Source organism: Desulfonatronum thiodismutans, from assembly GCF_000717475.1.
Classification (GTDB): Bacteria; Desulfobacterota; Desulfovibrionia; order Desulfovibrionales; family Desulfonatronaceae; genus Desulfonatronum; species Desulfonatronum thiodismutans.
This window is the reverse complement of record NZ_JPIK01000013.1, coordinates 173014-229576: the sequence shown is the minus strand read 5'-3', so window position 1 is coordinate 229576 and position 56563 is coordinate 173014. Positions and strand designations below refer to the sequence as shown.

Here is a 56563-nt window from a genome sequence, read left to right as displayed (position 1 = left end):
CACGCGCCCTGCTGCGCTACCTGACCCACCGGAACACCTTTGCCCTGATTTTTTGCTGCGTCATCCCTTTTTCCATCTGCCAGGTGGGGCTGCTTTTCTTCGCTACGCCGCTGTACCTGAACCAGTTGGGGGTAAACCAGTCGGACATTGGCCGGGTGTTGATGATCTACGGTCTGTCCGTGGTCTATCTGGCCCCCCAGATCAGCAAGATCGTGGACCGCCGGGAACGGAAAACGCCGTTCATCGTCGCGGGCGGCCTGGTCGGGGGGCTGGGCCTGGCTCTGCTCACCACGCACCAGGGCTTTGTGGCGGTGATGGCGGCCATTTTCCTGCTCGGCGTGGCCAGCAGCATCGGTTCCTCGGCCCAGACCGCTTTTGCCCTGAAGTCGCGCGCCACCCAGGAACTGGGGCCGGGCAAAGCCATGGCCATCCAGCGGTCCATGGACAAGCTGGGGCAGATGCTTGGCCCGATCTTGCTGGGCCTGCTCATGTCCGGCGTCAGCATTGCCCAGGGGCTCGTGGTCCTGGGTCTGGGCTACATGCTTCTGTCCGGATTATTTCTCGTGCTGGCCCGGGAACGGGGGGCCGACGGGTGATGAACGGGAAGGGTGAGCCCATGGTCGCCACGAGCACGGACCCATTCAGTCTTGGCGTGGAGCTGGAAATGCCCACGGCCAATGCCTCCACCGGCGCGACCCATCCGGTACACGGCTTTTTCGCCAGTCTGGCCCAAATCCTCGCGGACCAGGGCCTGACCACACGGCCCCTGCGCGACAACGGCCGTGAATACGGCCTGCGCAGCTCACGCGGCCTGCACTCCATAGACAATGGCTTCAATAATCTGGAAAGCTCCCTGGGCCCGGTGGCCGCCGGTGGAAACAGCCTCGACAACCTGGCCGCGATGATCCGCCGGGAAATCAAAGACGTCAGCACGGCCCTGTCCCGGGAAGGGGCCATGCTGGTGAATTTCAGCGAGCATCCCGCCGTGGCGGTGGACGAGGACTTCTACTTCGCGCACCGGGCGCCCAAAGCCATCTACGACTACCAGATCCTGCACCGCGGCTGGAACCACATGTCCGGGTTCGACGCCAAAGCCCAGAACAGCCCCAGCACCGGGATGGAGTTCAGCCAAGCCGTCAGCGGCCTGAACTGCCTGCTGGCCCTGGCCCCGGCCTTCATCGCCCTGTATGCCAACAGCCCCTTCGAGGCCGGCATCCTCACCCCGAACAAGGAAAACCGGCTGACCATCTGGCCGCGCCAGTTGGACTGCTCCCGGATGCCCGGGGACCACAAGCTGCACCGCGCGCCCAATCAACCGTTTCGGAATCTGGCCGATTATCTGACGTGGATGTTCGGCCTGGACACCCAGATGTGGTTCGCCGAGCAGAGCGGCCAGGGCAAAAGTATCAGCCAGGCCTTTCTCGCGCCCGGCGATCCGCCCCTCTTGGATTTTTTGCGCGGAGGTCCGCGCCGGGTCGTGCCCTATGGACCGGGAAACGCCAAGATCGTAACGCCTTCCATCCGCCATCTGGAAGACCACCAGTTCGCCCAGTACGCCGACTGCCGGTTACGGTACGCCTTTGCCACGCCCGCGCCGGATCTGGAGCGTTTCCTGGCTCTGCTCGAAGAACAACCTGATGAATTGGAGACTTTTTTTCAGGACCATGCGGCGTACTGCTACCTGGAAGGACGGGCCGCCGGGGCCACCTTCGCGGACCAGGAACTGCTGGACCTGGCCGGAGAGCAGGTCGGCGCATCGGCCGCCGTATCGCCCAGTGCGCTGCAATATGGATTATTGCGGGATTTGGACCGGACCAAACGGCTGGTGGCCGGCCATGCCTGGTCGGAGTGGATCGGCCTGCGGGAGCAGGCCGTGCGCAATGCCTTGGACGGAGAGTTTGGTGGAATCAAGCTGCGCCACATCTGCGCCGCGGTCCTGGAAATCGCCGGCAATGCCCTGGCCGCGGACCAGAACTGGATGCTGGCCTATCCGCTCTGGGTCCTGCGGACCGAAAAGACCGGAGCGGACCGGGCCCTGGCCCGCTTTGCGCGAACCAGCGGCCCACCGACCCAGCGGCTGCGAGATCTGATCCAGGCCCGCCGGGTGATTCCGGTCTGAAAACGATCCCGCCGCGTCGCTTCGATCTACTCCCCGCCTACCGGCTCAATCTGGTCGTAGACCTCGTCCGCGGCGGCCAGGATGTCGAAGGGCGGGTCAAAGCCGATCATTTCCGCGGTTCGCAGATTGATGGCGATCTTGGGAGGGGCGTTCCAGCGTTGAGGCAGGTCGCGAGGCATGGCGCCGTTGAAGATCCTGGCCACTGTTTCGGCATGGAATCGACCGACATAGGCGAAACCGGCCTGGGCAATGCTCAGCAACGCGCCGTGCTTGACAAGCTCCGAACCGGCCATGGCGAACGTGGCCACGTTATGCTCCAGAAGCGGAGGAAGCAGGCTTGGCAGGTTAGGCAATCCCTCGCCCCGGTGGACCGTTATGTACAGGGCCTCCACCTGGGGAGCCAACTCTGCATAGCAGGCCCGAACTTCGGCGGAGGCCTGTTCCAAAGTGACGTCATTGTTGCTGGCGAAACAGCGATGCAAGGTGAAGCCGCGTTCCCTGGCCACCATTTCCGCCTCTTCCAGGGCCGCGAAGGTCCGGCCTTCCGCGCTGTCCTCGTAGACCAGCCCCATGCTGGTGAAGCCGATGATGTCGTGGAACAGCCGCAACTGCCGGGCGTAGCGTTCCGGCTCGACTTTGGCGTGGAGATGATCAAAGCCGGAATCGTCCATGCTCTTAATCATCCCCGACCCCAAAGGATTGCTGGTGGAAGCGACCACCGTGGCCGTGGAGTGCTGGTCATTGGCCAGATCCTGTCCGGCCCAGGTGCCCATGGCCAGAATCAAGTCCAGATCCTTGTCCCGTTGCAAACGGCCGAGCAGCTCGGCCTTGGTGGCCTGACGCAGATCCTGCTTGAACCCCGAAGTATAAAAAGCATCCTTGACGAATTCCAGATAGTCGGACTGGAGGTTGTCCGCCACCCACTCCCAGGTCCGCCTATGATCCGGGTCGTACTCCGTCGGTAGCGGCGCGGTCTTGATCCAGCCCAAATCCATTAGTCCGGCGACGATCCTCAGAAAAATCACCTCATAATCCGGAAAGGTGCCTCCCTCCAGATAACCGATCCGCCACTTTTGCCCGTTATTGTCCCGAGGCGCGGTGGCCGCGTCCTGGGCCCAAGGCGCGGTGGCCGCGTCCTGGGCCCAAGACGCGGACGTCGCGAACGTCAAAAGGCAGATCATGCCGATGCAAATCAGAATTCTCCAAACCCGTCGCATATGCCAACCTCCGGAAGCGTAGAGGTGAAGGGGAAAACAGAGGGATGGCCGGATTGCCAACCCCTTGTCGCGTTAATCCGTTATCGAAATCGAAATCGGAAGCTTGCAAGTAATCGATTTCGATCCGGAAAGCGCCAGATGGCCCTTGTCAGCGGTCCTGCTCCGTTTCCGCCTGATGCAAGGCCTGGGTGGGGTCCCGGCTCAGGTCCGCGGTCAGGTAGTCCATGGTCACGGGCAGGTCCATGCGCAGGCTGCGCAGGATTTGAATCCCGATGCGGGCGCGAACGGCCCGGCATTGGAGCAGGTGGCCGCCGCGCAGGCGGTCCTCGGAAATGAAGTGCAGATGCACTCCGGGCACGCTCAGGGAGGACATGAACCGCGGAGTGAAGAATCCGGCCAGGGTTCCGGAGAGATTGCTCATCTCAAAGGTGGGTTGATCCCTGGTCGCCTCGGTCAGGGGCCGATACTGTTCCTGCCTGGGTACGGACCGGGTGCGCACGAACTCGAAATCCCCGTCCACCCGCAAGGCGTACATCATGTTCGGGGAAGGAAATTCGTTTTCCAGCAGGGCCATCAGGGCTTCCAGGTCCGCGAAGCCGGAGTCGACCTCCTCAAAGGTCAGCTCCCGAAAAAAACAGGCGCAGGCAAAGGGCGTCAGGACGTCGTCCCCAGGCCTGTGCACCCGACCGTCCCCGGTGATCTGGAACGCCGAGCCGCCCAGAAGGACGAGTTCCCCGTCCAGATCGTTGAACGTCCCCAGCCCGAAATCTCCATGTTCCCTGAGCTGGCCCAAGGTCGTGTTCTGGCGGTAGATCCCTTCCACCAGGGCGTTCACCGGAGCGGAAAGGTACAGGGTGTCCCGTTCCGGTTCTCGAGTGCGTTCCGTCATGGTACCCTCCAGCGAGTCGTGGTCCGTCTATCCCAGGATGCCGGCTGGACCGAAATTTTTTATCAGATTCTGAAAAAAGGTCACGGTTTTGGCCAAGCCCTCTTCGAGCTTGACCCGTGGTTCCCAACCGAGCCGTTCCTTAGCCAGGGTGATGTCCGGTCTGCGGCGTTCCGGATCGTCCTTGGGCAGCGGCTTGTACACGATCTCCGAAGCGGACCCGGTCATGGCCACCACTTTCTCGGCCAGTTCCTTGATGGTGAATTCCCCGGGATTACCCAGATTGACCGGGCCCGTGAATTCGTCCGGAGAGTCCATCAACCGCAGAAATCCGTCGATCAGATCCTCCACGTAACAGAATGAACGGGTCTGGGATCCGTCGCCGTATACCGTGATGGGCTTGTTCAGCAACGCCTGGACGATGAAGTTGGAGACCACCCGGCCATCGTTGGGATGCATCCGCGGTCCGTAGGTATTGAAGATTCGTGCAACCTTGATCCGCAGCTTGTGCTGGCGGTGGTAATCGAAAAACAGGGTCTCGGCGCAGCGCTTGCCTTCGTCGTAGCAGGAACGGGGGCCGGTGGGGTTGACGTTGCCCCAGTAGCTCTCCGGCTGCGGATGCACGCTGGGATTGCCGTAGACCTCGGAGGTGGAGGCCTGCATGATTTTGGCACGGGTCCGCTTGGCCAGCCCGAGCATGTTGATGGCCCCATGGACCGATGTTTTCGTCGTTTGCACCGGATCGTGCTGGTAATGAATCGGAGACGCCGGACAGGCCAGGTTAAAAATTTCATCCACTTCCACGAACAATGGGAAGGTGACGTCATGGCGCATGATCTCGAAGTGCTTGTTGTCCAGCAAGTGCTCCACGTTCATCCGGGACCCGGTGAAGTAGTTGTCCAGACACAGCACCATGCAGCCGCGCTCCAGCAACCGTTCGCACAGCCACGAACCCAAAAAACCCGCGCCGCCGGTGACCAGAACGCGCTTATGAATATGCATTGAATAGTCCCTCTCCTGAAGTAAAGTTAGGCAATCACGGCCTTCCGCGCCGCTACGATACCGCCTGCCAGGTTTGAAAGGCCGCGAAGAGCCCCAAGATAATGAAAAACATCCCGCTGACGCGGTGCAGCAGTTTGATGGGAATGCGTTGCAGCACGGTGCAACCGGCCCAGATCCCCAGGGCGGAGGTCAGGATCAAGGCCGTCGTGGCTCCGGCCCAAACGGCCAGGGGAATACTCGTGCTGCTCAAACCGACCACGGCCAACTGCGTCTTGTCGCCGAATTCGGCCACGAAGATCAGGGCAAAAGTAGCCAGGAAAATACCGCGCCCGCTTGGCGGACTCGTGCATTCCCGGTCAGGTTCCTCCTCGGCCCGCATGGCCTGGATGCCGAAAATCAGGAACAGCACCGCCACGATGGCATAGATCACCGCCTCCGGAATCCAATTGGCCAGGGCCGCCCCGAAAACCACCGCCAGGGTGTTCAGGACGACAAAGGCCAACGCACTGCCGACCATCACCGGAAATGCCCGGTGTCGGGCGGCCATGACCATACAGACCAACTGGCTCTTGTCGCCGATCTCCGCGGCGAAGATCAACAAAAAACTGGTTCCCGAGGCAATCAAAAAATCTATTCCGCCAACGCCCAACCCCGTGGCGGCCAAAACCGCAAAAACGTGCTCCATGGCTTCCTTGTCTCATGACGAACATCGTCGGCATGCGCCCCGTTTGGATCAATTTCACGCCATCCAAATCACTCTTCGCGTTTCCGCGTCACCTCTAGCAGGGTGCATGGATGAAGGGCAAGCGCCAAAACCACCGCGCCAAAACCACTGCGGGAGACAACGCCAAAAGACAGCTGCACAAGGCTTGCCAACTGTTCACCGGCTCATCCTAAGCATCCCGGTCCCCTCGACACTCCCTCAAAATGTAATTACAATGAATTACATTCAGCAAAAACGTGAAATCACCGGATTGCCAGCGATACGACAAGGAGCATCACGCATGGAACATCACACCCGCATGCACGCCATCAAGCTCGTGCCCATCGGCAACTCAAAAGGCGTCAGAATCCCGAGCCGACTCCTTAAAAAGTACGGTTTTCTGAATGCCCTTGTGCTTGAGGAAACCGAAAAGGGTTTGCTCTTGCGCGAGCCGGGAGACGGCAAACTCACCTGGGAGGAAACATTCCAGACCATGGCCGAGGAAAAGGAGTGCTGGGACGATTTCGAGGCGACGCTGCTGGACGGAGTGGAACAAGACGATGACGACAATTTCTAGATACGACATCTACCTTGCCGACCTCAATCCAACCATCGGAAGTGAAATCAAAAAGGTCCGTCCGGTGGTCGTCGTCAGCCGAAACGAAATGAACCGATACCTGGAGACCGTTGTCGTCTGTCCGTTGACCACGCGCCTGCACCCCCGTTGGCGCTCCCGCCTTCAAGTCGAATGCGCGGGAAAAAACACCGAGATCGCCGTTGACCAGATCCGAACCATCAGCAGGCAGCGTTTAAGCCGAAAAATCGACGAACTGTCCGAGGCCCAAGCAGCCCGGTTACGCGCCCTGATCACGGAAATGTACGGCGAGTGAGCGACGCAAAAAGAAAACGGGTCAACGTCGCGAGGACGCCGACCCGTTGAAAAAGGATTCCAGAACAAGGATTCGCGTCTATTCGTTCAAGGATTCATAAACCTTGCCCACGAGTTTTTCCGAAGGGGTCAGGGTTTTTTCGCCCTTGGTCCATTTCGCGGGGCAGGCTTCCGCCGGATGGTCCAGGAGGTAGATGTTGGCCTCCATCTTTCGCAGCAGCTCGTCCGAGTTCCGACCCACGTTGAAGAAATTGATCTCCGAAGAGACCAAAACCCCTTCCGGATTGATGATGAACGTCCCGCGCAGATCCAGCCCGGTATGGCAGTCGTAGACGCCGAAATAGCGGGACACCGCGCCGTTGGGGTCCGCGGCCATGATGTACTTCACCTTCTCCAGCAGCTTCTCGCTGTTCCTCCAGGCCAAGTGCGAAAACTTGGTGTCCGTGGACACTGCGATCACCTCGCAACCCATCTGCTCCAAGGTCGCGTATTTGTCCGCCAAGTCGGCCAATTCCGTGGGGCAGACAAAGGTAAAGTCCGCCGGATAAAAAAAGAGTACGACCCATTTTCCGGCCTTGTTCAATTCCTTCAGGCTCACGGTTCCGAAAGATCCCTCTTTCGGGTCATAGGTTTCCATAGCAAAATCACAAACCTTCTTTCCAATCTTCACATGTTCCACCGGTTCATGATGCGGTTTGACGTCACATCCCATGATACAGCCCTCCGTTTTGTTGAGTTTGAGAAGAAAGAGTTTACCCAGTCTTTTCCGTTAAAAGGAATGATTTATATTATCGATTACGGTGATTCTTGTCAAGCCGTTCTCGACCGATTTCAAGAACCTCCGAAAACAACCTATGCCGCCGCTCAAAAAGCGTATTTCCCTAACGTTTCACCAGCCCTTTGCCCCTTATCTTCTTTCATTTTCTGCCTATCTCACATATCTTGGCATTTTGCCAAAACCCGATCCAGCACACCACGAGGAACGTCTCATGTCACACGACAAGGCATCTCTCAGGACGCCTTCAGGCGACCTGTATCTGGCCGCGGACATCGGCGGGACCACCAGTCGATTCGCACTGTTCGAGGATCGCGGCGACACCATGCGGCTCCGCGGCGTGGAGCGGATTCCCACGTCTGAAGCGGATTCATTCCGCGATTTGCTATGTCTTCTCAGGAACGGCCCCTTGGGCCCGGAGGTGCCGCGCTGCCGGGCCGGAGCCCTGGCCGTGGCCGGGGCGGTGCAAGGTGGAGTTCAGGCCGCCCCCCCGAACATTCCTTGGGACATCGACATCCGTTCCGCGAACCTGTCCGGCCTTCCGGAAACGGTGATTCTGCTCAACGATTTCGCGGCCCAGGCCTATGCCTGCAAGACCACGGCACTGGATAGGGCCGTGACCATCAATGCCGGTCAACCGGACGAACGAGGCATGGCGGGGGTGATCGGCGCGGGGACCGGTCTGGGCCATGGGATGCTGGCTCCATTGCCCGGAGGCGGCTTTCTGGCCTTGCCCTCGGAGGCGGGCCACGCCGCTTTTGCGTTCGTGAATCAAGAGGAGGCAGTCTTTGAAGACTTCGTGCGAAGGGAACTGGGGCTGGATTACGTGTTCGCGGAGGCCGTCGTCGCAGGTCAGGGGCTGACCTTGTTGCATTGGTTCCATTTCGGCCAACGCCTTCGACCGGAGGAAGTCGCGGCGACTCTGGACGACGATTCACCAGTCTGCGCTTGGTTCGCTCGGTTTTACGGTCGGGCCTGCCGTCAGTTCGCTCTGAATATTCTGGCCACCGGGGGGATGGTGGTGGCCGGCGGGGTGGCGGCCAAAAATCCCGTGTTGGTCCGGCATCCGGAATTTTGGCGTGAATTCACGGACAACCCCAACTACCGGGCTCTGCTCCAGGACATCCCGGTAGTACTGAACACCAACGAAGACAGCGGGTTGTGGGGAGCGGCCCTGGCCGCGAAGCTCGCGACGGGTCGGCAAGGCACCGAGAACTGATCAGCCCATCAGGCCGAGACTCTGAAAGCGGTACAGGATGTCCGCCTTGGACATGTACCCTTCGTAGCGCAAAACCTCCCGCCCTTCCTGATCAAAAAAAATCAAGGTCGGCAGGACGCGGATGGATCCGAAGGAGCGCCCGATGTCCGGGTGGACGCCAATGTCGAAAGTGTAGATGTGAAACGCTTCGCCATACCCTCTCTCCAGTTCCGCCAAGATAGGGATCATCCGTTTGCAGTGAATGCAGTTTTCGGTTTTCAGGTTTACCAGCCGCGGCAATTCTCCCGATACCCCGGGCAGGGCCGGAGCCGGATCTACCTCCGGTCCGGTCAATTGGGATTGGGTGGCGGTGTAGTGCTGGATCAGTCCGACGGAAGCGAACAGGGCCATGAGGACGACGATGATTCCGGCTTTGCTGTAGGAAGTCATATACGTGAACTCTTCTGAGGGTGATTGAGGGTGAAAGGAATCCGACAATGGTTCTCAGTCCGCGGTTTTGAGGCCGAGACCGCGGAGTTTTTTGTAAAGATAGGTTCGCTCCATGCCGATGGTTTCCGCCAGCCGGGTGACGCTGCCGTTGCAGCTGCTTAGTTTGTCCTCCAGGAACTTGGCCTCGAACTGTGCACGGGCCGCCTTGAAGTCCACAGGCCAGTCATCGTCCGGATCAAAAGGTCCGCGACCGCTACTCATGCCGTGGTCCGTGACCAGCATCTCCTGCGGCAGCATCTCCGGCAGGATGGTTTGTCCGGGATACATGATGCACATCCGCTCCAAGAAATTTTTCAACTCACGGACATTGCCCGGCCAGGGGTAGCGTTGCAGCGCGGCCATGGTCTCCGGGGGAAAACGCAGGGTCTTAAAGCCCTGGGTCCGGATCAGGCCGTCCATGAAATCGGCCAAAAGCAGCGGAATATCCGCGACCCGCGCCCGCAAGGGCGGAACATACAACGGAAACACCTTCAGCCGGTAATAGAGGTCTTCCCGGAACCGTCCGGCGCGAATCTCCTCGGGCAGGTTCTTGTTCGTGGCCGCGATCACCCGAACATCCACTTGGATGGTCTTCCGTCCCCCGACCCGTTCAAAGCGCTGCTCTTGCAGAATGCGCAAAATCTTGGCCTGGGTCTTCAGGCTCATGTCCCCGATTTCGTCCAGAAACAAGGTGCCTCCGTTGGCCAGCTCGAACTTGCCCACCTGGGCCCGGTCCGCGCTGGTGAAGGCGCCTTTTTCATGGCCGAACAGCTCACTTTCAATCAACTCCTCGGGAATAGCCGCGCAGTTCACCTCCACCAGGGGCTTGTTCACCCTGTGGCTGAGCTGATGCAGGGACCGGGCCACGATTTCCTTGCCCGTGCCGTTCTCGCCGGTGATCAGCACCCAGGCTTCAGTGGGCGCGACCTGACGAACCTGTTGCTGCAACTGCTGAATCCTGGGCGTCGACCCGGTCAATTCCTGAACCCGGGTGTCTCGGATTTGGCTGCGCAGGACCATGTTTTCCTGACGCAGTTCCTTGAATTCCACGGCCTTGGCCGTGGTCACCAGCACCTTTTCCAAAGAGAGCGGCTTTTCGATGAAGTCGAAAGCGCCCTTCTTGATGGCCATGACCGCGGTTTCAATGTTGCCGTGGCCCGAGATCATGATCATCGGCAGGTGCGGCGACGCCCCATGAACCCGATCCAGCACCTCCAAGCCGTCCATACCCGGCAGCCAGATGTCCAGGAAGCACAGATCCGGATCGGCTTCGGCCAGCACTTCCAGCCCTTGTTCCCCACTGGCCGCCTCCCGGACCTCGTGGCCCTCATCCTCAAGGATGCCCCGCAGCGCGGTGCGGATGTCCTCTTCGTCGTCAACTATGACGATCTGGGCCATGGCCGTCCTCGTGGGGTAAAAAAAGCTTCGGGAAATACATCACGGACAATAGCCTTCCTTGCGGGCGAATTCCAGGGTCGTGCAACGGCCCAAAGCGCAGGCGGAGCGCAGATCCTCGCAGCCCTGGGTCAGCTGACCGAGCTGCAAGAGAACCATCCCGCGGTTGTTCAGGGCCCCGTAATTGTCCGGGCCCAGACGAATCACACGGGTATAGTCGTCGATGGCCTGGGGAAACTGTTCCAACTCCTGGTTGGCCAGGCCGCGTCCCAAAAGGGCCTGAAGATGATCAGGCTCCCGGTTCAAGGTCTGGGTAAAGTCGGCCACGGCCCGCTGATGTTCCGCGGCCAAAGCGTACAGCGAGGCTCGGTGAAAATGAATCAGCGCATCTCCAGGGGCCAAGCGCAAGGCGGTGTTGAAATCGTCCAGGGCGGAACGCAGATCGCCCTGTGCGCCGTAGGTCAACCCACGCTCCATGTATGCCGGAGCGCTGGGCTCAAGGCGGATGGTCCGCGTCAGTTCGGTCAGAGCAGAATCCAGCCGACCCAATTCCCGCAGGCTCTTTCCTCGTCCAAACAGGGCTTCGGCGGATTCAGGCGCCAGCGAAGCGGCCACGTCGAAGTCGGCCAGGGCTTGTTGGTGATTGTCTCGCTCCATATACAGCCGTCCCCGGTACAGACGGCCTTCCAGATGATTCGGCGAGGTCCGCAGCAATCGGCCCAGATCCTCCAGGGCTCGGTTGAGGTCTCCGGATTCCAGACGGGCCCGGGCCAATCCGAACAAGGCCTCTTCACTCTCCGGAGCAGATTGAACCGCCTGCTCGTAATCAGCCGTGGACCTGGTCCAGTTGCCCATCCGGGCGTAGGCTTCGCCGCGCAGCAGCAGGGCCGTGGGATCGCCCGGGGCCAAGCGCAAAGCCTGATCCAAATCCGCTACGGCCCGAGGGAAGGATCGGTTGGCCATGTGCCATTGAGCCCGCGCGATGTACGGCGCGGCGTTGCGCGGATCATCGGCGATGGCTTGGTCCAATTCGTCCAGGGTCATGCTCGCGGACGCGTCCGGAGTGGCCGCGCAAACCCGGTCCACGACAGACGAGGTCGCCAGCAGGACGAGACAGGCCGCCAGAAAAAAACAGAGGGGGCGAAAAGGAAGATAGGAAGCGAGTAACGGAGATGTACCGTGATGCATGGGGAAACTCATCTAAGGAGCATTGCCGAAGGTTCGACAAAGAATGATTACCCAACAGAAGCCGGAGCAGAAGATCTGGATACCCGCCTTCGCGGGCATGATTGATTTGGAAACAGCATAAAAAACACGTCATTCCCGTTAAAGCGGGAATCCAGCTTCGGAATGGGGCTCAACCCAGAATGTGCTAAAGAATTACGACAAGGGGAGAATTTGCCGCAGCGAGAGGAAAAATGCAAACCTGAGCACGGCTTGGAAGTGTTACCGCACCAGGACACCTTCCGGCGGCGTGAACTCGAACAGCGCGGGCTCCAGATTCGGATCGAGACGCAGGTCGTGTAAGGTAACCTTGTTGGTATTGCCGTAAAAATCCACGGCCAGGACCTGCTGCAACAAAAAAGTTTCCGGATCGACCCGGATCGTGGCCTCCACCAGGCTGGGCTCCGGAACGCGGGGCCTGAGACGGATCAGCGTGGCGCCGGAATCCTCGGTCAAGTCCACCTCGGTCAGAAAATCCTCGTCCAGCCGGGCCTGGCCGGAGAGAATCTTCAGCACCGTGGCCGAACCGAGCACGTCCTCCACGGCGTAGCGATACGCGATTTCCTCGTCCTTGAAATAGTTCCAAACCACCTCGGGACCGACGATGAGCAGTTCCGGTTCCGGACTGACGGTTTCCCAGCGGATCAGCCCGGGATGGTGGAAGTACAGCATTCCTCGACGCATCTCGCTTTCCCGGCTGGCGGCCACCGTCAGTTCCTGGGTAAATTCGGCCTGAAATGATTGGATGGATTCGTACTGGCGCTGAATTTTTCCAACGATCCCTTCCTCCGCCAAGGCCGCGCCCGTCGCGCTCCAAAAAATGGCCGCCAGTCCGACAACCCCTACGAAAGCTCGAAAAATATGGCCCATGACTCTCTCCTCTGATGACCGACATTCACTCCGAGTCTGAAACCTCGTCACTTCATATCACTCAGAAATACACCATCCTCTCCATCCTGTTCCCTGACGGAAACATCCACCTGCTCCTGTCGGGAGGTGTTCACCTTTTTCCCGACATAATCCGCGTGGATGGGCAGTTCCCGGTGACCGCGATCCACCAGGACCAGCAGTTCCACCCGTTTCGGACGTCCGTAGTCCAAAATGGCTTCCAGGGCCGCGCGAATGGTTCGTCCCGTGAACAGGACGTCGTCCACCAGGATGATTTCCCGGTCGTCCACGGGAAAGGGTATCCAGGTTTTGTGGATCTGCGGCTGGCCGTCCAGATTGGTCCAGTCGTCGCGGTACAGGTTGATGTCCAAACTGCCAAAGGGGATTTCCCGTCCAAAGCGCTGTTCCAGGACGGATTTCAAACGCTTGGCCAGCTCCACCCCGCGGCGCTGAATCCCGATCAGAGCCAGGCTCGCACCCTCGCCGTGCCGCTCGATGACCTCGTAGGCCAACCGCTCCATGGTTCTTCGGATTTCCTCGGCGTGCAGCAATGTCTTTTTTTCCACCTGCGCGCCTCCAACTGGTGCCGTCATGACGAATCTCCTTCACCGTCCGCTTCGCCCTTGAATTCGAACAAGCGGCTTTGGTCCATATTCACCTAAACCTCGGCCCATTCATACCCGCAAGCCTCAGCAACAGCCTTGTAAACCACTTTTCCGCGAACCACGTTCAAGCCCTGGCGCAGGGCCGGATCTTCCTGGCAAGCGCGGGGCCAGCCCTTGTCCGCCAATTGCAGGGCGTAGCGCAGGGTAGCGTTGGTCAGCGATTCCGAGGCCGTCCGGGAATACGCCCCGGGCATGTTGGCCACGCAGTAGAGGTTGACGCCATTGCCCACTCGAAAGCAAGGGTTATCGTGGGTGGTTGGCCGGGACAGTTCCGTGGAACCGCCCTGGTCGATGGCAATGTCCATGATCACCGAGCCGGGCTTCATGGCCTCGATGATTTGCCTGGTGATCAGTTTCGGCGCGGAGGCTCCGGGAATAAGTACGCAACTGATGACCACGTCCGCCTTGACCACCTGGTCTTCGATGTTCAGGGCGTTGGAAAACAAGGTTTTGATCTTCTGATCCAGGTGGTGATACAATCGGTACATTTTGGCCATGTCCACGTCCAGGACCAGTACATCCGCTCCCAGACCCGCGGCCATCTGAGCCGCACCCGCTCCGGAGATGCCCGCGCCGATAATCACCACCCGGGCCGGCAACGTTCCGGTAACCCCGCCCAGGAACACGCCGCCTCCTCCGTTATAGTGGCAAAGCATTTCCGTGGCCTTGGTCACGGACATCCGCCCGGCGATCTCGGACATGGGGGCCAGCAGCGGCAGGCTTTTGTCCGGCAATTGCACGGTTTCATAGGCGATGGCCACGCATCCGGACTGGACCAGGGCGTCGGTCAGGGCCTTGTCCGCGGCCAGGTGCAGATAGGTGAACAGCGTCAGGTCTTCACGCAGATACTTGTATTCCTGGCTGAGCGGCTCCTTGACCTTGATCACCAGTTCCTGGCTCCAGGCCTCTTCCGCGGTCCCGATCCGCGCCCCTTGGGAGACGTAGACGTCGTCCAGGGCCCCGCAGCCGTCTCCGGCCCCGGATTCCACGACCACCTCGTGTCCGTGCTCCACCAGGGCCTTGACCCCTGAGGGGAACAACCCCACGCGGCGCTCCTGCGCCTTGATCTCCCTCGGTACTCCAATCCGCATCTGGTTTCTCCTTTGCAAGATGGCGTCCAATGTATCGAAAATCGGCCCCAAAAGCCGGTTCACAACACCGAAGAAAAAACGTACCGTAAGTACCTGACGCCCCGCCACCATCAAACCCGGAAGCGCCATGAACACCCCCCAGCCCAACGTCGAAGTCCGGCCCCCAAGTCAGCGTGATGCTCAGCCTGAAACCCGCCGTAAATCCGAATACGTCGTCCAAGGCATGACCTGCGCCGCCTGCGTCCGCCGCGTGGAAAACGCCGCCTCCAGCCTGGAAGGGGTTCGCTCCGTTTCCGTGAATCTGGCCACCGAGACCATGTCCGTGGAGTGGGCACCGGACGCTTCGCGTTCCAATGACAATGACCGTGAGGACCACTTGTTTCAGGCCGTCCGGGATGCGGGATACGACCTGCGCGCCTTTGATGAGACCGAAACGGCAGCCGACCTCTCTGGCGGTTACGTGGAACTTGGCATCCGGGGCATGACCTGCGCGGCCTGCGTGCGTCGCGTGGAGCAGGCCATTGCCGGGTTGGAAGGCGTGGAATCGGCTGAGGTCAATCTCGCATCTGAAACGGCTCAGGTACGCTTCCAACCCGAAAAGGTCAATCTTCCAGCCATTCTGGAGGCTGTCCGCGACGCGGGGTACGAGGCCTTTACCCAAGACTCCGGACAGGACTCCGGGCAGGGAGGACCAAGGGAATCGCTGATGGATGCGCAGCGCCGGGAAATGCTTAAGCGGCTGACGACACTGCGTTCCAAATTGATCCTGGCCATGGCCTTCGCCGTCCCGATCTTCGTCATTTCCATGGGAGAGATGGTCGGCCTGCCCATGCCGGGGCTGCTCAGTCCGCACCATTCCCCGCTGACCTTTGCTCTGGCCCAGTTTCTGCTCACCCTGCCCGTGGTGTGGGCCGGTCGGGAATTTTACCTGCGCGGCTTTCCCAACCTCTGGAAGCGGGCCCCGAACATGGACTCCCTGATCGCCGTGGGCACCGGCGCGGCGGTGGTCTACAGCACCTGGAACCTACTGGAAATCGCCCTGGGGCACGAGGCCATGGCCAGGGCCATGGACCTGTATTTCGAGTCAGCGGCCGTGATCATCGCCCTGGTCACGCTGGGCAAGTACCTGGAAAACCGCTCCAAGGTGCGCACCTCGGACGCCATCCGGCAGCTCATGGCCCTCACCCCGAGCACGGCCACCCGGGTCCGAAACGGCCAGCGGGAAAGCATTCCCGTGGAACGGATCCAGCCTCAGGACCTGCTCCTGGTCAAGCCCGGGGAGCGCATTCCCGTGGACGGCAAGCTCACCGAGGGCCAGACCAGCGTGGACGAGTCCATGCTCACAGGGGAAAGCCTGCCCGTATCTAAAAAGGAAGGCGATGCGCTGATCGGCGGCACTTTGAACGCCCACGGCTCCATCTACATGGTCGCCGAACGGGTCGGCCGGGACACGGTCCTGGCCAGGATAATCCGCCTGGTCCAGGAGGCCCAGGGTTCCAAGGCCCCCATCGCCAGCATGGTGGACCGCCTCAGCCTCTACTTCGTGCCCATCGTGATCTGCGTGGCCGTGCTCTCCGGCCTGGGCTGGTATTTTCTGGCCGGAGAACCCTTCACCTTTGCCCTGCGGATCTTCATCGCGGTGCTGGTCATCGCCTGCCCCTGCGCCATGGGGCTGGCCACGCCCACGGCGATCATGGTCGGCACCGGACGCGGAGCGCAGCTCGGCGTGCTGATCAAGGGAGGAGAAGCCCTGGAAATGGCTCGCGGCGTGCGGGCCGTAGTTCTGGACAAGACCGGCACCCTCACCGAAGGCCGCCCGGCAGTGACCGACATCCTCACCCTTCCCGGGCAGGCCTTGCCCGATAAAGAACTGCTGCGCCTGGCCGCCGGAGCCGAAGCCCGCTCCGAGCATCCTCTGGCCGCGGCCATTGTCCAGTCGGCCCGGGAACGCGGCCTGGAGGAGCCTCGGGCCGAGGACTTTACCTACATTCCCGGACAAGGCATTCGGGCCCAGGTGGAAGGCCGCATTTTGCTCCTGGGCAACAGCCGGCTCCTGGAAGCCGAAGGGGTTCTCGGCAGGGACGCTGAACAGCTACGGGAAATGCGCGACAAGCTGTCCGGCGAAGGCAAGACGCCCCTGCTCATGGCCGTGGACGGCACGGCGGCCGGAATCCTGGCCGTGGCCGACCGGATCAAGCCCGAGGCCAAAGAGGTGGTCGCCAGGCTGAAGAGCATGGGCCTGCGAGTGGTCATGCTCACTGGCGACAACCTACGAACGGCCCAGGCCGTGGCGGCCCAGGCCGGAATCGACGATATCCGGGCCGAGGTTCTTCCGGAAAACAAGTCCGAAACCGTGGCCGAGCTGCAGAAACAAGGGATCAAGGTGGCCATGGTCGGCGACGGGATCAACGACGCCCCGGCTCTGGCCAAGGCCGATCTGGGCGTCGCCATGGGCACGGGCATCGACGTGGCAATGGAATCCGGGGACATGGTCCTGATGAGCGGCAATCTGCACGGCCTGATCACCGCCTTGACCCTCAGCCGGGCCGTGGTCCGGAACATCAAGCAGAACCTGTTCTGGGCCTTTGCCTACAACGTCATGGGCATACCCATCGCCGCCGGCCTGCTCTACGCCTTCGGCGGCCCGACCCTCAGCCCGATGATCGCCGGAGGAGCCATGGCCATGAGTTCGGTTTCCGTGGTCACCAACGCTCTGCGTCTGCGCCTTTTTCAACCTTCCTGATCCCGACCGCAACGCCTGGAATTTGACAAAATGAGCCCGCGTATTTAATTATATTCGACTTGACGAACTATTTCACTTGGAGGTTACAATGTTTGAATTGACACCGTCCGCGAAGCAGCAGCTGGACAGCTATTTTCAGGACAAGGACAGCTCGCCGATCCGCGTGTACATGGCCCCCGGCTGAGGCGGTCCAAAGCTTGCTCTTGCTCTGGATGAGCAGAGGGATTCCGACAGCGTGCATGCGATCGAAGGCTACACTTTTGTCGTCGACCAGGATCTGATCAAAAATGCCGGAGGCATCAAGGTCGACATGACCCCGTATGGGTTCGCCGTCAGCTCGACCGTGAACCTGGGCGGCGGAGGCGGAGGCTGCTCGGGCAGTTGTTCTTCCTGCTAGCCGCGCCTTCGGGCCTCACGGCCCGGGCAACGACTCACGACAACGCGGGTAGAGCCTGAAGGCTCCGCCCGCGTTCTTTTTTCCATTCTCCGGCGTATTGGCGTCTTCATCGAAATCGTGATCGAAGTCGAACGTCATATCCAAGTAGACGCCATAAACACGTTGTGATGCAGGGGAACATTGTTTTCCGATTTCGATTTCGATCACGATTTCGATTTCGACGAGAACAGGTTTGCCCCGGTCTTGATCTTCACCCTTCCTTGACAGCGGCGTGCCCAGTCCATACGTTAATACGTTTTTTACATCTTTATTTCACGGAAAGGAGAGCAGTTCATGGCTTACGATATCCGATTGGTAAAACTGATCACCGGCGACCTGGCCCTTGGCAAGTGGGAGGAAAGCGAACACAAAATCAAGGACATCGCCGTTATCCAGACCATGCCCACCCAGAGCGGAGGCGTCCAGATGATGCTTTTGCCCTTTGGCTACCCTTTTGAGAACGAGATCACCGGCGAAATTTCCATGGACCATGTCATTTACGTCTACAAGACCTTCCCGGACGAGCTGAAAACCAAATACATGGAAGCCAGCAGCAACCTGACCTTGTCCTCTCCAGGGGACCTGCAACGCCTGAAGAACATGGGCGGTCCCGGCGGAGCCCCCGGCGGAAAAGGCATCTCCCTGATTAAGTAGCGGCCTTCCCGGCCTCTGACCCCTATTCGACGAAGGGCGGCGGAATATGGAACACCGCCGCCCTTTGTTCGTTCATGAGACCCATCCCATGCGCGACCTGCTTCCCCTGCTTCCCCGACCAAGCCAGTACCTGGGCACCGAGCCCAATGCCGTACACAAGGAACCGCCCCAGGTGCGGGTGCGCGCGGCCCTGGCCTTTCCGGACCTGTACGAGGTGGGCATGTCCTACCTCGGTGGACGCATTCTTTACCATGCGGTGAACGCTTATCCGGAGTTCTGGGCCGAACGGGCCTTTGCCCCGCCGCTGGAAGCGGCCCAAATCCTGCGGGACTCGGGGACGCCTTTGAGCACCCTGGAATCCGGGACTCCCCTGGGGGACATGGACGTTATCGCCTTCAGCCTGACCCACGAACTGTGCTACACCAATGTTCTATACATGCTGGACCTGGCGGGGATTCCGTTGCGAGCCCAGGACCGGGACGAGCACCATCCTCTGATCCTCGGCGGCGGCGGCGTGATCTTCAACGTCGAACCCATGGCCCCGTTTTTCGACCTGTTCGTGGCCGGGGACGGCGAAGAGGCCCTGCCGGAAATTCTGGCCCTGGTCGACCGTTGCAAGACCCAAGGTATGTCCAGAACCGAATTTCTCCAGGCGGCCCGGAAGGTTACCGGCTGCTACGTGCCGTCGTTCTTTTCCGTCGCTCCTGAAGACGTCTCAAGCCCATCGACCGCGCTCCGGCCCCTGTACGCCGACTACACCCAGGTGGAGAAGCGCATCCTGCCGGATCTGAACGCCGCGGACTTTCCCACGGAGCAGATCGTCCCCTTCGGGCCTGTGGTCCATGACCGCCTGAGCATTGAAATCGCACGGGGCTGCACACGGGGCTGTCGGTTCTGCCAGGCCGGAATGATCTATCGTCCAGTCCGGGAACGCCGCCTGGAAACGCTGGACCGGATACTGGAGAATGCTCTGGATCGGACCGGATTCGACGAACTCTCCTTCCTCTCCCTGAGCACCGGAGACTTTTCCTGCCTGGACGCCCTGTTCCAGCGCAGCCATGCCCTGTGCCGGGACCGGCAGGTCTCGGTCTCCCTGCCCTCGCTCCGAGTGGGCTCGGTCAGCGGCCAGGTCATGGACATGATCGCCGGAATCCGCCGCACCGGCATCACCCTGGCTCCGGAAGCCGGAAGCCAGCGCCTGCGGGACGTGATCAACAAGAACATCACCGAACAGGCCCTGTTGGACCATACCCGCGAACTGTTCACCCGGGGCTGGTCCTCGGTAAAGCTCTACTTCATGATCGGCCTGCCCACGGAAACGGACGAGGATTTACAGGCCATCGTGGACCTCTGCCTGAAAGTGGCGGCCACGGCCGGAGAGCGGGCCAAACGCTTGCAAATCACGGCCTCCATCTCTCCCTTCGTGCCCAAGCCCCAAACCCCGTTCCAGTGGGAGGAGCAGATCTCCTTTGAGGAAACCCGACGACGGCTGAACCGGCTCAGGGATCTCTTCCGTCCGCATAAGCGGCTGGTGATGCGCTGGCACATGCCGGAAATGAGTTATCTGGAGGGCATCTTTTCCCGTGGGGACCGGGCCCTGGCAAACGTGGTGGAACGGGCCTTTGCCAAAGGCGCGCTCTTTTCCAGTTGGGCCGACTCCCTCAGCCTGGAGTCCTGGCTGGAGGCCATGCGGGAGTGCGGTCTGGACCCGGACTGGTACCTCCGGGCCAGAGATCCGGAGCAGCCGCTGCCCTGGGACCACGTTTCCAGCGGCATCCGCCGCTCGTTTTTGCTGCGGGAGCGTCGCCTGGCCCTGGAGGGCCGGACCACGCCGGACTGCCGCCAAGGCAAGTGCCTGGGCTGCGGCGTCTGCACCACGACCAAGGTCAAGACCGCGCTGCGCCGTCAGACCGGTTTGGACATCCGCCCCCGTGTGAACAAGGACGAGCAGGCCGACAGCTTGGCCCCGTGGCTGGAGGATGGGACGGGAGGGGAGCAGCCTGGGGAGGCCTTGGACCAGGCGCCGGGGCAAGACCCTGAAGACCTGGGCGCCAAGGCCAATGCCTTGCGCATCGTCTACCGCAAGCTCGGCCCGGCGGTGTATTTCAGCCAACTGGAGCTGACCCGGCTTTTCGAGCGTTGCATGCGCCGGGCCGGGGTGGCCATGAGTTTTTCCCAGGGCTTTCACCCCATGCCCCGGATGTCCTTTGGCCGGGCCCTGCCCGTGGGCGTGGGCAGCGTGCGCGAGGAAATGGTCATCGTGCTCCGCGCGCCCATGTCCGCCACTGATCTCCGCGCCCGACTGGCCCCGGAAATGCCCAGGGGGTTGGAAATTCGCGGCGTGGAGGACGCCCCGCTCAAGGGCCGTGCCGATCAGCCGGCCTTTGAGGAATACCTGCTCTATTTTCTCAACGGAGATTCATCTCCGACAGCGGAAACAACGGCTAAATGGCGGTCTTTCATCGCAGTGGAGCACTTCCCCTTTGCCAAGAAGACCAAGCGCGGCTCACGGGAAATCAACCTGCGCACTCTGTTTCGATCCATTCGTTTCCTGGGAGAAAACCGTCTTCGGCTGCTTTTCGACTTCCGGGAAGACTACCTCAACCCCTGGACCGCCATCACGGCCGTGACCCCGGAACTCTCCTTCCGAACCACCCGGCTGACCAAGATCCGGGGGCTGTCCGATGACGCTGCCAAAGGGGCCGTTTCCGGGTAGAAAACCGGATCAGACCGCCGCGTCGGCGGGCGTCTGCCTGGAATTATTTTTCTTGTGAATCATGGCCTTTGCTCCCACTCTTTGTCTCCGCCGGATGTTTTTCCGGTGGCGTACGCGTGAGCTCGGTGTACAGCGCACGATATTTCTCTTCACTCTCCTCCAACTTCGCCTGCAGTTGTCGCGATTCCGTGACATCCACAAAGGTGAGCACCGCGCCCTCGATGACGTTATTCAGGGTGCGGTACGGCTGGATGCGCATGGTGTACCACCGGTCCTCGGCGGTCCGCACGTCAGTCTGCCTGGGAATCAGGGTGTCCAGCACGGCCTGGGTGTCCTCGGTCAGCCTGCCGTAGCCGGGCAGGTTGGAAACGATGTGCCCCACGGGCCTGCCGATGTCGCTGTGGATCAGGTTGATGATCTTGGTGGCGGCGGGGGTAAAACGCAGGATGCGCAACTGAAGGTCCACGAAGACCGTGGCGATGCCGGTGCCGGCCAGCAGGTTGTTCATATCGTTGTTGACCCGCGACAGGTCGGCCACCTTGGTCTGCAACTCGGCGTTGACCGTGGCCAGCTCCTCGTTCACCGATTGCAGTTCTTCCTTGGACGTTTCCAGTTCCTCGTTGGTGGACTGCATCTCTTCGTTTATGGACTGCATCTCTTCATTGGAGGATTTCAACTCTTCATTGGAGGTCTCCAGTTCTTCGTTGGTGGTCTGAAGATACTCCTCCTTGGCCCGCAGCTCCTGTTTGAGCGCGGCGATGCGGGTGTCGGCATCTTCACTGTCCGACTCTGATGACGGTTTGCCGGTCTGTTCACCGGCCACTGGCAACGGATCACTGATCACGGGCTCCCGGGCCTGCTCCAGAATGACCAGGTACAAGGAGGGCTCGGGCGAGGCGGCAGGGCCGATGGCCACGGGTCGGACAGCCAGATTGACGGTGGTGACGTCGCCGTTGGTCTTGACCCGCAGCCCCGGGCAGCGAACGGTGATCCCGGTTCCCGCTGCTTTGCGCAGGGCGATAACCAGATCGCGGTGCAGCCCTTCCCGGGCCATCTTCAAAATATTGTTCGGTCCGCTCTCTCCGGGGGTGGGTTCCAGATACAGGCCTGCGCGCCCGTGGAGATAGAGGATATCGCCCTGGGCGTTGACCAGAACCCCTACCTGGATGATCTCCTGCAGCAGGGCCTGTTCGGTCAGCTCCCGCAACGGCAGTTTCCCGGGATAGGCCGTCTTTGCCGCGGCCAGAGAGGGCCCTGCATCCAGGGTCGTCATGGGCGGCAAAAACTGACCCGGTCCCGGGCGCTGGGCGCTGAGCAGGTCGTCCTTGCGCTGATACAGCTTCAACTTGCGGTCCAGCGCGGCAAAAAGGTCCTGGAACTCGCCCACGGTTTCCGAGGTTCCCAGAAAAAGAAACCCGCCCGGGTTCAAGGCGTAGTGGAACAGGGGGATGATCTTTTTTTGCAGTTCCCCGCCCATGTAGATCAGCAAGTTGCGGCAACTGATCAAATCCAGTTTGGAGAAAGGCGGATCCTTGATCACGTTCTGCTCGGAAAAGACCAGCATGTCACGGATGCTCTTGCGGATGCGAAAGGCGCTGTCGCCGGATTCGGGCGAGAAAAACCGCGCCAGCCGCTCCGGCGTGAGGTCGGCGGCGATGGAGGCCGGATAGATGCCGGCCCGGGCCGTGGCAATGGCATGGCTGTCGATGTCCGTAGCAAAGATCAGCACTCTGAAGCTCTCTTTCAGCGCCTCCTGGCGCTCGGCCAGCAGGATGGCCAGGGAGTAGGCCTCTTCGCCGGAGGAGCAGCCCGGCACCCAGATCCGAATCGCGGCATCCTCGCCCCTGGCGGCGAAGAGCTTGGGGATGATCTGCTCTTCCAGGGCGTTGAAGGCTTCGGGGTCGCGAAAGAAACTGGTCACGCCGATGAGCATATCGCGAAACAGGGCCTCCACCTCCTCGGGCGCCTGCTGGATGAACCTGACGTAGCCGTCCATGGAGTCGATCTGGTGCATGGCCATGCGCCGTTCAATGCGGCGCTGGATGGTCGAGGGCTTGTATTGGGAAAAGTCGTGGCCGGTTTGGGCGCGCAGCAGGATAAATATTTTTTTCAGCGCGTTCTCGGTCTTGGGCGCCGGGACCACGGGCCGAAGGGGCTTGCCGAAGGCATGGGCCACATAGGCGATAAGTTGGGCGGGCATCTCGGCCGGAGGCAGCTCAAAATCCACCAGTCCCGTGCTGATGGCGCTGCGCGGCATGCCGTCGTATTCGGTGGATTCCGGATTCTGGGCCATGACCATGCCGCCTTCGCCTTTGATGGCCCGCACTCCCAGGGTGCCGTCGCTGCCGGTGCCTGAGAGCACGATGCCGATGGCCCGCTCACGCTGGTCATGGGCCAAGGACCGGAAAAAGAAGTCAATGGGCAGGCGCCGCCCGCGCGGTTCCGCCGGCTCCAGCAGTTGCAGCGCACCGTTCAAAAACGCCATGTCCCGGCCCGGCGGAATGATATAGGCGCAGTTGGGCGCGACCTCCATGCCGTCTTCCACCTCAAAGACCTGCATCCGCGTGTAGCGTCGGACCAGGTCGGACAGGATACTCTTGTGGTCCGGGGCCAGATGCTGCACCAGGACAAAGGCCATGCCCGGATCAGTGTCCGCGGGCATACCGGAGAAAAAGGCCTCAAACGCCGCCAGGCCCCCGGCCGAAGCCCCGATCCCCACGATGGGAAAGCCCGTGGAAACGCATATCCCGGGCTGTTGCGCTTCGGCGGAAACTGGTGCGGACGCTTTGGTTCGACCGGAAACACTCTTCGGCTTGGCCTTGACCTTGGCCTTTTTGGTCTGAGGCATTTTGTGGGCTCCTTGGGCAGGTCGCGGGTGGGCGTATTGGTCTTCCGGCACTCACGTTCACCAGCCAGCCTGGCGGCTGTTTCAGCATCCGGAAACAAGCTCTTGCCGCTTCGTGCCGAAATAGACAAGGGGGTGGCCCACAACATTTTTCGTAGGGAGTTTGAATCTAGCCCGAGTTTTCGGGGGAGCATTACGTGCGGCTTCAGTTTTTGATCGGAACTGAAAATTTGAAAATGCTTCCCTGGCCTGGCGTGGTCTCGACCCAAATGCGACCACCGTGCATTTCCACGAATTCCTTGCACAGGATCAGCCCAATGCCGGAGCCGAGTTCGCCCTTGGTGCCGACTCGCGACGTGGTCTTGTCCAGGGAGAAAATTCCGGCGGCGGTGTCCTGATCCATGCCCATGCCGTTGTCCTGAACGGCAATGACGACCATGGCCTCGTCCCGTGTCGCCTCGATGGACACGTTGCTTTCGGGATTGCTGAACTTAATGGCGTTGGAGAGCAGATTGCGCAGCACCATGTTGAGCATGCGCAGATCAGCGAAGACCGTCATATCGGCGGGTACGGTGCAATTCAGAGCTATTTTCTTCTGGTCGGCCACGGTTTGCAGCAACTCCACGACCCTCTTGACCAAGTCTTTCAAGCCAAACTCATCCGGTTCAAATATGATCATCCCGCGATTTAATTTGGACCATTCCAGGAGATTCTCCAGCAAGTAAAACACTTTTTCCGCGGATTCCTTCATGCTCACGGCAAATTTATGCATCTCATTCGCTGAAAAATCCATGACATTGTCCACCAGCAACTGGGTCAACCCAATAAATCCGGTCACGGGGCTCTTCAGGTCATGGGCGATGATGGAAAAGAATTTATTTTTTTCAGCCAATGCTCCCTGAAGTTGTTCATTCATCCTCAAAACTTCCGATTCCCCGTTTTTGCGAGCGGTGATGTCGCTGATCACGATGCGGCAGGCGGATGCGCCGTCGGTCTTGGCAAAAGCACTCTCCAGGCGCGCCCAAAAATACGTGCCTTTCCGCTTCAGCAACCGCAGCTCGCATTCCTGGGGTTCACCGGTTTCGAGGAGTTGTTTATTATTCAGATAGAAAATATCCTGATCTTCTTTGTGGATGTACCGGGAGATCAGCTTCTTTTTCAGATTGCCGCGGGTCACGTCCAGCATTTTTATGAAAGTCAGGTTGGCTTCCTGGATCAGTCCCTTGTCGTCCACCGTGCAATAGCCCACCGGGGCCAGATTGAAGAGGTCAAAATAGCGTTCCCGGATCGCGTCCAGTTTGGCTTGTGTTTGGCGCAGATCCTCGTTTTGCAGCTCCAGCTCGATCTTGTGGACGCGCAGTTCGTGGAGCGTTTGCCGGACTTCTTCAGGGGCCTGGGCCTCCATCTCCTCAGTCGACCAAATGTCCGTGCTTCCAATGACATCCTCGGCCCGCCGACGCAAAGGAGCCCGGCCCGAGCGTGCGCCGCCATCCCCTGGGAAACCACCTCTCTTGCCGGGACTTGCCTTCCGCTTGACCATCATCCCTCCCATGGTTTGCTTCCCTGTATCAATTTGAATTTGTTGTCCTCGTTGAGAACCCTGAACTCTGCCACCCCCAATTGCATGGCGGAAGGCTCTACAGCACCCGCAATTCGCAGACCCGACGAAAATGGTAGCCGTAGATGGCCAGGGTCACGGCCAGGGGCAGGGATCTTGGCCGTCGGAGCAGGGTCCAGAAGAACAGTTTCCAGTAGTGGAACCGTTCCTGGCCCAGGATACCCAGACGGAAAATGGATCGGAACAGAGCCATCAGGCTTTCGGAAAAGCACCGGATTTGCCATAGCTTTTTGTTGCTCGGCAGATTGTACTCCCGCAGAAAGGTGATCACCCTGGCATAGTACGCCTCGGGCGAGTAGATGTTCTTCAGGATTTCCTTGTATCCGTCGCGCAGCGACTCCAGGGTCATGGCCGGGAGGATGTTCGTCGTGCCGTCCACGTTGTCGCCGGAAATGACTTCGCGCAGCCGACCGGCCTGCTTCAGCCTGCTGTAAAGCCTGGTGCCGGGGGGGGCTTGCAGCATGCCGACCATGGCCGTGGTGATGCCGCTTTGCTGGATGAACTCCACAAGGCGATTGAAAATGGTCGGCTCGTCATTGTCAAAGCCGACGATGAACCCTCCCTGGACCTGGATTCCAAAGCGCTGGATCCGCTTCACGTCCCGGATCAGATCGCGGCAAATGTTTTGTCCTTTGCCGCATTCGGACAGGCTGGCCTCATTGGGCGTTTCAATGCCGATGAACACGGTATCGAATCCCGCCTCAACCATCATGGCCAACAGTTCTTCGTCGTCAGCCAGATTGATGGACGCCTCGGTGCCGAAAGGCATTCCTTTTTTGCCTATTCTCCAGTTGACCAAGGCGGGCAGCAGCTCGGTTTTAAGCCGCCGCTTGTTCCCGATCAAATTGTCGTCCACGAAAAATATCCCGCCGCGCCACCCGTTGGCATAGAGACTGTCCAGCTCGGCAATCATCTGAGGCGCGCTCTTGTTGCGCGGGGTGCGGCCCAACAAGGCCGTGACGTTGCAGAAGTCGCAACTGAACGGACACCCCCGGGAGTACTGAACGCTCATGCTCGCGTACTGGTCGAGTTCTAAAAGATCCCAGCGCGGAACGGGCGTCCGTCCAATATCCGCGAATCGATCCGTGGCGTAGACCCGTTGGGCCCGTCCTTGGAAAAGATCCAGCAGAAATTCCGGCAGGGTCAGCTCGGCCTCGTTGAGTACAAAATGATCCACCTCGGGAAAGTGTTCATGCTCCACCGTGAACAGCGGCCCGCCGGCAACCACCAGCAGGCCGGCGTCCTTGCACGACTTGATCGCCTTGCGCGAGGATTCCCGCTGCACGGTCATGGCGCTGATCAAGGCGTACTCGGCCCAGAGCAGGTCGTCCAAGGACAATTCCCGGATATTCAGATCCACCAGACGCGGATTCCAATGCTTCGGAAGCATGGCCGCGATGGTCACCAGTCCCAACGGAGGCGAGGAGACCTTCTTGCCCACGAACTTCAGGGCGTGCTTGAAGCTCCAAAACGTATCAGGAATCTCGGGATAGATCAGCAGGACATTGATTGGGGACGTTTGTGAATCTGAAATCATATGCCCTCCCCTTGCGGCAACGGCAGGCAGGATGTGACCAGGCTAACTGAGTGTTGGAAAAATTCTCATCCGTCAGTTCGTTCAAAAACCCCAAGTGCAAGGAGCAAAAAAAGGCTCAAGGTCGAAGCGTATTTATTCATACGTGAGAGTTTGAACTTTTTGCAGCGACGAAGCAATGGGGAGTTTTTCAACGGACTGCTACCGCTTTCCGGCTCCGACAAACAGGAGCCCGCCGCCGATCACTATCGCCCCGATTCCGGCCCAGATCGGAATGTTGACCGTCTGCCTGTCCTGTATCGAGAATTCCAATGGTCCCAGTTTGGCATCATGGGTTTCCCGGGTGTACGTGAAACCGCCGTAGGCCAACCCCAAAGCACCCACAAGAATCAAAGCAAGCGCAACGACTCTGATTGCATTCATTGTATGTCCTCCCCCTCGAAAAGATAAAACTTAGGAACGAATCTAGATTCGTTCCTATGTGGCGTGCCGCTCTACTTTCCCGCGGCTCTTTTCACATCGCCGACTTTTTCCTGCACAACTCCGCCGAGTTTTTCGACTTTGCCCTCGACTTCCATATCAGGATTGCCGACTGCTTTCCCGACAACTTCCTTGACCTTTCCTTTGGCCTGATGCTTCTTACCTTCCACCTCATCCCTCGTGCTTGATTTCATGATGTTCGCTCCTCTTTGGTTGGAAATTGACGTGCTCAAAATACAGTATAGTTGCTCAAATTGAGCGATTCACAAAAACTCTTTTCATCGAATCAGCCCGAGAATGCCGAATATGATCAAATAAAATGCCACGATGTAATTCAACAATCTCGGAAAAATGAGAATCAGGATTCCCGCGATGAGCGAAACAACGGGCTCAGGCGCAATATTGATTTGCATATTTTTCTATCTCCCTTGGAATTCTTTGGCATGATGAGCAGGCTTCCGTGTTTCCGGTCCATCTCAAATTCGCCCCATCAGCATTAGGATGACCAATATCAACAGGATCAATCCGATTCCGCCACTGGGGTAAGGCCCCCAGGATCTACTGTGCTTCCAAGTGGGCAAAGCGCCGATCAGTACAAGGATCAGAATGACGACCAGGATGGTTCCCATGGCATTTTTCTCCTATAGCTAATGTAATAAAAACTTTGATTCGATTTCTTGTTCCATTGATTTCTAACTGGTCACAAGACCCTTCGCCCCTGGAGAACCTGGATCAGAACGACAATGATGGCGATGACCAGAAGAATATGCAGGATGCCACCCATGGTGTACCCGCTCATCAAGCCAAGCAACCACATGACCAAAAGAATGACAAATATTGTCCACAGCATGTTACCTCCTGTTCGGCGCGATTCATTGCCATTAGGTATGGTTACTGCTTCTTCATTGGCTCACCACAACAAACCAGCTCTCCATCTCCTGCTTCCATCACTTGCACGACATTTCCACATTTTTCACACTTGTATACTTCTTTTACCTTCGTCATGAATTGCCTCCATCCGGTCATTGTCCACAGCATGTTAGATCCTACTTAGTGCGATTCATTCCCATTACGTATGGTTACTGCTTTTTCATCGGCTCACCACAACAAACCAGCTCTCCATCTCCGGCTTCCATCACTTGCACGACATTTCCACATTCTTCACACTTGTATACTTCTTTTACCTTCGTCATGATCTGCCTCCATCCGGTCACAATGTTGATTCATTCCTGAGATTTTCATGCGCCATGAACACGCACCTCTCGGCGATAAAATTTTACCTCTTCATATAAGATACTGATACTTTCTCTGAACCATGTCTGTAGGGGAATCACCCATTAGCGCGGGAGAAAACCCCAAGAGGCGGGGATATTTCCCGGGTGCACGTGGGCATGGGAGCAACTTTGTCCGAGTCCGACACGCGCCTGTTTTTGTCGCGTCAGCCAAGGTTCTCCTCGAATCCTTATTCGTTCCGTGTTACCGCATAATCTGAGGCCATATCTACGAGCGCTTTGAGGCGCTTTACAGCTGGATCTTCATGTCCGTGCTGAACACCTGATAGTTGTTACGCCCTTTGTGCTTGGCAAAATACATGGCAGTGTCGGCATTGCGGATAACGGTTTCCTTATCCGTGCCGTGGTCCGGATAGAGGCTGATGCCGATGCTCAAGGTGACATGGAGACTGTGGGCGCCGATACGATGCGGCTCGACCATGGCCGCAATCAACTTTTGAGCGGCAAGGACAGCGCCATGCTCGCCTTCGACGTCGGCCAACAGCACCACGAATTCGTCGCCACCCTGGCGGCTGACCGTATCCGAAAAACGAACGCAGGCCTGCAGACGCTTTCCAATGGATTGAAGCAGTTGGTCACCCGCGGCATGCCCGAGCGAGTCATTGATGTGCTTGAAGTTGTCGATGTCCAGATACAGCAGGGCGACCTGATTGCCGTGACGCTGCGCAAGGGCGATCGACCGTTCCAGACGGTCGTCCAGCACTGCACGGTTCGGCAAGCCCGTAAGATAATCGTGCTCGGCCAAATGGGCCATTTTCGCGGCGATCTGCTCAGCGGTCTCAGCCTGCGTCTGGGCACGAATCGTCGCCACGACAAGCTGCTCGTTGACGTCACGCAGCAGCGCCTCGGAATGCCCGCCTGGCTCTGCCGAGATGTCCTGTTCATGAAGTTCGATGTCTTTGTCCCGCCGGACCGTGTCACCTCCGCGCCGATCCGAGACACCTCCGCGCCGATCCGCAAACCCTCGTCGCCGGCCCGTGCCATCTCTGCGCCGATCTGGACCAGAAAACCTGTGGCAGTTATCATTGGTCTGTTTATCGCCGGGATTTGCCTGCCCGGCAAAGGCATGCTCGGTCACCGAGCCCGATGGCAAGGTGTTTTCGGCTTCCTCAAACAGACTCTCCGGAGCGTTTTTCGGATGCGGACGATTCTGCATGCGAATCACCGTTTGCCTTGATCGTCCTGACCGCGCGTTTTTGTTCGCGTCGGCCGCCCGCCCAGCATTCCCTCGTAGTCGCTCACCGGGTCGCCGATGACAATGCCCTCATCGGTTATCTCGTACCGCCTGATCTCTTTGTCGTGGGCGCTGGCCCGGACCTTGACCACCGCCATGACCCGCTGCAAAGTGCTCCGCACTTCAATGTAGCGCTGGACGATGATCGCATCGGTGAGAAACGCCGCCCCGTAGGGGCTGAACCGCAAATCAATATAGCGATCCTCAAGTTCCGACGTCATCAGCACCGTTACCCCCAGCCCGGACAGCACCGCGAACATCCGAAATAGAGATTCGCGAAAATCCTCGCGAAAGGTCGGCGCCACGGCCAGCTCGAAGCCGGACAGCGAGTCGATCACCACACGCGTGGCCTTCATTCGCTGAATAACTTCGGTCAAGCGATGAACGATCTCGTCGATGGAAAGGTCCAGGGGACGGGTATTGATCAGGCCGATTTGTCCGTTGCGGATCATATCGTTGAGCGCGCGCATCCAGGATTGACTCGGCGTTTGCTCAAATGCAACGATCACGCCCGGTTCGCCCCGGCGGACTCCTTCGGCAAGGAAGGCGTCCGCCAGAATCGTCTTGCCCGACCCGGACGGTCCGGCCACCAGTAGTGAATATCCCGACGGCAAACCGCCGCCCAGCATTTCGTCCAGGCGCGGCACGCCTGTGGCCAACCTCTCCCGACCGCGCAACTCCTCGGGGGCCAACGGGGCATCCGCGATGCCTTCGAGAACCAGCGCGGTCGGGTAGACGACGATCCCAGCGCTGGTGATGCTGAAGGTATGCATCCCCGGTCGGATGGCCTGGCCGCGCATTTTCAGAATACGTATTTTGCGGACCATGGAATTTCTATGGACGCTTTGCCGTAGCGAGAGCAGGCCATCGGCCACCGTGAAGACCTGATGATGGACGCTTTCCGACCAGTATTCCCCGATCAGAAAGGAGGTGGTCTGCCAGCAGCCCAGCTGAATTCCGAGCTGCTGGACGAACTGTTGCAGGCTGATGGTATTATCAGGAAGATGTTGCGCCTCATACATGACCGAGCGGAAGGAATCGACAAAAACCAGTCCCGGCGGTGAAGCCTGGACTTCCCGCATGATGCGCGACAGCACACGGGCGTAGTCGCCGGTCGCAATGTCCTCGCTCAAGCTGACGAAACGAATCGCGTCGTTGATCTTGTCCGGGTTGAAGAACGAAAACTGCTGCTGATAACGCAGCATCTTCAGCGGCGGTTCCCCGAGCACGCTGAAGAACAGAGCTGGATGCTCCCGAGTTGCCAGGGAGAACATAATCTGGTGCGCCAGCGTCGTCTTGCCGGACCCTGGAGGCCCGACAATGATGTTCAAGGAATATTCCGGCAAGCCACCGCCCAGGATCGCATCAAGTCCAGGCACGCCCGTGGCCAGTCGGCGGATGGCTGCTATATTGTTCACTGTAGCCTCTCCTGTTCCGACACCGATGGAGGAAATGCCCCCATCGGGCCCAACAACCGGTTTGCCAATGCCTCTCCAATCATGTTCGACAACAGGATGACGAAGTTCGCAAGCAGAGTGTGGCTCGCCTCCGCGGCGACATCCGGGTCGCGGCCCGCAATGCAAGCCTTGAGGCCTACAAGCATTGTGGCACTGTCAACATTATCCCATACATTTGACAGCCACGGGTAGGCGGCACTTGTCAGGTACAACGAGCGGCCCAAAAGGGCGTCAACCCCTCGTTCGCCGATTACCGGCGAAAGCCTGGCGGACACCTGATGCCAAGACTTGAGTGTGGCTTCAGCGATCGCACCGGCATTGGCCGGGGCATTTCCGACATTGTTCAACGGCGTGTAGCGTACAGTTTCCAGATACATGCCATCCTCTGTTCTTGACATTGAAACGTTACCTCCGGTGCGACGTTGACTTGAAACCCGGACAACCGCTTCGAGATCTTTTTTATAATTGCTCAGCGTCTTCTCATTGCAAGGCACGAACGGGTCCGGCGTGTCTCGATTATTCGGCATGGTTTGTCTGAAATTCCGATTCCCCAAGTGAACCACTTTTTAACGGCCCGCACGGAGATTCGTTGCCTCGCCCGCGAGATCATCGTCCCAATAAAAAACGTAATTCTTTATCCGTCATTAAATACTTGGTCGACTTCTCACCCTGATAGGTTCCTCTGCGATCGACGCTGTTCCGGCGCTCCCAGGAAACTTGTGGTGACAATCCATCCTTTTGTGAGAATAATTCTCCATCATTCATTCGAGACGCAGTCCTCCGAGACGCCCCGTGATCTCCAAGCGTACGTCTTTCGCCTTCAAATCGCCTGTCCTGGCCGCTTCTTCGGTCGGGCCGCTCCCTTCGATCCGCGTCCTGCCTTCGACGGCCTCCATCTGCCCTGTTGTTCTGTCGTTGTTCCATGTTCACCCCTTGTCACTCTATCGTTTACAGGAAACGTAATTCCTCACACTGTCCAGTGAAGCCAAGCTAGATCATCCTCCGGGAAGTACTGTCTTCGAGTTGCTACCGATACCGACAGCCAAGTCCACGACGTTGCCGCGCATCGCACTCGTAGCCCCCTTTTGACCTTGATCATGATTTATCCTCCATTTCCCCTTCCATGCATGAAGGATCACATCATCATTTTCCGGACTCTCCAACCGCCCTTGACAAAAAAAAGTCCACGAAGACGTCATTTCCCCCCTTTCCAAATACAATAACATTTTGTTGACCGTGTCTGTAGGGAGATTACTTGCTTTAGATAGGGAAAAATCCCAGAGGAAGGAATAATACCCAGACGAAAATTGTGGGAGGGCGGCGGGGGAACGATCAATTCAATCCAGGTTCCTGGACACCGGCGATGAAACGGGTGCGGGTCAGCGGCCTTTGTTCTTGGTTTGGGTCCTGGAATGCCCGCAAGGAATATCACTGACAAGTGTATTCCAGATCCTGTTGACATCCAGAACGCGATCCCGCATCTCGGTTTGCTCAACCCAAGGCAAGGCCTGGAGACATGGGATTCTCTCCCGCAAAAGGACCATGGGCCTCTCCATTTCCTGGACAAGAAAGTCCCAGTCCATGTGGGACCTGCCTCGATCCTTGTCTCTGGGCTGCTCCAAGACCTTGCCCGGAGTGAGAATGCTTTCGTCGAGAAAATCGGGGATATGGACCGTGTAGCGGAACCTTTCCCGGATCAACCCGGCCAGAACCTTCTGGGCCTCATATTCACCGTGAATCAGGAAAACCTCCATGGTCCGGGAACGAAAAAAGCTCAACCAGTCCATGAGCTGGCTCTGGCCGGCATGGGCGGAAAAACCGCCGATGGTGAAGACCCGTGCCTTGACCAGAATATCTTCACCAAGAATGCGGATGGATTCGGCTCCATCGACAATCTTCCTTCCTGGGGTGCCCATGGCCTGAAACCCGACAAAAACAATACTCGCCCCTTGGCGCCAGAGGTTGTGCTTGAGATGATGCTTGACTCGCCCCGCATTGGCCATGCCGCTCGCGGAGATGATGACCGCCGGACCGCGCATGGTATTCAGCGCTTGGGACTCCTGCACGCTCAAGGTAAACCGCAGATTGGGCATGTTGAAGGGGTCTTCGCCGTTGGCCAGATAATGCCGCGTCTCCCGGTCAAAATAGTCCGGGTGTCGCCGAAAAACTTCCGTGGCCCTGGTCGCGAGAGGGCTGTCCACGAAGACCGGCATGTCCTTGGGAAGCTTCCCTTCCTTGGAGAGCAGGAACATGGAAAAAATGACTTCCTGGGTTCGCTCCAAGGCAAATGCCGGAATGATGACCTTTTCGCCCTTGGCATAACTGAAGGCAATGGCTTCGGCCAACTCCTCCCGGCTTTGATCCTCATTCTTGTGGTCCCTGTTGCCGTAGGTCGACTCCATGAAGAGAAAATCGGCCGACTCGACAATGCTGGGATCGCGAACCAGCAGCTGATCGGGCCGCCCCAGATCTCCTGAAAACACGAGCTTGATCCGCTGCCCGTCCTCCTCGACCCAGACTTCCACCAGGGCTGATCCCAGAATGTGCCCCGCGTCCTTGAAGTTGACCCTTACCCCCGGCCCCGGGTCGAAGGGGTCGTTGTAGACCATGGATTGGACCAGACTCATGGCCTTGGAAACATCACCCTTGCCATACAAAGGCTCAATTGGCTTTTGTCCGACACGCAACCGCTTCTTGTTTTCCCAGCGGGCCTCCATTTCCTGGATATGGGCGCTGTCCAAGAGCATGATCTCCAGCAAATCCTTGGTGGGCGGGGTAGCGTAAACCGGTCCCGCAAAGCCCCTGTTCACGATGCGCGGCAATAACCCGCTGTGGTCAATATGGGCGTGGGTGATCAGAATAAAGTCCAGGGTCGAGGGGTCATACAGAGCATCACTCTGGTTGCGTTTCTCGATCTCCCGGTTCCCCTGATACAACCCGCAATCCACTGCAAAACGAGTCTGGCTTGTCTCGACAACGATACAGGATCCAGTCACGGTTCGCGCTGCCCCTAAAAAACGAACTTTCATGTCTTGCCCCTTCGTTGCGTTGAAGTGCATGAGGTATTGAAGGAATGATTCATTTCGCAAGGAAAAACAGGTTGGCACTTTTTGGTTGGCCGTGCTTGCATTATTGATACGCATGAGCCCCCTGCCATCCGAAGAAATGTCAACCTGTTCCAAACCATCCCGCACGTACCTTTTTTGCTGCGTCAGCCAAGGTTTTTTGCCGCGAAATCCCAGTTGATCAATTCGTCCAGCACGGCTTTGACATAATCAGCGCGCCGATTCTGATAATCCAGGTAATAGGCATGCTCCCATACGTCGATGGTCAACAGCGGCTTCATCCCATTGGTCAGGGGCAGATCCGCGTTGCCGGTTTTGACCACCTTGAGGGTGACACCGTCCAACACGAGCCACACCCAGCCGCTGCCGAACTGGGCCATTGCAGCATCTGCCAACTCCTTCTTGCACGCATCCAAGGTCCCGAAGGCAGCCTCGATCTTTTGCTTCAACATCGCGGGTGGTTCTCCGCCGCCCTTCGGTTTCAGACTGCTCCAGTAAAACGTGTGGTTCCAAGTTTGCGCTGCATTGTTAAAGATTACCATCGTCGCCATACTTGGCTTGCCGGATGTCGCGATGATTATTTCTTCAAGCGACAGCTCCGCGAATTGCGTTCCCGCAACAAGCTCGTTCAGCTTCTCGACATATCCCTTGTGATGCTTTCCGTAGTGAAAACTGATCGTGTTCGCGGAAATTGCCGGATCAAGAGCATTATCCTGATACGGCAAAGACGGCAGGATATGCGGTGACGCTGATTTATTTTTTAAATTGGACATAACTTTGCCTCATTATATGCTTTTTTGTTCTGTTTCGTGCTCTTCTTGTAAAAATACTCACCAATCAAGATAGCGGAATATTGTATCAGGTGCATCCCCGCAGCACGAACAACACCAACAAGATCGGGATCGGGATTCCCAAAGCCCACAGCAAAATCCATCCTATCTTGCCTCGTTCACTTTTCCGTAAATTCCATTTACTCACAAGGCCCCCCTTCTCTTTCAGTATCAATTGAATGCTGAAATATTTCCAAAAACATAATGAAACTACTCAGCACATTTCCATGACAAGCCGGAACACAGCTGAGTAGTTACCAATTTTACCGGAAAAATTTTAAAGCCATATCTGAAAGCGCATGAACAACGGGTTCAGCGTACTGGCTGCCACCACGAGAATGCCGCGCACTTGCACTCAACAAAAGCCCCAGCCCGATTCCGATCCCCAATGCGATGAGCACTGTCTTCCCTGGATTATCGCTACTATAGCTCTTGGCCTGATCATACGTCTCACTAACCTTCTGAGTCGTTCTATCGTAAACATCCCCTACAGCCTTCTCCGCGGAACCTAAAGCCTCGGCACCGCGTTCCAGGAGATGATCAGCGGCACTATCGCTGCCGGGATTTCCATATTTCTGCTGTTTGGGGGTCTCGTACGTCTTGCTTTCGATATCCATGTCATCCTCCTAAGAATGCTTAAAGGTTAGCTGTTCGTTTTCTCCGCGAATGTCGCGATCCTCTCGTGGATTTGCGGTTGAGCCACGTCCGTTGCGAGGATGAGGACCTGTGCCTCCTGCCCCCTCCGTCAAGGTTGCTTCATTGAGCCAGCCGGCGGCAGCCCTCGCGACAATGCCGACCAGAGTCAGCTTGAGAAGACCGGGGCTGTCGGCCCTCGGGCTCCGGCCACCGAGTGAACCACACACTTCCTCGGCAATGGGACGCATGATTTGCTCCAGGGGCGAAGCTCGTTTCGTGAATACGCTCGAGGCCAGGTAGCCGATGCCGACGGCTGCTCCCAAAGACAGGTATGGGGAGTCGTTTACATATTCGCGCCAATCCATTTTCTCTTTGATCCGCTCGCCGATTTGTCCGACTGTCTGGGAGATGTTCTCCCTTTCTCTCGCAATATCCCGGCGTATTTCTTCGGAACTCCGTTCCCCATTCGTTACAGCGGTGTTGCCGCGATGCTCTTTTTCATCCATACATTGCGCTCCTTTGCAATTTCATCACATGCTATGGTTTCAATATTGCTTTCTTCAAGTGTCTATAGCCGACAAAGGCAATGATGGCACCGAGTAACGCGAGAGCGGCTCCGGAAAGAAGCGCTGCCATGACAGGAGCCATATAGGAAGTGAGTTCAATGATCAGCGCAGCACAAAATGACAAAAGTGCGGCAAAAATTATGAATGCTCCCACGACGACGGTAAAGAATCCACTGCAAGCAGCCGACACCTGTTCACGAAATCCCTGGACAACGAGTTCAATTTCGTCGTGGACCACCGCGGAAAAGTTTTTGGCAAGCTGTTCCAACAGTTCAGTGAATGATTCACGAGGCGAAGCAGGGTTCTTGTTTTCCATTTTTGTGCTCATAGAATCCCCCCACCCTTTCACCTGCGTCGCAAAACAGCTCCAATAATCAAACCAATGGCACCCGCGACCAGGAGGCTCCGTCCCGGGTGCTGCTTGATACATTCCTTGACTCTGGCTTCCGCCTGCTCATAGTCGAATTGCCGAACATACCCGGCGGACTGGTCCAACCACTCGGATGCCTGCTTTCCATACCGCGCAAGGCCGGATTGTGCGTCCTGACCTGTGGTATTATCGGCTAATGCTTCAGCAACGGTTTCCAAGTGATCGGCAATACTATTTTTGACGTTTTCAAAGCCGCGCGACTTGCCTGAGTTGTGAGACATTTTATCGGTTTCTTCCGGATTACCCACACTCTGGTCGTATATACCCATGGTTTACCTCGTAAATATTGTTGCGGACACCCTTTCAAGGCCATTCTTGTTGTGCCATCTCCGTCCCAGGGCGTTGTTCTGGGCTACCGCCGTCCGGTTGGGGCTGAAGAGCAAGCCCTGAAAGGGCGAAAAGATCAGCCCACAGTGCAACGCCTTGGATCCTGGGAGATATTCTTCGTATCCCCGAAGGGGCGGCCTGCAAGAAAGAGACTCTTTCAAAAAACTCGTAATGCTCCCGGCTTGCTTTTCTTCGCGCCGGCACAGCCGACAAGGAGCCGACTGTTCCGGTTGATCTTGGACGACGGTCACTCAATGGTCATGTTGTTGACCACATTTTTTACGCCCTGAAGATTTTTTACAAAATTAGCGACAACTTCCATTTCAGCCGCATCTTTGACCCGGCCGCTCAATGTTACCACTCCATCATTCGTCTCGACGTTTGCATCAAGGTCGCTGGTCGAGGGATTCTCCAGCAACGCCGCCTTGACCAGGGCTGTGATGGCCGCGTCATCGCCCGATTCAAGCGTGGTCTCCAGCATTTGGCCCGGCATTCGTTCACCTGATTGATTGGTGACCTTTGTTTCCGTCATAGCGGCCTTATCATCCGTAACACCTGCCGTGGCACTTGGCATGACTGAAGTTTTATCGCTTGATTCCTGGGGAACATTCGTCTCGGATGTACATCCGACGCTAATTACGAACATAATGGCCGCAACAATTAACAGTATTAAGCGACTCATCGATTTTTTCATGGTGCTTTTCTCCATTTTTGATTTTGATCCCATTTATTGAAATGTGACGAGTTCATGTTTTGTACATTGTGATTATGCAAGAAATGCATTTTTTCTTGAATTATCGCTACCGATACCGGTTCAGTTCCATTTCCAATGCATCGAGCCTGCGCGAAATGTCCGCTTCTTCCTCGTACGTCATGGACCTGCCTCCTTCCGTCACGTGCAGGTAATCACGCCGAACGGAATCCAGCCTGTATTGAATTTCGCGTCCCTCTCCAGCAGGCAAGCGTCCGCTGACTCTCCCATCGTCAATTGTCCATTGCAGGGCGACAATCCTGTCCCCGGTCCGTGGGCCTTCCATTCGTATTGGTCGAACAAGCGCCCGATCAATTTCATTGCCAAGCCTTTCAAGCCGCACATTGAGTCTGTCCCATTCATCACGGCGAACAGATTTATTTCTCAAATCCGTAGAGTCTGCTCGAATGCCTTTCAGTGTCGTCAGGAACATCTGCGACTGGTCAGGGGTAAGCGCGCCTGTTTTCAGCCCATCTCCAATCTTTTCCTGGATGACAACCATCCTGTTTTCCGCGCTGCGTTCATAATCCGGCCAAGTTTGCGGCATGGCCGCGCATCCAAAAAACAAGGCGACAACAGCGACCACAAGTGCCGTCGAAAATAATGCGTTCTTCATTTTCCGCCCTCCTCTCTTCCCGCCAGATTTTCAGAAACTCACGACAACGCATAATAAAAAGCCTTCCCGGCCATGGCCGGGAAGGCAACGTTCGCTTTGGATCACTCGACGGTCATGTTGTTGACCACATTCTTTACGCCCTTTACGTCACCGGCGTATTTGGCGGCCAATTCCTTTTCCGCCGCGTTTTTGGCCACACCGCTCAATGTGACCACGGCATCGCTGGTCTCGACCTTGGTGTTCAGGCCGCTGGTCGAGCGATGAGACAGCAAGGCCGCTTTGACCAGGGCGGTGATGGAGGCGTCGTCGATCTTATCGCCCACGGTTTTTTCCTCCGGCTTCTTTTCAGCTGGTTTTTCGGGAGTCTTCGCAACCGTCATCTCGTTCATGACCTCTTTGACCCCCTCGACATCCCTGGCATACGCGGTTGTCAGGTCAATTTGCGCCTGGTTGTCCGCTTCCCCTTTCAGGATCACGATCCCGTCCTGGGTGCTCACTTCAGTCATGGCGCTGACGCTACGATGGAACAAGAGCGTGGATTTCACTTTCAGGGTGATCCACGCATCCGACATTTCCGCGGGACGTTCACCTTTAAATTCCAGCTCGTTGTTCACGCTTTTCACTCCGGGCAGATTCGCCGCGGTCTCCTGGGCCAGAAGCTTGTGCGATTCCTCGGCGACCGTTCCCGATAACGTCACAACACCATCCTTGGACTGGATTTTAACATCGCCGTTCTTGAGGAATGTCTTGAACACGTAAGACTCTTTTGCTGATGCTATGATCCGGTCGTCCGTTTCAGAGGCAAAACTGACATTGATTAACAATAGCGAGCCCAAAACAGCTAGCAGCAGTATGCGATACATCGTTTTTTCCATGGTCATAATCTCCTTGTTGGCTATGGATGAAGTTATTGGTAATTATTCCGCGTTACACACGCTACTTCATTTTCATTGTATTATCTCCTTACTTTAAAAAGTTCGTTTTCGTGGAATTTCGTACCGCCCTACTTCCCCACGGATCTTTTCACATCGCCGACTTTTTCCTGCATAACTCCGCCGATTATTTCCCTGTTGCCTTCGGCTTCCATATCGGGATTATTGACGGCCTTCCCGATGACTTCCTTGATCTTGCCTTTAACCCGATGCATCTTGCCTTCAGCCTTATCCCTCGTGCTCGATTTCATAACACTTTCTCCCTTATTGGCGTTAATATATGATCGATCCACGTTGAATCTGCTCTTTCCTGGTGTTGTACTCCTGCTCGTTGATTTTTCCTTCGCTGTACTCCAGCTCGAGCTGATCCATCTGCCGCTTGTTCTGATATTCATATGCCGCTCCCGCTCCAAGCACCCCCACGGCTGCTCCAGTGGCCGCCCCCCCTGTAAACTGATTGCAACCGAAAAACGTGAGCGATACGAGAATCAACAATGATCCGATAAAAAATTTTGAGTTCATTTATCCCTCCCGCGCGGATAAATCTCCTGGCTGTGTTTATCCATGTTGCTCACAATCCCGTGGCCACGTTCCACTATTTCACGATAAGATCGTTCTTGACGGCACCGACCCCTTGAACGCTTCTCGTCAGTTCAACGGCTCGATTGGCGGCCTGTTGCGAATTGACGAAGCCGCTCAATTGAACGGTGCCCTTGTACGTTTCCACGCTGATCTTGAATGATTTGAGAAAATCATCCTCGGCAAGAAGTGCCTTGACCTTTGTTGTTATCACCGTATCGTCAACATAGTCGCCTGTGCTTCCCCGTGTGGAAGTCGCTGCGCAGCCCGCGAATGCGATGATGAGCAGGAAAAGTACTGAATAGCAAAACATCGTCTGTATATTCTTCATGACATGAACTCCTTTTTTCTTAAAATTGGATAATCAAGAAATAACACACGGTCACGTGATTCTTCTTCCTTGAAGAACCTGAACAACAAGAACAATAAGAGCTATGACCAACAAAATATGCACTACGCCGCCCATCGTGGCCCCTGTCATCAATCCCAAAGCCCACAATACCAAGAGAATAACAAAAATCGTCCAAAGCATATTTACCTCCAACGGTGAACTGTTTATCACTAACTGATGCGATTACTGCATCTTCATCGGTTCGCCACAACAAACGAGCTCCCCTTCACCGGCCTTCTTGACTTCAACGACATTCCCGCATGCGTCACATTTGTAGCTCTCTTTAACCTTGGTCATGATTTGCCCTCCAATTTGGTTCTATTGCATTTTCTGCGCGGGTACTCTTCCTCATTCTTCAGGCTCCCTCCCGCCCCTGTCGAAAAAGATTTTCCAGGTGCCTTCTCTTTCTTCTACATCACAATAACACTCTGGCTGTCCGTGTCTGTAGGGGAACCGCTTATTTTGGACGAGGAAAAATCCCAGGAATGAGGACTTTTTCCCAGGCCATCTCCTTTCCGGAATGGAAGGACTGAAAGCGTGGGTCGGGTTCTGGAGGGTTCTGGAGAAGTCCCGGGGCGTTGTGACGCCGAAAAATCGTGGCAGGCCGGACTTCGGGCGATGAGTCGTCAGTCTTGAACGAGTGCGCGGCGGTACTGGATATAGGCGTCGCGAAAGGCGACATAGGGATCAAGGGCTGATTCCTTCATGTCCTCGTACTGTCCGATCCTGAATGATAAGGAATTGATGCGTTCCTGGCTTTTCAAGGCCCATCCCAGTTCATGGGGTTCGAGATAGGAAAGGGGGGAAAGGAAGAAATCGCCTGCCATGCCCACCGAGTCTCGCAATGTCGATGGACCGAGCAACGGCCAGACAATATACGGACCGTTGCCGATCCCCCATACGCCGAATGTCTGTCCGGCATCCTCGTGGGTGACGTTCAGGTCCGGGAAGGCATCCGATATTTTGACCAAACCGAGGAAACCGAAGGTCGTGTTCAAAACAAAACTTCCGGTTTCCTTGGCGACCTTGTCGCCCTTGCCCTGCAACAGACTGTTCACGGCGCGCACGGGATAGGCCAGGTTGGTGAAGAAGTTTCCGATGCCGATCCTGAAAAGTTCGGGAACAACCATGGAGTAGGCCTGGGCGACCGGTTTGAGCAGATGGAGGTAGAGCTTGTCGTTGACGGTGAACATGGCCCTGTTCCATCCCTCCAGGGGATCGGCGACGCGCAAGGGCTTGTGCTCCTCGGCCAGGATTTCCCATTCCTCTTCCCACCACTCGTCATCGTCGAGGTCGTCATGCCGATCCGGGCCGCCCTCTCCTTTTGCGGCAACGGTTCCCCCGTCCGCGATCATCGCGGAACCGGGACTGTTCTTTCCGGCGCATCCGGTCGTGATCAACAGACACGTCAGCAAAAGGATCAACGCCGCGGATAATATTTTTTTCGGCATATCTTCCCGTCCTCTTCTCAATTCGCGGCCTCAACGCCGTCTCGCAGGCTCGCGACCTTGCTCCGCAGTGATTCGAGCAATCCGTCCACACCGCTTCGATGCAGAATCTCCTCGAACTGGGTCCGAAAATTCTGGGCCAGGCTTATCCCCTCCCCATGGATGTCGTAGACCAGCCATTTTCCATTTTCCTCATAGAGCCGATACAAAACCAGAACGGGGCCCTGCCTGGCCTTGACCTGGGTTTCCACTTCGGCTTTGGGGATGCGCGCTCCTGCTTCCGTGAGCAACGTTTCCTTGACGTAAACGACGTCTTCGTCGGAATAGGCGGAAATGTAATTTCGGTAGGTGCGCTCGATCAATTCCGAATACAGCGAAACAAATTGCTCCTGCTGCGATGCGTCCAACTGTCTCCAGCCTCGACCAAGGGTGACGCGGGAAAGAACCTCGTAGTCAAAGGCTGCATCAACAACCTGCTTGATGCGCTCGAATTTTCCATCGATGTTCTGTTCCGGACTGTCCGGTTCCCCCAGGATGCCGAGGACCTGGTCGACCGCGGTCTGAACGGTCGCCATCGGTGAAGCGGCCATGGCCGTGGACGCAAAAAGCAGCAGGCAGACCATCATCATAATTTGTTTCAACATATCGTCCTCGCGGTTTGACGTTTTCGATGCGGCATGCCCATCCTGGCCGTTTTTTCCCGCCTTCCGCCTTTATTTCTCAACGTCGCCAAAGGCGAACCGCCCGATCAGTTTTTCGATGTCCAAGGCCGGCACGGTATCCACGATGGTTTCTCCCGGACCGAGCTCGAAATCCGACCCTCCGGGAGCGATCTCGATGAATTTGTCTCCGATCAAACCGCGGGTTTTGATCGCCGCGACGGCATCATCCGAAACCGGGACCCCCTTTTCGATCCGCAAGGTCACGATGGCCACCAGATCCGTGGGGTGCAGGCGGATGCTCTCGACCTTGCCGATCCCGACTCCGGCCATTTCCACGACACCGCCCCGGTTCAACCCGGCGGCCGAAGTGAATCTCGCGTTGAGCAAATAGGTGTTGCCGCGCAGCAGTTCCAAGTCTCCCAGCCTGATCGTCAGATACCCGACGCACAACAGTCCAATGAGCATGAACACGCCCACGCTCGTTTCCATGGCGTATTTCTTCATATCGTTTCCTTTTTCTCGCGTACCGGACAAACCATTTGCTGCTCATTGTCACGAGCCACCATGACCAATGCCTGCAAGTCGGGGTATGCATCCACTTCCGCAACCCCCAAACTGATGCAAAAATTTCTGTAGCCGGGATGTTCCGCTCCGGATGTGAGTTTTCCCACAGCACTGATCCGTTCGAGCATTGCCGCGCGGAAAGCGTCGATCTGATCGGAATCGGTCACCGGGAAATACGCCGCGACCTCGTTTTTCCCGATCCGCACGGCTCGCCCTTGGCCGTCCAGTTGAGCGATCAGCCCGTCGGAGAGGTTTTGGATAGCTCGTTGCGCCGCGATTTGGCCCACATGCTCATCCACTTCATCCAAACCGTCCAACAAAAACAGAATGAACCCATATCGCTCACCGAGTTGGATGCGATGGCCAAGGCGTCTCAAGCCGGCCATGAACTCCTTGCGATTGTCCAGCCCGGTAAGGTCGTCCTTGAGCATCTCGACGCTGTTCAGAAAGGCCTGGATGTCGGGGTCGTCGGACTGCTCCAGGACAACCGGCGTATCTTCAAAAATGATCCCGCTGGAATCGATGATGGCCACCTTGTCCGCAATGTAGAACACATCAGGGATGTCATGGCTGACGACAACGGCCGTGAACCCCAGCTGCCGCTGATAATGGGCGATCATGTTCAGCACGGCGTTCTTTCTGATCGGGTCGAGCCCCGTGGTGGGTTCGTCAAAGAGCACGATCTCCGGATCGGTGATCAGGGCCCTGGCCAAGGCCACGCGTTTTTGCATCCCTCCTGAGATCTGCGAGGGATATTTGTTCAGGACGTCGGAGATCTCCAACTGTGTTGTCCGCTGGATGACCTTCTCCCGAATCATCGCGGACGCCAGACTCGTCTTTTCGGTCAGGGGCAGGGCGATGTTCTCATAAACGGTCATGGAATCGAACAGGGCGTTGTTCTGGAACATGTAGCTGAAACAACTCTTCAACTCGGACATGCTCTTGCGGTTCATGGTGGAAAGAGGCTTGCCCTTGAAGAAAATTTCTCCGGAATCCGGCTTGAGCAGTCCGATGACGTGCTTCAGCAAGACGGATTTCCCGACCCCGCTCTTCCCGATAATCACGGTCACCTGTCCGCCGAGGATATCCAGGCTGACATCCTTCAGAACGACCTTGTCGTTGAAGCTTTTGCACACCTTGACAAAGCGAATGACTGGTTCCGGCATAATCGTCCCAACTGTTTATTCAACGGACGGCTAAAGGGATGGTTCCAGGGCATTTTTGATCTCGAACCGAGGAAGCTCTGTATCGGTATCGAAATCGAAATCGTGATCGAAATCGATTTCTGGCAACTTTCCGATTTCGATAGCGATAGCGGCGATTTCGATTTCGATGGGTTTTCGCCTTTCCCTGGGGGGGCCATGAGTACCCTGTAATCTACTACCATGATGGCGGCACGATTGATCGTTTGTTCGTCGTTGCTCATCGTTGCCTCGCCCACCCAGGGCGGCCGCGAGGGCCGCCCCTACACTCGCGGCGAATTTTCACGGCAACAAAATCTGTCAACCTATTTTCCCGACAAGATGAACCATCCCGGCTAAAGCAGGAACGAGGTCAGGACATAGTCCACCACCAGCACGGCCACACAGGACATGACCACCGCGGTGGTGGTGGACATGCTCACCCCCTTGGCCCCGAAGCCGCCGGCGCGCAAATGGGTGAAATACCCCTGGTAGCAACAGATGACCGTAACGATAAATCCGAAAACCACCGACTTGAGGAAGCCCCCGGTAATGTCCTGCATGACCACGCTTGCCTCGATCTGGGTGAAGTAGGTTCCGGCGCTCAGGTGGAGCAGCACCACGCTGGTCAGATAGCCCCCGATGATGCCCACCACGTCGAACAAGGCCGTCAAGAGGGGGAAACTGATCAGGGAAGCCACGATTCGTGGACTCACCAGGAACTTGATGGGATTGATGTTCATGGTGTCCAGCGCGTCGATCTGTTCGGAGATGCGCATGATGCCGATCTCCGCGGCCATGGATGAGCCGGCCCGGGCAATGATCATGATGGCCGTGAGCACCGGCCCCAATTCCCGGATCAGCGACAGGGCCACGGCCGGTCCCAGCAAGCCCGTCGAACCGAATTTGGCCAGGGTATAATAGCCTTGAAGACCCAGAACCATCCCGGTGAACACGGATACCAGGAGAATGACGGACACGGATCGGAAGCCGATGAAATACATTTGGCTCAGAATCTTTCTGAACTGGAAGGGGAAGGTGAACACGTGCAGAACGGCCAAACCGGCGAAGATGGCCATTGCCCCCAGCTCATTGACCAAGCCGAACAACATCCGTCCCGAGGCGGCAAAAGGGTTTGCGCGGGTCTCCGCATGATCTGCCATGGATCGACTCCATATTCGTGAAGGGATGGCCCCCCAAAAAAGGTTTGTCGGCAGATCCGACAGGGCGGCGACCGGTTCCCATCCATACAACGGCTGACGAATCAATTCTCAAGCAATCATTCGCCTCCGCGACAAAAAGTTGGTCCCTGAGCACTGGACCGCATCGTGCGTGGACGTCCCACTTCAAGGAGGAAAGCTTCCCCCCTGTACAGAGGTCTATACCTTGGGGATGCAGCGCGTCTGTAGGGGAATTTCTTGTTTTAGCGAGGAGAAATCACAAGAGTCGGGAAAAAATCCCGGGCGGGTCGAGCTGAGAAATGGACAGTCCACGGAAGGTAACAATTCAACTTTACTTTACCCTTTGAAATTTTCGAGACACGACTTTTTCGAGTTCCGACAGGGTGAAGACCATCAGGCCGATACCCAGTGGAACCAGCCAATGGCGAAGCTCCAAAGGAGCTGAACCGAACCAGAGATTCATGAACGGCGCGTAAACGAAAATAAGTTGCAAGAGGATCAGGACTCCGGAAGCGATCAAGGCGACCTTGTTGCTGACAAGGCGGGAGGGCAGCCACGCGGCTTCTCGAAGAAAGCGGCTGTTGAACAGGTAAAAAAGTTGGCCGGCCACCAAAGTGTTCACGCAGACGGTGCGCACGATTTGTACGTCCATGTCCAGGGACATTTCCACCTGGAAAACAGCCAGGGTGGCCCCTCCGATAAGCACGGAGACAAAGCCGATCCGCCAGATAAAGTAGCCGCCAAGTATGGCCGTACCGGGACGACGCGGAGGCCGGGACATCAGGTCTGGTTCGGGAGGCTCGAAGGCCAGGGCCATGGCCAGGGTGATGGCCGTCACCATGTTCACCCAAAGGATTTGGACCGGCGTCAAAGGGAGCACGGCAAAGCCGGCGACGATGGCGGTGAGGACGACCAACCCTTCGGCGCCGTTGGTCGGGAGAAGAAACAAAATCGCCTTGCGCAGGTTGTCGTAAATGGTGCGGCCTTCTTCCACGGCGTGCTCTATGGTCGCGAAATTGTCGTCCATGAGTACGATCTCCGCGGCCTCCTTGGTCGCCTCGGTGCCCTTGATGCCCATGGCGATGCCGACATCGGCCCGTTTCAGGGCCGGAGCGTCGTTGACTCCGTCTCCGGTCATGGCCACCACTTCCTTCTCGGCTTGCAGGGCCGTGACCAGGCGCAACTTGTGCTCCGGGCTGGTGCGGGCAAAAATGTCGTGCTGCACGGCCAGACGGCGCATTTCCGTATCGCTCGCGGCTTCCAGCTCCGGTCCGGTGATGGCCGCCGTGCCGTTGCCGATTCCCATTTCCCTGCCGATGGCCATGGCCGTGGCCGCATGGTCTCCGGTGATCATCTTCACCCGGATGCCGGCTTCGCGGCAGATCTTGATTGCCGCAATCGCCTCGGGCCGGGGGGGATCAACGATGCCCACCAAGCCGGAAAAGATCATCTCTTGGTCCACGTCTTCCAAAGACAGGGTCTGGCTTTTGGTCAGCCGCAACGCATCCGGATCTTCATGGGGAAGTTCCCGCCAGGCCGCGGCCAGGATTCTCTGACCCTGAGCGGCCAGCTCCTCCAGCCTGGCTTCCCACATGGGGCGGTCCAGGGGCTCGGTGCCGCCGTTAGCGGCGAGCTGGAGCGTGCAACGGTCCAGCAGACGGTCCGGAGCGCCTTTGAGTAACAGAAGGATTTTTCCCTCAGGACTTTTATTCAGGGTGGCCATGAATTTGGTTTCGGATTCAAAAGGCAGCTCAGCCAGGCGAGTATATGGCTTTGCATCAAATTCAGCTTTGCGGCCCAGAGCGCGCAACGCCCCTTCCGTGGGCTCGCCGTTCAGTATCCAGCGACCGTCCTCCTCGAGGATCATTGCGTCATTGCACACGGCCATGATTTCAATGATCTGGAACAGATCGGAATTGTTTCCGAGTTCGGCGCGTTGTTCATCCGCCCCTCGGATGTGGCCTTCGGGAACGTAGCCCGTGCCGCTGACGTGGTAGGTTTGGGTCGCGGTCACCACGGCCCGGGCGGTCATCTCGTTGCGGGTCAGGGTGCCGGTCTTGTCCGAACAGATCACCGTCACCGAACCCAGGGTTTCCACGGCGGGCAGGCGGCGGATAATGGCCTTGCGCAGGGCCATGCGCTGCACGCCCAGAGCCAGCGTGATGGATAGAATGGCCGGCAGTCCTTCGGGAATGGCGGCCACGGCAAAGCCGATGGCCGCGAAAAAGAGGTCTTCCATGGGCATGTCATGGAGAAGCCACCCGACAGCGAACATCAGGCCGGCCAGGAAGAGAATGACCACGGACAGCACTTTTCCGAAGTAGGCCATCTGGCGTGTCAACGGAGTGGCCAGTTTCTCCACTTCCTGGATCATTCGGTTGATCCGGCCAAGCTGGGTTTGTCCGCCGGTGTGTACGACCACGCCCACGCCGCGTCCGGCCGCCACAAGGCATCCGGAATACGCCATGCTCTTGCGGTCCCCCAGGGAAGCGTCCTTCGGCACGGGTTCGGCTTGCTTGGTCGCGGCAACGGATTCGCCGGTCAGCGCGGATTCCTCGATGCGCAGGTTTGTGGCGTCCAGCAGCCGGATGTCCGCTGGAACCTTGTCCCCGGAGCGCAAACGGACGATGTCTCCCGGAACCAACAACTCCGCTTCGATGTCATGAAAATCTCCGCCGCGACGGACCTGGGCGTGCAGGGAGAGCATTTTGCGAATGCCGGCCAGGGCCTCTTCGGCCTTGCCCTCCTGGAAAAAACCGATCAAGGCGTTGATGACCACCACGCCCAGAATGACGAAGGTGTCTATCCAGTGCCCCAGCAGAGCGGTGATGCCGGCCGCGGCCAGCAGGATGTAGATCAGGATGTCATGAAAATGCTTGAAAAAGCGTTTCAGCAACCCATCCGGCTCCGGCTCCGGCAGTTTGTTCGGGCCGAAGCGTTCCAGGCGCATTTGCGCATCGTCCGGTTCCAGCCCGGCAGCCTGGCTTTGCAACGCGTCGAGGCACTCTTGTACCGTCAGGGCATGGGGATGGTCGATGGTGGCTTCATGCGTGTCTGTTTGTATGGACATGGTGATGTTCCTGGAAAAGTGACTCTTGCTGTGCCTGACAGGGCATTTTGATCTCGAACCACGGTCCCTCCGGATCGAAATCGAAATCAAAATCGAAATCGCTATCGAAATCGGAATGTTACCAGAAATCTATTTCGATCACGATTTCGACTTCGGTGATTGCCGGCCCACCCAATTACAGGAATAAATCTGCACTGAAAAAAAGGCCGGGACACAGGACATGAAGAGCAACAAACATGTCAGCCCCGGCCTTTTTGGGTCCGCGCTCACGCGATTCTTCGCAAGCCCAATACCCGTCTTCAAAGTGGTTTAGTTTTTGGTTTCTTCCTTATTGCCTTTCTTTCCACCAGCCATGGGCCCCTGACCAGGGCGGTCGCCCTTTCCCTTGCCTTTGCCATGACCGTCTTTCGGTCCCTGGCCTTTAGGTCCTGTTCCATCTTGATTCGGCATTGTATGCACCTCCTTTCCGTTGGTGAACGACAGCAACCGCAAACCGGCCAACCAGACGCTGGCTTGAGCCGAACGCGACCGCACCGATCACGCCTGCTTTCAAATTTTTACTCCGATCAGCAATCACCGACAAAATAACATTTTGTCTGACCGTGTCTGTAGGGAAAACCGCTTATTTTGGACGAGGAAAAATCCCAGAGATCAACCTCGGCGCATGGACTTTTTCCTCGCGACAATGAGCATTTCCCCTAGAGACTCGGTTCGGGAAATAGGTTTTCATTAAGGAAACGTCTCGAACAACACATGCTCAAGGAGTGTGCTGCCGTGCAACGTATCGGATATCGCTCCAGCAAACTGATCTCGCGGGCCGTATTGCTCGTTGCGGTTTACAATCTGCTGATCTTTACGGTCCTGGCACAACAACCCTTCGACATAACCGGCGAGCCACGGCAACCGACCGCCACCTCTTCCGCCAATGCCAACGAGGAAATATCTCCGGCGCCCGCGAAGGTGGACGTCAACCCGGTCGCGCGGGATGAAGAAATCACCAGGCGACTCCAGAGCGTCCTGGTGGCCACCAACTGGTTCACCGGTCCACAAGTCCGGGTCGAGGAAGGCGTCGTCTTTCTCCGTGGCCAGGTGGAGTCCGAAGTGCTCAAAAAATGGGCCGGAGATCTGGCGCGCAACACCCAGGACGTGGTCGCCGTGGTCAACAGGATAGAGGTGATCGAGCCGTCGGCTTGGGACTTTCGTCCGACATGGAACGGTCTGCTCAAAGTATGGCGAGACGCTCTCCACTCTTTTCCATTCGTCGTGTTTGGGCTGTTCACCCTGGCTTTGTCCGCGGTCGCCGGCATACTGGCGACAAGAACGGCCCGGATGTTTCTGCGCGGCCGCATCCGGACGAAGCTCCTGCAAAACGTCATTGCCCGCAGCGTGGGCGGGCTGGTCGTCCTCTGCGGCGCGTATCTGATTCTGAGAGTCTTCGGCCTGACGCAACTGGCTTTGACGGTGGTCGGCGGCACGGGTCTGATCGGTCTGGTCGTCGGCATCGCATTCCGGGAAATCACCGAAAACTTCCTGGCCAGCATCTTTCTCAGCATGCAGCGGCCGTTCGAGACCGGCGACCTGGTCGAAATATCCGGCGAGACCGGTTATGTGCAGCAGTTGAACATGCGCACGACGATTCTGATGAACCTCAACGGAAATCTCGTCCAGATTCCGAACTCCAGCGTTTACAAAAGCAACCTGCGCAACTTCACGACCACCCCGAACAGGCGGGAGGAGTTCATGGTCGGCATCGGCTACGACGATGCCATCAACGAAGCCCAGGAAATCGCCAGGAAAGTGCTGGCGGAGCATCCGGCCGTTCTGAACGATCCCGAGCCTTCGGTGCTGGTGGACAGCCTGGGGAGTTCCACGGTGAACCTGCGCATCTACTTCTGGTTGAACGGTCACATGCACAGTTGGCTCAAGGTACGGTCTTCAGTGATCCGGCTGGTGAAGCTCGCATTCCAGAAACACGGCATCTCCATGCCCGACGAGGCTCGAGAGATCGTTTTCCCGCAAGGCGTTTACGTCACCTTGCTCGACAAGAAAGCGGCGGATGTACAGGATACAGTGCCGGAAAAGCGATTCCCGGTTGAAACGCGGCCCGAAGATCTCAGTGCCGTATCCACGAAAGCGGAAGCCGGCTTGTACAGCGAAGCCGTGGTCATCAAGAAGCAGGCACGGCAGGCCCAACCACTGCGGGAAGGGGAGAATCTCTTGCCGGTTGACGGCGGCACGGCTGACCCTGAGAAACAGAAACTGTAAAATTCCAGCAATCTAAAACACTAACGCAAGGAGAAAACCATGCAGATGCAAATCAACTCCGACCGCAACATTGAGATTGACGAAGCCCTGCACGCCGTCATCAGCGATTCAGTGGAAAGCGCCCTGGGCCGGTTCAGCGAGGGGATTACGCTGCTGGAAGTCCATTTGAGCGACCAAAACAGCGACAAGAAGGGCGGCCATGACGACATACGCTGCCTGCTGGAAGCCCGTCTCGAGGGCCACCAGCCCATCGCGGTCTCGCACCGGGCGGCGGACGTGGACCTGGCCGTCGAGGGCGCCGCGGCCAGGTTGACAAAATTGATCAAGCACTCTCGCGAGCGACAGCGCGAGCAGCAAAGCCACCGCACGGACCCCGATCCGTCCGCGCCGGAGCCGGAACCTGAGGATGAGGGTTAGATTGTATGTGGGGTGGTTCCAGGGCATTTTTGTTCTCGAACTCCGGAAGCTCTGTATCGATTTCGATGGGTGTCGCCCTTCCCTGGGGAGTCCTCATGAGCACCCTGCAATCTACAACCATTAAATCATTGAAGTTCTACAGAGAACAAAAATGCCCTGGACTAACAGGGCGATCACATAGGGTCGCCCCTACTTCCCCGCGTCTCAATACCTGAAGATCGCGGCGGCTCCGGTCTTGGTCGGCATGCGTTCGGTGGGGACGATGACGACGAGTCCGCCCTTCTTTAGGGCCAGCTCCCCCAGGTCGTCGAGCAGGTCGTCAACCTGTGGATGGGCCAAATCGTCCGTCTCAACATCGCCCGTCGCGGCGTTGATCCGACCGGGAACGACCCGGTCGGCATCGATCAACAGGGCGGCGACCCGCCCTTCCAGGCCGGCCTTGGCGATCAGTGACGGGTCGTTGCTGCCGAGCCCCTCGGGCCATGCCTTGTCGAACTTTTCGACCAGATCGGCCAAACGCGCCAGATATCGAGGCTCCACGAGCCGCCAGGCGCGCTTGCGGAGTTCATCGATGGACGGCAGGGCATCCGGGTGGATATCGATGTTTTCCGAAATCAGAAATGGATTGCGGCTGAGTTCGTGGAACATATGGTGATGCTCCGGCAGGGAGGCCAGGATCAGCGGCAGGGCCGACGTCCGCGAGTGGTGTTCCAGGATCGCCTGATCAACGGCCCGGAAAAAGCGCCGGGCATCGCTGTCCACCTCGGACTCTTTACTGCCGTGGCCATGGTACATGCCCGGTTTCCCACCGCCCACGCCGCCGTATGAGGCCACGGTCTGATGCTGCTCGGTCAATTCTTCTCCCAGGGCCTCGGTCAACGTCCGCGGCACGCCCTCAGCCGGTTCGATCTCGTCCAAAGCATCACGGCTGCCCTCAAAGAGCCTGATCGCCTGCCGGTTCACCGCGAGAATCTGATATCTGTCGGCCGACTGCAGGATGCGCAAAAGCGGCTTGACGTGGAAGCTGTCAGCTACAATGGCCAATTCAGGGACCGGCCGCTGCAGGCTGTAGACCCGAAAAAAGTCTTTCGCCCCCAGGATGGCCAGCCCGTCAAAGGTGTGGTTCCAGAAGGGAGTTTCGGCGGACATCGCCCAAAATGGTTCCAGTAGCGGACGAGCCTCTGCATTTGGGAATCGTTGCAGAAGCGACTCCTCCAGCGCCTTCACGAGGTTTTTGAACCGGATCCGATCCTGCTTGTTTTCCGGATGCCCCCGGTGCGTCGGCTGGTAGAGTGAAAGGCAAGGCGGCCTGCAATTGTCCCAGATCGCGGATAAGTCGTCTTTTCCCAATGTGTTCACTGTATCTCCTTTCATTAATTGCGTGTTAAAAATGTCCTCATTCGGCAGCCCGTTCAAAAACCCCAAGTGCAAGGAACAATCCGGCACTTACTTGACAAGAAAGCGTTTGCTCGCATTTTTCATCCTTGCCATTGTTTCACGCCATCCACGTCCGACGAGGGAAGGCTTGAAAGCGCTTCCCGAATCCCCGACGGAAGATTGGGGTAAACTTCATTCGAAACCTCTTCCTTCTCCGGGCTTTCCCGTAGGTCACACCACCACGGATGTGATAGATGTGTTTAAAGGTCGGGATGATCTTTTCGTCATGGGTGACAACGATGATCGCGGTTTCAATCTTACGTGCAATATCGTGCAAAAATCCGAATCACTGTCAGAACGCGTTGACGGTTCAGGGCGAATAACGCCTCATGCAAACCCTTGCTCCTGATGCTTGCGGGTAATCGAGTCCGCCAGGTTGTCCAATGCTTGGAAGGTATCCTCCTTGGGCATGCCCTTGCACAGCACCGGCTCCAACACCTCAACCTTGAGATTGGGAATCATCCCCGACAATGTCTCCACGGTCTTGCCCCCCCAGCCGTAGGAACCGACAATGGACAGGTACCGCGCCTTGGGCCGCAGAGCGTTGGCCAGAAAAGCGGCATAGGCCGCAAGAGGGTGCGGGCCGGCCAGAACAGTGGGCGTGCCCACGACAATCGTCCCCGCGTCCACCAATGCCATGGCCAGTTTCCCGATATCGGTCACGACCAGATTGAACAATTCAACCCGCACGCCGTTGACCACCAGTGCGTTGACCAGGTGATCGACCATTGCCTGCGTGCTTCCGTGCATGGAAACGTATGGCAGGACCACCAGATTGCGCGGCGTGGCATGCACCCACTCGTTGTAGGCATCGGTGATGAACGCCGGACGGCGATGAATCTGGCCGTGGCTGGGAGCGATGACGTTCATGTCAAGGCCGGACAGCTTTTCCAGATTTTTAGCGATCACCGCGCGAAACGGCATCATGATCTCCGCGAAATAGCGCTTGGCCGCCTCGAATACGCGCCCCTCGTCCGTTACAAAAAGATCAGTTGTCGCGATATGCGAGCCAAAAAAGTCGCAACTGAACAGGATGCGGTCCTCAGGCAGATAGGAGACCATGGTTTCCGGCCAGTGCACCCATGGGGTATGAATGAACTTCAGGGTTTTGTCCCCCAGGGACAAGGTTTCGTTGTCCTCCACCGAAACAAAGACATCCTCTGGAAGCCTCAGAAGATCTATCAGCATGCCTTTGGCCTTGGGGGTCACGACGACCTTGGCTTGAGGAAACTTTTCAAGCACCAGGGGGATAGTCCCGGAATGGTCCTGCTCGGCATGATGCGAGACAATGTAGTCGATTTTGGGCACATCACGCAGTTGCGCCATCAACGTGTCGGCCATGGCCGGATCAACCGTATCCAGCAAGGCCGTCTTTTCGCTGCCCTGAACCAGGTAGGCGTTATAACTGGTCCCGTCCGGAAGAGGGATCAACGAGTCAAAAAGACGCCTATCCCAATCCACAACTCCAAGCCACGATACTCTTTCACTGATTTGCCTTGGATGCATTATTTGCCTCCGTAATGAGAAGTTGATTCCCACCATTCTGCCTATAAAGGCAATATATATTCAAAAAAAGTTGTCAACAAATCACGCAGGGATCTGCTGCAGGTTGAGAGCATACATGTTTACTCGTTTGACTGTTTCCAACATCTTCCTGCTGGAGCTGAAATCACCTCCACCAGATGATCCTGGCCGTCATCCACAAGCGCCACGGCCATTTCCCGTTGCACCACCCCGTCCACCGTAACGGTGGCCGCTTCGTCTTCGTCGGCCTGTTGCTGCCTGATCGTGATCCGGTAGTTGGTTTCCCGAAAGCGATAGCGGATCGTAAAAGCGTCCCATTGCGCGGGGAGGCAGGGCTCGAAGGACAGTTTGTTCGCTTCCATCCTGAAACCCAGCAGGGATTCCATGATCAGGCGGTACATCCAGGCGGCCGATCCCGTGTACCACGTCCATCCACCCCGGCCCGTGTGCGGCTCCACGCCGTAAACGTCCGCCGCGACCACGTAGGGTTCGACCTTGTACGTTTTCACTTCCTCGGCGGAATTTCCGTGGTTGACGGGGTTGATCATGGCGAACAGTTCCCAGGCGCGACGTTTGTCGCCCAGCGCGGCAAAGGCCATGGTCGTCCAGATCGCGGCGTGGGTGTACTGCCCGCCGTTTTCCCGCACGCCCGGCACGTAGCCCTTGATATACCCCGGATTCAATGCGGATTTGTCGAAAGGCGGGTCCAAAAGCTGGATCAGGTTGTCCTCCCGGCGGACCAGGTACGTGTCCACGGCTTCCATGGCTGCCCGCGAACGCTCCTCGTCGCCCATGCCGGACAAGACCGACCAGCTTTGAGCTATGGAATCGATCCGGCATTCCGGACTTTCCGCGGAGCCGATGGGGGTGCCGTCATCGAAAAACGCCCGGAGGTACCAGGCACCGTCCCAACCATGCTGCTCGATGTTTCGGCCAAGCCGGGCGACCTCGTTTCGGCATTGTCGGCTGAAGTCCAGGTCGTTGCGTAGCCGCGCGATCTCAGCGAACCGGTTCAGGACCTCGCACAGGAAAAACCCCAGCCACACGCTTTCTCCCTTGCCTTCGTGGCCGACCATGTCCATGCCGTCGTTCCAGTCGCCGGTTCCGATCAGGGGCAGGCCGTGCTCGCCGAACCGGAGCCCTCTCTGGATCGCGCGCACGCAATGCTCATACAGGCTGGCCGTCTCTTCGGACCTGACCGGAAGATCATAGTAGGATTCCTCGGTGTGGCCCAGCTGGCGGCCATTGATGAAGTGAACTGTTTCGTCCAGGACCCCGGTATCCCCGGTGCTTTGGACATAGCGGCACGTGGCCAGGGGCAGCCAGAGGTAGTCGTCGGAACATTTGGTCCGCACCCCTCTGCCGGTGGGCGGGTGCCACCAGTGCTGAACATCGCCTTCGGAAAACTGCCGCCCGGCGCACCGGAGCAGGTGCGCGCGCGCAAGCACCGGTTCGGCATGGATCAGGGCCATGGAGTCCTGCAACTGGTCACGGAACCCGAACGCGCCACCGGACTGATAGAAGCCGCTGCGGCCCCAAAGCCGGCAGGCAATGGTCTGGTACAGAAGCCAGCCATTGACCAGGAGATCCACGGATTTGTCGGGGGTTTCCACCTGGACGGCGCCCAGGGTGTGATTCCAGTAGAGCCATACCGCTTCCAAGTTTTTCCGCGCCGCTGTGGAATCACGATAGCGTCGCGCGAGACGTGTGGCGTGACCGCTATCTTGCCCGGCGCCGAGGGTGAACACGATCTCCCGGTCTTCACCGTCGTCCAGATCAAAAACAACGTGCATGGCCGCGCAGGGATCCAGCGCGGCCCCGACCCTGCCGGAGAGGTGGGACCGGGTCATGGCCGCGGGCCGGGCCAGGGTTTTATTGCGACCGATAAATTCGGTCCGGTCCGCGCTGACCGTCCTGGTGGCATGATCCACGTTAAAAAAGGCCACCCGCCTGCTGAATTCGGTGTTGTACGGATTGCTCGCCAGAATCGCGCCGCTTTCAGGATCAATCTCGGTGCTCACGTGCATCCCCGTCTTGGGACGCACATCCCCCAGCACCCACTCGACGAATCCAGTCGCCGAGAGCCGTCGCGGACGGCCGCACCGGTTGCGCACCTTGAGCACCGTGAACTTGACCGGCGC

The 56563-nt window shown here is 57.7% G+C and carries 59 protein-coding genes and 3 pseudogenes (2 of these 62 running past the window's edge); 13 read left to right on the top strand and 49 right to left on the bottom strand.

Annotated elements, in window-relative coordinates:
• Positions 1–596, top strand: partial view of an MFS transporter gene (locus tag GY33_RS0111125; protein ID WP_031387402.1) — the 3' portion only. Its footprint begins 1864 nt before the window's first position; only the last 596 of its 2460 coding nucleotides appear in the window; its start codon lies beyond the left edge, outside the window; its stop codon occupies positions 594–596.
• Entirely contained in the window at positions 596–2119 is a 1524-nt protein-coding gene (locus tag GY33_RS0111120) for a glutamate-cysteine ligase family protein (RefSeq protein ID WP_051822529.1), read from the top strand. Before GY33_RS0111125 ends, GY33_RS0111120 begins: the two co-directional genes overlap by 1 nt.
• A 26-nt stretch (positions 2120–2145) precedes the next feature.
• Here GY33_RS0111120 and GY33_RS0111115 read toward each other — a convergent pair whose 3' ends face one another.
• The 4 genes from GY33_RS0111115 to GY33_RS0111100 all read right to left on the bottom strand — a co-directional run bounded on the left by GY33_RS0111115 (position 2146) and on the right by GY33_RS0111100 (position 5909).
• Positions 2146–3336, bottom strand: a complete 1191-nt coding sequence (locus tag GY33_RS0111115; protein ID WP_035271893.1) for an ABC transporter substrate-binding protein — start codon at positions 3334–3336, stop codon at positions 2146–2148.
• A 148-nt stretch (positions 3337–3484) separates the two neighbouring features.
• Positions 3485–4225, bottom strand: coding sequence for an acetolactate decarboxylase (budA, locus tag GY33_RS0111110; RefSeq protein ID WP_031387399.1), 741 nt, complete (start codon positions 4223–4225; stop codon positions 3485–3487).
• 27 nt (positions 4226–4252) lie between these two features.
• Positions 4253–5224 carry a UDP-glucuronic acid decarboxylase family protein gene (locus tag GY33_RS0111105; protein WP_031387398.1) on the bottom strand — a complete coding sequence of 324 codons (972 nt, stop codon included), beginning with the start codon at positions 5222–5224 and terminating at the stop codon, positions 4253–4255.
• Between the two features lie 52 nt (positions 5225–5276).
• A complete protein-coding gene (locus GY33_RS0111100) occupies positions 5277–5909 on the bottom strand; it encodes a TMEM165/GDT1 family protein (RefSeq protein WP_031387397.1) in 633 nt (210 codons plus the stop codon).
• A gap of 319 nt (positions 5910–6228) precedes the next feature.
• On the opposite strand from GY33_RS0111100, the gene GY33_RS0111090 reads away from it, so the two are divergent.
• Both GY33_RS0111090 and GY33_RS0111085 read left to right on the top strand, forming a co-directional pair.
• On the top strand, positions 6229–6504 hold the full coding sequence (locus GY33_RS0111090; protein ID WP_031387396.1) for an AbrB/MazE/SpoVT family DNA-binding domain-containing protein: 276 nt from the start codon (positions 6229–6231) through the stop codon (positions 6502–6504).
• Complete coding sequence (locus GY33_RS0111085) at positions 6488–6817, top strand: type II toxin-antitoxin system PemK/MazF family toxin (protein ID WP_031387395.1); 330 nt, start codon at positions 6488–6490, stop codon at positions 6815–6817. Before GY33_RS0111090 ends, GY33_RS0111085 begins: the two co-directional genes overlap by 17 nt.
• A gap of 78 nt (positions 6818–6895) precedes the next feature.
• Here GY33_RS0111085 and GY33_RS0111080 read toward each other — a convergent pair whose 3' ends face one another.
• The gene (locus tag GY33_RS0111080) at positions 6896–7528 is read right to left on the bottom strand and encodes a peroxiredoxin (RefSeq protein WP_031387394.1); all 633 of its coding nucleotides are present in this window, start codon (positions 7526–7528) and stop codon (positions 6896–6898) included.
• A 277-nt stretch (positions 7529–7805) separates the two neighbouring features.
• Between GY33_RS0111080 and GY33_RS0111075 the strand changes: the two genes are divergently transcribed.
• On the top strand, positions 7806–8810 hold the full coding sequence (locus GY33_RS0111075; protein WP_051822528.1) for a glucokinase: 1005 nt from the start codon (positions 7806–7808) through the stop codon (positions 8808–8810).
• Here GY33_RS0111075 and GY33_RS0111070 read toward each other — a convergent pair whose 3' ends face one another.
• The 6 genes from GY33_RS0111070 to ald form a co-directional block, all read right to left on the bottom strand.
• Positions 8811–9239, bottom strand: a complete 429-nt coding sequence (locus GY33_RS0111070) for a thioredoxin family protein (RefSeq protein WP_051822527.1) — start codon at positions 9237–9239, stop codon at positions 8811–8813. It abuts the gene before it with no gap.
• Between the two features lie 54 nt (positions 9240–9293).
• The gene (locus GY33_RS0111065; RefSeq protein ID WP_031387391.1) at positions 9294–10676 is read right to left on the bottom strand and encodes a sigma-54-dependent transcriptional regulator; all 1383 of its coding nucleotides are present in this window, start codon (positions 10674–10676) and stop codon (positions 9294–9296) included.
• Positions 10677–10715: 39 nt separating this feature from the next.
• Positions 10716–11861, bottom strand: coding sequence for a tetratricopeptide repeat protein (locus GY33_RS0111060; protein WP_031387390.1), 1146 nt, complete (start codon positions 11859–11861; stop codon positions 10716–10718).
• Positions 11862–12119: 258 nt separating this feature from the next.
• Positions 12120–12767 carry a LolA family protein gene (locus GY33_RS0111050; RefSeq protein ID WP_084185105.1) on the bottom strand — a complete coding sequence of 216 codons (648 nt, stop codon included), beginning with the start codon at positions 12765–12767 and terminating at the stop codon, positions 12120–12122.
• Positions 12768–12814: 47 nt separating this feature from the next.
• On the bottom strand, positions 12815–13378 hold the full coding sequence (gene pyrR / locus GY33_RS0111045) for a bifunctional pyr operon transcriptional regulator/uracil phosphoribosyltransferase PyrR (protein ID WP_084185104.1): 564 nt from the start codon (positions 13376–13378) through the stop codon (positions 12815–12817).
• 65 nt (positions 13379–13443) lie between these two features.
• Positions 13444–14541, bottom strand: coding sequence for an alanine dehydrogenase (gene ald / locus GY33_RS0111040; RefSeq protein WP_031387387.1), 1098 nt, complete (start codon positions 14539–14541; stop codon positions 13444–13446).
• A gap of 127 nt (positions 14542–14668) precedes the next feature.
• Here ald and GY33_RS0111035 point away from each other — a divergent pair, with 127 nt between their 5' ends.
• Both GY33_RS0111035 and GY33_RS19210 read left to right on the top strand, forming a co-directional pair.
• Positions 14669–17284, top strand: coding sequence for a heavy metal translocating P-type ATPase (locus GY33_RS0111035; RefSeq protein ID WP_035271892.1), 2616 nt, complete (start codon positions 14669–14671; stop codon positions 17282–17284).
• Positions 17285–17372: 88 nt separating this feature from the next.
• Positions 17373–17681, top strand: coding sequence for an IscA/HesB family protein (locus GY33_RS19210; RefSeq protein ID WP_084185103.1), 309 nt, complete (start codon positions 17373–17375; stop codon positions 17679–17681).
• Positions 17682–17696: 15 nt separating this feature from the next.
• Here the strand turns inward: GY33_RS19210 and GY33_RS21045 are convergent, their stop codons facing one another.
• Positions 17697–17888: a hypothetical protein gene (locus GY33_RS21045; protein WP_152555171.1), complete on the bottom strand. Its 192-nt coding sequence runs from the start codon at positions 17886–17888 to the stop codon at positions 17697–17699.
• 126 nt (positions 17889–18014) lie between these two features.
• Here GY33_RS21045 and GY33_RS0111020 point away from each other — a divergent pair, with 126 nt between their 5' ends.
• A complete protein-coding gene (locus tag GY33_RS0111020) occupies positions 18015–18374 on the top strand; it encodes a hypothetical protein (protein ID WP_031387385.1) in 360 nt (119 codons plus the stop codon).
• A gap of 88 nt (positions 18375–18462) precedes the next feature.
• The gene (locus GY33_RS0111015) at positions 18463–21090 is read left to right on the top strand and encodes a TIGR03960 family B12-binding radical SAM protein (RefSeq protein ID WP_035271958.1); all 2628 of its coding nucleotides are present in this window, start codon (positions 18463–18465) and stop codon (positions 21088–21090) included.
• 43 nt (positions 21091–21133) lie between these two features.
• Here GY33_RS0111015 and GY33_RS0111010 read toward each other — a convergent pair whose 3' ends face one another.
• The 31 genes and pseudogenes from GY33_RS0111010 to GY33_RS20525 form a co-directional block, all read right to left on the bottom strand.
• Positions 21134–23938, bottom strand: coding sequence for a chemotaxis protein CheB (locus GY33_RS0111010; protein ID WP_084185102.1), 2805 nt, complete (start codon positions 23936–23938; stop codon positions 21134–21136).
• Between the two features lie 202 nt (positions 23939–24140).
• Positions 24141–25487, bottom strand: a complete 1347-nt coding sequence (locus tag GY33_RS19870) for a PAS domain-containing sensor histidine kinase (protein WP_051822526.1) — start codon at positions 25485–25487, stop codon at positions 24141–24143.
• Positions 25488–25572: 85 nt separating this feature from the next.
• On the bottom strand, positions 25573–27090 hold the full coding sequence (locus GY33_RS0111000) for a B12-binding domain-containing radical SAM protein (protein ID WP_235185508.1): 1518 nt from the start codon (positions 27088–27090) through the stop codon (positions 25573–25575).
• Between the two features lie 198 nt (positions 27091–27288).
• On the bottom strand, positions 27289–27510 hold the full coding sequence (locus GY33_RS0110995) for a hypothetical protein (protein WP_031387380.1): 222 nt from the start codon (positions 27508–27510) through the stop codon (positions 27289–27291).
• A 71-nt stretch (positions 27511–27581) separates the two neighbouring features.
• Complete coding sequence (locus GY33_RS0110990; RefSeq protein ID WP_031387379.1) at positions 27582–27761, bottom strand: CsbD family protein; 180 nt, start codon at positions 27759–27761, stop codon at positions 27582–27584.
• An 84-nt stretch (positions 27762–27845) separates the two neighbouring features.
• Positions 27846–27980, bottom strand: a complete 135-nt coding sequence (locus GY33_RS20550) for a DUF3096 domain-containing protein (RefSeq protein WP_084185101.1) — start codon at positions 27978–27980, stop codon at positions 27846–27848.
• Between the two features lie 63 nt (positions 27981–28043).
• Positions 28044–28196 (bottom strand): DUF3309 family protein, encoded by a 153-nt coding sequence (locus GY33_RS20545; RefSeq protein ID WP_084185100.1) that lies wholly within the window; start codon positions 28194–28196, stop codon positions 28044–28046.
• Between the two features lie 71 nt (positions 28197–28267).
• Positions 28268–28417 (bottom strand): lmo0937 family membrane protein, encoded by a 150-nt coding sequence (locus GY33_RS21040; RefSeq protein WP_152555170.1) that lies wholly within the window; start codon positions 28415–28417, stop codon positions 28268–28270.
• A gap of 50 nt (positions 28418–28467) precedes the next feature.
• A pseudogene (locus GY33_RS20540) lies at positions 28468–28572 on the bottom strand (desulfoferrodoxin FeS4 iron-binding domain-containing protein); the annotation flags it as partial.
• Positions 28573–28655: 83 nt separating this feature from the next.
• A pseudogene (locus GY33_RS20535) lies at positions 28656–28760 on the bottom strand (desulfoferrodoxin FeS4 iron-binding domain-containing protein); the annotation flags it as partial.
• 328 nt (positions 28761–29088) lie between these two features.
• A complete protein-coding gene (locus tag GY33_RS19865) occupies positions 29089–30015 on the bottom strand; it encodes a GGDEF domain-containing protein (protein WP_051822525.1) in 927 nt (308 codons plus the stop codon).
• Between the two features lie 5 nt (positions 30016–30020).
• On the bottom strand, positions 30021–31511 hold the full coding sequence (locus GY33_RS0110960) for an ATPase domain-containing protein (RefSeq protein ID WP_031387377.1): 1491 nt from the start codon (positions 31509–31511) through the stop codon (positions 30021–30023).
• Positions 31508–32077, bottom strand: coding sequence for a hypothetical protein (locus GY33_RS0110955; RefSeq protein ID WP_152555169.1), 570 nt, complete (start codon positions 32075–32077; stop codon positions 31508–31510). Before GY33_RS0110955 ends, GY33_RS0110960 begins: the two co-directional genes overlap by 4 nt.
• Before the next feature lie 852 nt (positions 32078–32929).
• A complete protein-coding gene (locus tag GY33_RS0110945) occupies positions 32930–34579 on the bottom strand; it encodes an MBL fold metallo-hydrolase RNA specificity domain-containing protein (RefSeq protein WP_051822569.1) in 1650 nt (549 codons plus the stop codon).
• Between the two features lie 182 nt (positions 34580–34761).
• A complete protein-coding gene (locus GY33_RS0110940; protein WP_031387374.1) occupies positions 34762–35388 on the bottom strand; it encodes a superoxide dismutase in 627 nt (208 codons plus the stop codon).
• 320 nt (positions 35389–35708) lie between these two features.
• Positions 35709–36062 carry a hypothetical protein gene (locus GY33_RS0110930; protein ID WP_031387373.1) on the bottom strand — a complete coding sequence of 118 codons (354 nt, stop codon included), beginning with the start codon at positions 36060–36062 and terminating at the stop codon, positions 35709–35711.
• A gap of 9 nt (positions 36063–36071) precedes the next feature.
• Positions 36072–36587 carry a DUF3618 domain-containing protein gene (locus tag GY33_RS0110925; RefSeq protein ID WP_031387372.1) on the bottom strand — a complete coding sequence of 172 codons (516 nt, stop codon included), beginning with the start codon at positions 36585–36587 and terminating at the stop codon, positions 36072–36074.
• Positions 36588–36618: 31 nt separating this feature from the next.
• The gene (locus GY33_RS19860; RefSeq protein ID WP_051822524.1) at positions 36619–36963 is read right to left on the bottom strand and encodes a phage holin family protein; all 345 of its coding nucleotides are present in this window, start codon (positions 36961–36963) and stop codon (positions 36619–36621) included.
• Positions 36964–36992: 29 nt separating this feature from the next.
• Positions 36993–37346, bottom strand: coding sequence for a hypothetical protein (locus GY33_RS0110915; protein WP_035271889.1), 354 nt, complete (start codon positions 37344–37346; stop codon positions 36993–36995).
• Between the two features lie 305 nt (positions 37347–37651).
• Positions 37652–38098: a BON domain-containing protein gene (locus tag GY33_RS19855; RefSeq protein ID WP_051822523.1), complete on the bottom strand. Its 447-nt coding sequence runs from the start codon at positions 38096–38098 to the stop codon at positions 37652–37654.
• A gap of 106 nt (positions 38099–38204) precedes the next feature.
• Entirely contained in the window at positions 38205–38771 is a 567-nt protein-coding gene (locus GY33_RS0110905) for a hypothetical protein (RefSeq protein WP_031387368.1), read from the bottom strand.
• 101 nt (positions 38772–38872) lie between these two features.
• On the bottom strand, positions 38873–39646 hold the full coding sequence (locus tag GY33_RS0110900) for a BON domain-containing protein (RefSeq protein ID WP_031387367.1): 774 nt from the start codon (positions 39644–39646) through the stop codon (positions 38873–38875).
• A gap of 128 nt (positions 39647–39774) precedes the next feature.
• Positions 39775–39954 carry a CsbD family protein gene (locus GY33_RS0110895; RefSeq protein WP_031387366.1) on the bottom strand — a complete coding sequence of 60 codons (180 nt, stop codon included), beginning with the start codon at positions 39952–39954 and terminating at the stop codon, positions 39775–39777.
• Positions 39955–39976: 22 nt separating this feature from the next.
• Complete coding sequence (locus GY33_RS0110890; protein ID WP_031387365.1) at positions 39977–40225, bottom strand: hypothetical protein; 249 nt, start codon at positions 40223–40225, stop codon at positions 39977–39979.
• Between the two features lie 73 nt (positions 40226–40298).
• Positions 40299–40613, bottom strand: coding sequence for a BON domain-containing protein (locus GY33_RS0110885; RefSeq protein ID WP_031387364.1), 315 nt, complete (start codon positions 40611–40613; stop codon positions 40299–40301).
• 51 nt (positions 40614–40664) lie between these two features.
• Positions 40665–40814: a lmo0937 family membrane protein gene (locus tag GY33_RS21035; protein ID WP_152555168.1), complete on the bottom strand. Its 150-nt coding sequence runs from the start codon at positions 40812–40814 to the stop codon at positions 40665–40667.
• A 48-nt stretch (positions 40815–40862) separates the two neighbouring features.
• Positions 40863–40970: pseudogene (locus GY33_RS20530) on the bottom strand (desulfoferrodoxin FeS4 iron-binding domain-containing protein); the annotation flags it as partial.
• A 329-nt stretch (positions 40971–41299) separates the two neighbouring features.
• Positions 41300–42124 carry an MlaA family lipoprotein gene (locus GY33_RS0110870; protein ID WP_035271886.1) on the bottom strand — a complete coding sequence of 275 codons (825 nt, stop codon included), beginning with the start codon at positions 42122–42124 and terminating at the stop codon, positions 41300–41302.
• A 17-nt stretch (positions 42125–42141) separates the two neighbouring features.
• Positions 42142–42765 carry an MlaC/ttg2D family ABC transporter substrate-binding protein gene (locus tag GY33_RS0110865; RefSeq protein ID WP_031387362.1) on the bottom strand — a complete coding sequence of 208 codons (624 nt, stop codon included), beginning with the start codon at positions 42763–42765 and terminating at the stop codon, positions 42142–42144.
• A gap of 69 nt (positions 42766–42834) precedes the next feature.
• Entirely contained in the window at positions 42835–43287 is a 453-nt protein-coding gene (mlaD, locus tag GY33_RS0110860) for an outer membrane lipid asymmetry maintenance protein MlaD (protein ID WP_031387361.1), read from the bottom strand.
• Positions 43284–44483 carry an ATP-binding cassette domain-containing protein gene (locus GY33_RS20525; RefSeq protein ID WP_235185512.1) on the bottom strand — a complete coding sequence of 400 codons (1200 nt, stop codon included), beginning with the start codon at positions 44481–44483 and terminating at the stop codon, positions 43284–43286. The genes mlaD and GY33_RS20525 overlap by 4 nt, the downstream gene beginning before the upstream one ends.
• On the opposite strand from GY33_RS20525, the gene GY33_RS21700 reads away from it, so the two are divergent.
• The gene (locus tag GY33_RS21700; protein WP_235185514.1) at positions 44364–44723 is read left to right on the top strand and encodes a hypothetical protein; all 360 of its coding nucleotides are present in this window, start codon (positions 44364–44366) and stop codon (positions 44721–44723) included. The two genes, GY33_RS20525 and GY33_RS21700, sit on opposite strands and share 120 nt — an antisense overlap.
• A gap of 161 nt (positions 44724–44884) precedes the next feature.
• On the opposite strand, the gene GY33_RS0110845 is transcribed toward GY33_RS21700, so the two are convergent.
• The 3 genes from GY33_RS0110845 to GY33_RS21250 form a co-directional block, all read right to left on the bottom strand.
• Positions 44885–45691, bottom strand: coding sequence for an MlaE family ABC transporter permease (locus GY33_RS0110845; protein WP_031387359.1), 807 nt, complete (start codon positions 45689–45691; stop codon positions 44885–44887).
• A gap of 349 nt (positions 45692–46040) precedes the next feature.
• Entirely contained in the window at positions 46041–48779 is a 2739-nt protein-coding gene (locus tag GY33_RS0110840) for a cation-transporting P-type ATPase (RefSeq protein WP_031387358.1), read from the bottom strand.
• Positions 48780–49088: 309 nt separating this feature from the next.
• A complete protein-coding gene (locus tag GY33_RS21250) occupies positions 49089–49229 on the bottom strand; it encodes a hypothetical protein (protein ID WP_153304585.1) in 141 nt (46 codons plus the stop codon).
• 324 nt (positions 49230–49553) lie between these two features.
• Between GY33_RS21250 and GY33_RS0110825 the strand changes: the two genes are divergently transcribed.
• Both GY33_RS0110825 and GY33_RS0110820 read left to right on the top strand, forming a co-directional pair.
• A complete protein-coding gene (locus GY33_RS0110825) occupies positions 49554–51044 on the top strand; it encodes a mechanosensitive ion channel family protein (protein ID WP_235185507.1) in 1491 nt (496 codons plus the stop codon).
• A 39-nt stretch (positions 51045–51083) separates the two neighbouring features.
• Positions 51084–51461 (top strand): HPF/RaiA family ribosome-associated protein, encoded by a 378-nt coding sequence (locus GY33_RS0110820; protein WP_035271884.1) that lies wholly within the window; start codon positions 51084–51086, stop codon positions 51459–51461.
• 204 nt (positions 51462–51665) lie between these two features.
• On the opposite strand, the gene GY33_RS0110815 is transcribed toward GY33_RS0110820, so the two are convergent.
• A complete protein-coding gene (locus GY33_RS0110815; protein ID WP_235185506.1) occupies positions 51666–52610 on the bottom strand; it encodes a baeRF3 domain-containing protein in 945 nt (314 codons plus the stop codon).
• Between the two features lie 166 nt (positions 52611–52776).
• Between GY33_RS0110815 and GY33_RS22045 the strand changes: the two genes are divergently transcribed.
• Positions 52777–53247 carry a hypothetical protein gene (locus GY33_RS22045; RefSeq protein ID WP_200874867.1) on the top strand — a complete coding sequence of 157 codons (471 nt, stop codon included), beginning with the start codon at positions 52777–52779 and terminating at the stop codon, positions 53245–53247.
• Here GY33_RS22045 and GY33_RS0110805 read toward each other — a convergent pair.
• Positions 53226–54404, bottom strand: a complete 1179-nt coding sequence (locus GY33_RS0110805; RefSeq protein ID WP_031387353.1) for an FprA family A-type flavoprotein — start codon at positions 54402–54404, stop codon at positions 53226–53228. The two genes, GY33_RS22045 and GY33_RS0110805, sit on opposite strands and share 22 nt — an antisense overlap.
• Before the next feature lie 119 nt (positions 54405–54523).
• Positions 54524–56563, bottom strand: the 3' portion of a protein-coding gene (locus GY33_RS0110800) for a GH36-type glycosyl hydrolase domain-containing protein (protein WP_051822521.1). 6816 nt of this gene lie beyond the right edge of the window; 2040 of the gene's 8856 nt are visible here — the last part of the coding sequence; its start codon lies beyond the right edge, outside the window — the gene reads right to left on this strand; its stop codon occupies positions 54524–54526.

Bases quoted from the DNA above. Each gene is read 5' to 3' on its own strand.
- GY33_RS0110925 (WP_031387372.1), bottom strand. From the start codon at position 36,587: ATGGATGAAAAAGAGCATCGCGGCAACACCGCTGTAACGAATGGGGAA.
- GY33_RS0110815 (WP_235185506.1), bottom strand. From the start codon at position 52,610: ATGTCCGCCGAAACTCCCTTCTGGAACCACACCTTTGACGGGCTGGCC.
- GY33_RS0110870 (WP_035271886.1), bottom strand. From the start codon at position 42,124: ATGCCGAAAAAAATATTATCCGCGGCGTTGATCCTTTTGCTGACGTGT.
- GY33_RS0110995 (WP_031387380.1), bottom strand. From the start codon at position 27,510: ATGAATGCAATCAGAGTCGTTGCGCTTGCTTTGATTCTTGTGGGTGCT.
- GY33_RS19860 (WP_051822524.1), bottom strand. From the start codon at position 36,963: ATGGAAAACAAGAACCCTGCTTCGCCTCGTGAATCATTCACTGAACTG.
- GY33_RS0110885 (WP_031387364.1), bottom strand. From the start codon at position 40,613: ATGAAGAATATACAGACGATGTTTTGCTATTCAGTACTTTTCCTGCTC.
- GY33_RS0111050 (WP_084185105.1), bottom strand. From the start codon at position 12,767: ATGGGCCATATTTTTCGAGCTTTCGTAGGGGTTGTCGGACTGGCGGCC.
- GY33_RS0111090 (WP_031387396.1), top strand. From the start codon at position 6,229: ATGGAACATCACACCCGCATGCACGCCATCAAGCTCGTGCCCATCGGC.
- GY33_RS19855 (WP_051822523.1), bottom strand. From the start codon at position 38,098: ATGAAAAAATCGATGAGTCGCTTAATACTGTTAATTGTTGCGGCCATT.
- GY33_RS0111080 (WP_031387394.1), bottom strand. From the start codon at position 7,528: ATGGGATGTGACGTCAAACCGCATCATGAACCGGTGGAACATGTGAAG.
- GY33_RS0111100 (WP_031387397.1), bottom strand. From the start codon at position 5,909: ATGGAGCACGTTTTTGCGGTTTTGGCCGCCACGGGGTTGGGCGTTGGC.
- GY33_RS0111035 (WP_035271892.1), top strand. From the start codon at position 14,669: ATGAACACCCCCCAGCCCAACGTCGAAGTCCGGCCCCCAAGTCAGCGT.
- GY33_RS0110895 (WP_031387366.1), bottom strand. From the start codon at position 39,954: ATGAAATCGAGCACGAGGGATAAGGCTGAAGGCAAGATGCATCGGGTT.
- GY33_RS21040 (WP_152555170.1), bottom strand. From the start codon at position 28,417: ATGCTGTGGACAATATTTGTCATTCTTTTGGTCATGTGGTTGCTTGGC.
- GY33_RS0111075 (WP_051822528.1), top strand. From the start codon at position 7,806: ATGTCACACGACAAGGCATCTCTCAGGACGCCTTCAGGCGACCTGTAT.
- GY33_RS0110890 (WP_031387365.1), bottom strand. From the start codon at position 40,225: ATGAACTCAAAATTTTTTATCGGATCATTGTTGATTCTCGTATCGCTC.
- GY33_RS0110805 (WP_031387353.1), bottom strand. From the start codon at position 54,404: ATGCATCCAAGGCAAATCAGTGAAAGAGTATCGTGGCTTGGAGTTGTG.
- budA (WP_031387399.1), bottom strand. From the start codon at position 4,225: ATGACGGAACGCACTCGAGAACCGGAACGGGACACCCTGTACCTTTCC.
- GY33_RS0110900 (WP_031387367.1), bottom strand. From the start codon at position 39,646: ATGGAAAAAACGATGTATCGCATACTGCTGCTAGCTGTTTTGGGCTCG.
- GY33_RS20550 (WP_084185101.1), bottom strand. From the start codon at position 27,980: ATGCAAATCAATATTGCGCCTGAGCCCGTTGTTTCGCTCATCGCGGGA.
- GY33_RS0111065 (WP_031387391.1), bottom strand. From the start codon at position 10,676: ATGGCCCAGATCGTCATAGTTGACGACGAAGAGGACATCCGCACCGCG.
- GY33_RS0110865 (WP_031387362.1), bottom strand. From the start codon at position 42,765: ATGTTGAAACAAATTATGATGATGGTCTGCCTGCTGCTTTTTGCGTCC.
- GY33_RS0111115 (WP_035271893.1), bottom strand. From the start codon at position 3,336: ATGCGACGGGTTTGGAGAATTCTGATTTGCATCGGCATGATCTGCCTT.
- GY33_RS0110915 (WP_035271889.1), bottom strand. From the start codon at position 37,346: ATGGGTATATACGACCAGAGTGTGGGTAATCCGGAAGAAACCGATAAA.
- GY33_RS21035 (WP_152555168.1), bottom strand. From the start codon at position 40,814: ATGCTTTGGACGATTTTTGTTATTCTCTTGGTATTGTGGGCTTTGGGA.
- GY33_RS19865 (WP_051822525.1), bottom strand. From the start codon at position 30,015: ATGCAGAATCGTCCGCATCCGAAAAACGCTCCGGAGAGTCTGTTTGAG.
- GY33_RS0110990 (WP_031387379.1), bottom strand. From the start codon at position 27,761: ATGAAATCAAGCACGAGGGATGAGGTGGAAGGTAAGAAGCATCAGGCC.
- mlaD (WP_031387361.1), bottom strand. From the start codon at position 43,287: ATGAAGAAATACGCCATGGAAACGAGCGTGGGCGTGTTCATGCTCATT.
- GY33_RS21250 (WP_153304585.1), bottom strand. From the start codon at position 49,229: ATGCCGAATCAAGATGGAACAGGACCTAAAGGCCAGGGACCGAAAGAC.
- GY33_RS0111010 (WP_084185102.1), bottom strand. From the start codon at position 23,938: ATGCCTCAGACCAAAAAGGCCAAGGTCAAGGCCAAGCCGAAGAGTGTT.
- GY33_RS20545 (WP_084185100.1), bottom strand. From the start codon at position 28,196: ATGGGAACCATCCTGGTCGTCATTCTGATCCTTGTACTGATCGGCGCT.
- GY33_RS0111020 (WP_031387385.1), top strand. From the start codon at position 18,015: ATGGCTTACGATATCCGATTGGTAAAACTGATCACCGGCGACCTGGCC.
- GY33_RS0110955 (WP_152555169.1), bottom strand. From the start codon at position 32,077: ATGCCGAATAATCGAGACACGCCGGACCCGTTCGTGCCTTGCAATGAG.
- GY33_RS0110940 (WP_031387374.1), bottom strand. From the start codon at position 35,388: ATGTCCAATTTAAAAAATAAATCAGCGTCACCGCATATCCTGCCGTCT.
- GY33_RS0110945 (WP_051822569.1), bottom strand. From the start codon at position 34,579: ATGAAAGTTCGTTTTTTAGGGGCAGCGCGAACCGTGACTGGATCCTGT.
- GY33_RS0111000 (WP_235185508.1), bottom strand. From the start codon at position 27,090: ATGATTTCAGATTCACAAACGTCCCCAATCAATGTCCTGCTGATCTAT.
- GY33_RS0110820 (WP_035271884.1), top strand. From the start codon at position 51,084: ATGCAGATGCAAATCAACTCCGACCGCAACATTGAGATTGACGAAGCC.
- pyrR (WP_084185104.1), bottom strand. From the start codon at position 13,378: ATGACGGCACCAGTTGGAGGCGCGCAGGTGGAAAAAAAGACATTGCTG.
- GY33_RS0111060 (WP_031387390.1), bottom strand. From the start codon at position 11,861: ATGCATCACGGTACATCTCCGTTACTCGCTTCCTATCTTCCTTTTCGC.
- GY33_RS0111105 (WP_031387398.1), bottom strand. From the start codon at position 5,224: ATGCATATTCATAAGCGCGTTCTGGTCACCGGCGGCGCGGGTTTTTTG.
- GY33_RS0111070 (WP_051822527.1), bottom strand. From the start codon at position 9,239: ATGACTTCCTACAGCAAAGCCGGAATCATCGTCGTCCTCATGGCCCTG.
- GY33_RS0110905 (WP_031387368.1), bottom strand. From the start codon at position 38,771: ATGAAGAACGCATTATTTTCGACGGCACTTGTGGTCGCTGTTGTCGCC.
- GY33_RS0110845 (WP_031387359.1), bottom strand. From the start codon at position 45,691: ATGGCAGATCATGCGGAGACCCGCGCAAACCCTTTTGCCGCCTCGGGA.
- GY33_RS0111120 (WP_051822529.1), top strand. From the start codon at position 596: ATGAACGGGAAGGGTGAGCCCATGGTCGCCACGAGCACGGACCCATTC.
- GY33_RS19870 (WP_051822526.1), bottom strand. From the start codon at position 25,487: ATGGGAGGGATGATGGTCAAGCGGAAGGCAAGTCCCGGCAAGAGAGGT.
- GY33_RS0110840 (WP_031387358.1), bottom strand. From the start codon at position 48,779: ATGTCCATACAAACAGACACGCATGAAGCCACCATCGACCATCCCCAT.
- GY33_RS0111085 (WP_031387395.1), top strand. From the start codon at position 6,488: ATGACGACAATTTCTAGATACGACATCTACCTTGCCGACCTCAATCCA.
- GY33_RS0111015 (WP_035271958.1), top strand. From the start codon at position 18,463: ATGCGCGACCTGCTTCCCCTGCTTCCCCGACCAAGCCAGTACCTGGGC.
- ald (WP_031387387.1), bottom strand. From the start codon at position 14,541: ATGCGGATTGGAGTACCGAGGGAGATCAAGGCGCAGGAGCGCCGCGTG.
- GY33_RS0110930 (WP_031387373.1), bottom strand. From the start codon at position 36,062: ATGGATATCGAAAGCAAGACGTACGAGACCCCCAAACAGCAGAAATAT.